Source organism: Marinobacterium ramblicola (assembly GCF_019084545.1).
In the GTDB taxonomy this organism is placed as follows: Bacteria; Pseudomonadota; Gammaproteobacteria; order Pseudomonadales; family Balneatricaceae; genus Marinobacterium_D; species Marinobacterium_D ramblicola.
Map to the genome: position 1 here is coordinate 57,672 of NZ_JAHREP010000004.1, position 57,411 is coordinate 115,082.

Below are 57,411 nucleotides of genomic sequence, written 5' to 3' on the forward strand. Positions count from 1 at the left end.
CCCAACCTTCATGCCCATGTTGATGATGGTCGTCGTGATAGTGCAGGTGCTCGTGATCCAGCGCGCGGTGAGTGTGCTCCAGCACCTCGGGCTCCAACGCCGGCCAGAGCTTCAGAGCAGTCAGCGTTGCGACCAGCGCAATGGCACCGAGCAGACCAAACGTCATGCCGATACCCAGGCTGGCGCCCGACCAGCCGGCCAGCGGGTAAGCGATCAGCCAACAGGCGTGGGAGAGCGAGAACTGTGCAGCGAAAACCGCCGGGCGATCCGCTTCATGGCAGGAGCGGATCAACAGGCGGCCCACCGGCGTCTGTACCAGCGAGCTGCCAATCCCGATCAGGAACCACAGCGACATCAGCCCGGCAATTCCCGGTTGAAGGGTGCCCAGTAGCGCGCCAATGGCCAGCAACGCCCCACCCGTCAGCATCAGCGCCCGCTCAGAAACCCTCTGCAATAGCCGGGGCAGTGATAATGCCGCGATCATCGAACCGCCACCGGCGGCAGCCAGAGCTATCGCCACCCAGGTATCGCCCAGCTCCAGAGCCGATCTGACGTAAACCACCGTATTCACGATCTGCATGGCGCCAACCGAAGCAACAGCCAGACAAAGAGCGAGCAACCCCTGAAGCCGGGGAGTGCGCAGGTAGATCCGCATCCCTTTTACCGCCCGCTGCCAGAACGTGACACCTGCATCCGGCGATATGGCAGGCAGAACTACCGATACGACCAGCAAGGCTGAGATAACGAAAGCCAGCGCATTAAGCAGGAACAAGGCGTTGAAGCTGATGACCGCGATCAGCATCGCGGCGATGGCGGGACTTAACAGATTTTCCAGATCATAGGCCAGACGCGAGAGCGACAGTGCCCGGTCATATTGTCTTTTTTCCTTGATAATGTCCGGAATCGTCGCCTGAAATACCGGCGTGAAACCGGCGGAGAACAGATTAAGCAGGAATACCAAGCCATAGATTTGCCAGACAGCTGTCACAAACGGCAGCGACACCACCACCACCGCACGCAACAGGTCCAGCGTCACGAGAAACCCTCGACGCGGGAGCGTCTGGGCGTAACTACTGATGACCGGCGCTACAAATACGTAAGCCACCATCTTCAGCGCCAATGCGATCCCAAGTACTTCGCCGGCCCTTTCGCCCGCCATTTCGTGAGCCAAGAGAGCAAGCGCAACCGTGGTCAGCCCGGTACCGAACAGCGAAATGACTTGGGCGGAAAACAGATGGCGGTACCGTCGATCCTTTAACGGGGAGGCATTCATGATGTGTTATCTCGTGAGAACCGAAGAGCGGGCCCAGGGTAACGATTAGTATCTGTCAGCAATGGGTCCCGACCATGTAAAAACTGACTTTTTCTGTCATCCCCGGCAGTGTTTCTGAGCGCATTTTGGGCCAAAGAGGCCCCCTTAACAACACCTGTAACCCGGCCCACGGTAACCTCGTCACGCTCATGCTTTACTGCCTCAGATATCCCGTATCGCAGTTTCTCTCCCCATAAAACCGTCATAGGCAGCTGTTAGAGTGCGCTAAGCATCCACTTTATTTGCGACTGCTAACTCATGAACCGCTCTCATCTGCTGGACAGCCTGCGTATCCTGGCCATTGTGCTGGTGTTTGTAGCCCATCTGGGACAGCTGCTGGGCCACACCAGCGGCGATTTTTTCGGCTGGAAGAACCTCTATTTCGTCAGCCTGGGCGGTGTCGGTGTGACGCTGTTTCTGCTGCTATCCGGTATTTTGGCCGGATTGAGTGATACATCACGCCGGGTGAGCTACCCAACCTATCTGCTCAGAAAGGTGATGCGCATCTACCCGGCCTACTGGCTATCCATACCTCTGGCGATGCTGGGTTACCTGCTGGCGGCGGTCTTACTGGAGGGTGACGCCCCGGCCCCCTTTCCCAACGGGTTGATAACCGATCTGATCGGCAGCTTCACCGGCTTCTATGCCTGGATGGGGCTCTGGGGAGGCCCCTATAACCCTCCCAGTTGGTTCATCTCGCTGATCATGAGCCTGTATACACTGTCCCCCTTTTTTCTGTGGAGCATGAAGCGCTGGCCGCATCGAACCCTTGCCGCTTTGCTCGGTATCAGTCTGGGTGCACGCTACTACGTCGGCCAGTGGGGTATACCGTTCGTAGAGCAGTCGCTGATCGATCAGATGGAGGGCTGGCTCTACCGCCAGTACGGTTTTATGCCAGGCCGCCCCGGAGACTGGTTCCCACCCTGCCGTTTCTTCGAGTTTGGTCTTGGTCTCTACCTGGCACGGGTGCTACCCAACAGCACCTGGTTTAGATTAAAGCTCCCGGCCGGCAATGCGATCCGTGTGCTTAGTGACCTTTCCTTCCCGCTATTTCTGATCCACTATCCATTTCTGTTTTTGGTGTCGTTGATGACGGCTTTGGCGCTGCCGGTCGGGTTGGCGATCACGATCTATGTGGCGTTGATGGTGGCGCTTGCCAGTCGGCTCAATCGGCTGGATACCTGGGTACAGCGCTTTGGTTTTCCGCACCCGGCAACCTAGTGGCTCAGTCTGTCCGGGCTGTCCTGCTGCAACCGCCACATGCCGGCATAACGACCGTTCCGCGCCAGTAGCTGCTGGTGGGTGCCCCGCTCGACGATCTCGCCCTGTTCCATCACCAGAATCTGATCGGCATCGATCACCGTCGACAGACGGTGGGCGATCACCAGGCTGGTGTGGTTTTTCGCCAGTTTGTTCAGCGCCGCGAGGATGGCGCGCTCGTTGGCGCTGTCCAGCGCCGAGGTGGCTTCGTCGAACAGCAGGATTGGCGGCTTTTTCAGGATCACGCGGGCGATGGCGATGCGCTGCTTTTCACCGCCGGAAACCTTGAGTCCGCGCTCGCCGACCCGTGTTTTGTCCCCTTCGGGCAGGGCCTGGATAAAGTGGTCCAGGTTGGCCAGATGGATCGCCTGGTGCACCTCGTCGGCCCCGGCTTCGGGTCGGCCGTAAGCCACATTACTGAAGATGGTGTCGTTGAACAGCACGGTATCCTGAGGCACAACACCGATCGCCCGGCGCAGGCTCAATTGGGTGACGGCTCGGATCGGCTGGCCGTCGATCAGGATCTCGCCGCTGTCCAGGTCGTAGAAGCGGAACAGCAGCCGCGCCAGCGTCGACTTGCCGGAGCCGCTGGGACCGACGATCGCTACCTTCTGCCCCGGCTCCACCTTGAAGCTGAGGTTGCGGATAATCGGACGTTCGGCGTGGTAGGCAAAGCTCACGTTACGAAACTCCACGCTACCCTCACTGACTTCCAGCGGTTTGGCATCGGGCGCATCCTTGACGCTGGGCGCCTTTTTCAGCAGTGCGAACATGTTTTCGATATCGGTCAGCGCCCGGCGCACCTCGCGGTAGACCATGCCGAGGAAGTTCAGTGGCAGGAACAGCTGCAGGATGTAGGCGTTGATCATCACCAGCGAGCCCAGGGTCATTTCGCCATTGACCACGTCTCCCGCCGCCAGCCAGAGCAGCGCAACCATACCAGCGGCGATGATCAGCGCCTGGCCGCTGTTCAGCAGCATCAGCGTCATCCGGGTCTTGAGCCGGGCCGACTCCCAGCGCGCCAGGTTACGGTCGTACTGCTCTGACTCATACTCCTCGTTGTTGAAGTATTTGACCGTCTCGTAGTTGAGCAGGCTGTCGATGGCGCGGGTGTTGGTTTCGGAGTCGAGCTGGTTCATCTCGCGCACGAAGCGGTTGCGCCACTCGGTGGTGATCACGGTGAAGTAGATGTAGATACCGACGCAGATCAGGATGATCAGCGCGTACCAGGCACTGAAGTTGATCAGCAGGATACCGGCAACCAGCGCCAGCTCGATCAGCGTCGGCACGATATTGAACACCAGCATCCGCATCAGGAAGCCGAAGCCGTTGCCGCCCCGGTCGATATCGCGAGAGATGCCGCCGGTCTGGCGCGACAGGTGAAACTCCAGCTCCAGCGCATGCAGGTGGCGAAACACGCGCAGTACCATGCGCCGCATGGCACGCTCGGTAATGCGGCTGAATACTGCATCCCGCGCTTCGGCAAAAAACACCGAGCCGAACCTGAGCAGGCCGTAAAACGCCAGCATCAACAGAGGGACAACGAGCACCTGGTGTTGGGACTTGTCCAAGCCATCGACGATGTTTTTCAGCGCCCAGGGCATGGTCACGGTGGCCACCTTGGCCGCCACCAGCAGCGCGAAGGCTGCCCCCATGCGTGTACGGAACTCCCACAGGTAGGGCCAGATGGTCTTGAACACGTCCCAGGTGGCGGCGGCGCTCACCGGCTCTCGGCTGGGGGACAGATGGTGATGACTGCGACTGGAACCTCGAACCATGAATCTAAGCACCCTGGTGAATGAAGCGAACGAGCCGCCAACCCTGTACCGCCACCGAATGTGGCATATCAACGCTCACTTTAGCATCCCGCAGCTGGAGTTGGGTGCACCGACTCGACAGGGTGGCGGCTTGCGGCATACCGTACATCCTGTACATAAAAAACCCGATGCCGTTCAGCATCGGGTTTCAGTTCCGTCAGGTGCTGCGTGGCCTAGTTTCGTGCCAGGAAGCGCGCCATCCATTTGGCTACCGTTGCGGAGTCTATCTTGGCGTCTGCGGTCAGTGTCGCCAGCCCTCTGTCGGCCACTTCGTCGGGCACCACGGCGCCCTTGCGCGCCAGCACCAGATCGCGTTCGTAATCCTTGTTGAACTCCGGGTGTGCCTGCAGGGTCAGGATGCGGTTACCGTAGACCAGCCCTGCGTAGCGGCAGAACTCTGAGGTGGCGAACAGCTGTGCGTTGTGCGGCAGCTCCAGCACCTGGTCCTGGTGCATGGCGTTGAGGGTAAAGCGGCGTTCGCCGGCATCGAGGAAGGGATGGTCGCCCTCGATGGCGTAGCTGTGCAGGCCGACGCCCCAGCCGCCCTCATACTTGGCGACCTTGGCGCCGAATGCAGAGGCGATGATCTGGTGGCCGAAGCAGATGCCGACCATCGGGATATCCGCTTCGTAGATATCGATGATCAGCTGCTTCAGGGTGCGCATCCACGGCAGGTCGTCATAGACGCCGCACTTGGAGCCGGTGATGATCCAGCCGTCGCACTGATCAATTGATTGAGGAAACTCCCCATCGCGCACGTTGAACACCGAGTAGTCGTGCGCCTGCGGTCCCAACAGATCGACAAACATGTCCGCATAGGAGCCGTACTGACCCAGCAGTGAGTCCGGTGTGATACCGGTGGCAAGTATTCCGATCCTCATCATCTGTCCTCTGAAGATGCTTAAACAGTATGGCTTTAGATTATAGAGCGCGCCCCAGACCCAAAATATCCCCGGGTAGGTATATTCGCAAAACCGCGTGAACCAGTACCTTGAACCTATCCCTCGTGGACAGGGCCCGACGCCAGAGACGATACCCCAACATTCGCGGGTTGCCGGGTCTTTCCCAAAGAAGATGGCTCAACGCATACTGGAGATTATGAATGAACGCGATTAATAAGGAACCGGTCCGCAGTGAAGTTATCCGCTCCATGGATGCGGAACACCACCTGCACCCTTTCACCGATACCAAGGCACTGAACAACAAGGGTGCACGGATCATCGAACGCGCGGAAGGCGTCTATCTCTGGGATAGCGAAGGCAACCGCATCATCGACGGTATGGCGGGGCTCTGGTGCGTCAATATCGGTTACGGCCGCAAAGAGCTGGCCGATGTCGCCCAGGAGCAGATGAACCAGCTGCCCTACTACAACACCTTTTTCCAGACTACGACCAGCCCGGCAACCCAGCTGGCGAAAGAGCTGGCCGTGGTCACCCCGGGCGATCTGAACCACATATTCTTCGCCAACTCCGGCTCGGAAGCGATCGACACCATTATCCGCATGGTGCGCCGCTACTGGGAGGTCGAGGGCAAGCCCTGGCGCAAGATCATGATCTCGCGCAACAACGCCTACCACGGCAGCACCATCGGCGGCACCAGCTTGGGCGGCATGTCCGCCATGCATAACCAGGGCGGCCCGATGGTGCCGGGCATGGAGCATATCCGCCAGCCTTACTGGTACGGCGAAGCCGCCGGTCAGAGCCCGGAGGAGTTTGCCCAGACCTGCGCCCAGGCACTGGAAGAGAAGATTCTGCAGGTGGGTCCGGATAACGTGGCCGCCTTTGTCGGCGAGCCGATCCAGGGCGCCGGCGGTGTCATCACCCCGCCGCCGGGCTACTGGGCGGCGATCCAGAAGATCTGCCGCAGGTACGACATCCTGCTGGTGGCGGATGAGGTGATCTGTGGTTTCGGTCGCACCGGCAGCTGGTTCGGCAGCCAGACGTTCGATATCAAACCGGACCTGATCTCGATGGCCAAGGGGCTCTCCTCCGGTTACCAGCCGATCTCCGCGGTCGCCGTCGGCGACCGCGTGGCCAACGCCCTGATCGCCAAGGGCGGCGAGTTCTTCCACGGTTTCACCTACTCCGGTCACCCGGTGGCCGCCGCAGTGGCGCTGGAGAACCTGCGTATCCTGCGCGAGGAGAGGATCATCGAGCAGGTACGCGATGAGACCGGCCCCTACCTGCAACAGCAGCTGCGCGAGCGACTCGGCAGCCACCCGCTGGTCGGCCATATCGAAGGTGTCGGCCTGATCGCCGGTATGGCGCTGGCCCAGGACAAGAGCACGCACAAGCTGTTCGATTCCAACCTGGATGTGGGCACGATCTGCCGTAACCACTGCTTCGCCAACGGCCTGATCATGCGCGCCTGCGGCAACCGCATGGTGCTGTCGCCGCCGCTGGTGATCAGCAAGGCCGAGATCGACGAGTTGATCGACAAAGCGCAGCTCTGCCTCGACCTGACCGTCAAGTCGCTGGCCGATATGGGTATCAAGGTAGCCCAGTAATCCACCGATATTTTTTGCTATTGCCGCTGCGGCATATCGCAACTTGCTGCTAGGGCTGAGTTAGCTGGAGTTGTGATATGCCGTTTTTTTGTGTAGAAGAAAAAAGGACTGAACAGTTTTCCAACCAGCGCGCTCAACACCGCGCGCCTTATCGCAGTACCCGAATGACCGACGCTTACCAGACGATCAACCTGCAGGACAGCTGGCAAAAGAACCTGGCCGTCTTGATCGATCACATCCGATTACGCAGCTTTCCCCGCGTACTGGTCGAGGTGCTGGCCAGTTACTGTCACTTCGACACCTCGTTGATCGTCACCTACAAGAAGTCGTTCAAGCCTATCGTCATCCACCCGATCGATCCGTCGGAGCAGAGCAGTACGCTGCGCTCCTTCCTCAACAACGGTTACTACCTGCTTGATCCGCTGTTCGATGCGATCCAGCACGACACGGTCTCCGGCGTAACCCGGCTGGTCGAGTACGCGCCCGACTCGTTCGAGGAGACCGACTTCTACCAGGAGTGCTACCAGTACTTCGGCATCGTCGATGAGATCGTGATGATCATCAAGCTGGACGCCGAGGTCACCTGTGCGATCTCGCTGGGTCGCTGCAAGGGGCTGGGCACCATCACCCGCTCGGAGCTGCGCGCACTGCAGGAGATCTGCCCGGTGATCAGCGCCCTATTCCGGCAGTTCTGGCTGGCCCAGGCTGGTGAGTACGTGCAGTACGAAGAGTCCGACGACGCGGTGAAACAGGCGCTGAAGAGCTTCGGCAGCGGTGTGCTGACCCAACGCGAGCGGGAGATCACCCACCTGATTCTGAAGGGCAACTCATCGAAGGCAATCGCCGACAAGCTCAATATCAGCGTCGGTACGGTGAAGGTGCACCGCAAGAATATCCATGCCAAGCTGGATACCTCGACCCAGTCGGAGATCTTCACGATGTTCCTGGGACATCTGAAGGCGCTTTCAGCAGAGCCTCACCTGACCTAGCCAATGTAGATCCACTGGAGCTCCGCAAAGACTAGCGCTTGATCATGCCATACAGCACAAGCGCGGTGGTCTCGCGGACGTCCCGCCGGTGCGCTTCGATGTCGTAATCGTCCTGGCTGGTCAGTCGCATCAGCTGCAGATAGGAATATTCATTCAGCAGCCTGGCCGCTACATGCACATTCAAATCCTCTCTAAGCACCCCCTTCGCCTTCATCCCCTCCAGCACCGAGGCTATCCCCTGCTTCAGCAGATCGTTGGAGTTGCGATAGCTCTCAGGCAAACCGCTGCCGGCCTCGACAATCAGCATCGGCAGCAGCTCGCGCCAGAATGAAGTAGGGAAGGATTTCAGGGTCAGATCGACAATCACCTGTTCGAGACGGCACAGAGCATCCAGCGGGTCCGGATACTTGTCGATATCGCGGCAGGCCTCTTCGAGCGCCGCCTTGTCGATATCCTGGAAGATCTCCAGCAGTATCGCCTGCTTCGAGCCGAAGTAGTTGAACACGGTCGGCGCGGTAACCCCCGCCTGCCGGGCGATCTGCTCGATGGTCGTATCCCTGTACCCCTGCTGCTCGAACAGCTCGATCGCCGCCTGGCGAATCGCCTGACGCCGCATCGCCTTCTGACGTTCCCTTAATCCGCTCACAGGACTGACTCCCTCCCCGGTTGACTGTGCGCCGCATATTACCATCCATGTTTACCCCGTAAAAATTTTAATTCAATATAATTTTTTATTGACTAAAATATTTTATAGGATTAAAAATAATCGCATCACACCTCGTTACTGCAGACTTAGGACAACACGATGTACAGCCATGACGCTTTAACGGAACAGCAACAGATCGACGCCCTGTACCAAGCGGCACAGCGGGAGTTGGCAACGCCAAGCGATTCACCGGCGCTTATGCAGGGCTTTCCGCCGTCACCGGAGCTAAGGGTCACCTGGGACAACTGGATGCGTCTGCCGTACAGCCGCTGGGGGTTTCGTCATCTGGGTCGACTGCGCCCCGGCGTCGAGGTCCCGGCCGGACGGACTCAGGTAAGAGAGTTGCCGGAAGCTCCGATCGAACTCGGTGAGCTGAGCTTCACCAGTAACTGCGAGCGAGAGGTAACGGTCGCTGAGGCCCTCTGCGCGACCAACACCGACGCCTTCGTCGTGCTCAAGGGGGGCAAGCTTGTCTACGAGCGCTACTTCGCCGGACAGCAGGCCAGTGACCGCCACATCATGTTCTCGGTAACCAAATCGCTGATCGGCACCCTGGCGGAGCAGTTGATCGGTGATGACCTGCTCGATCCGCAGGCACGCGCCGACCGCTACGTACCGGAGTTCGCCGGCAGTGCCTTTGCCGATGCCACAGTACGCGAACTGATGGATATGGCCGTCGGCATCGAATACAGCGAACAGTACGACGACCCGGCATCGGAAAGCTCCCAATACGGTTACGCCTGCGGTTTCCAGCCGGCACCCTCCGCTTACTCCCGCTATCGCTCCCTGTATGAATATCTGCCGACCCTGCGCAAACGAGGTGAACACGGCGGTTTATTCCACTACGTGACCGCCTGCACCGAAGCCCTGGCCTGGGTCATGGAGCGAGCATCGGGCCGCTCCTGCGCCGATATGCTGACCGGGGTCTGGTCACGCATGGGGGCCGAGCAGAGCGGCTATTTTCTCGCCGACCCCTGGGGCCGCAGCGTGTGCGGTGCGGGCTTCAACGCTACCGCGCGCGATATGGCGCGATTCGGTCTGCTGCTCGCCGAAGGCGGCAACTTCAACGGCGAGCAGCTGATCGATGCCGACACCATCGCCCGCATCGCCGACGGTTCTGACCCGTCTATCTATGCCCAGGACGAGGATTTCCACAGCTGGGTACCGGGCGCTTCCTACAAGAGCCAATGGTATGTCTCCAACCACGACAGCCAGTCAATCATGGCCGGCGGCATTCATGGCCAATACCTGTTCATCGACTTCGCGGCCCAGGTCGTGATCGTCAAACAGTCGACGCTGCCCGACGCGGTCGGGCTACTCGACGCCGATAGCGTCCGCCTGCTGAAAGCGATCGCGGCGCACTTAAAACAATAACCCAAACACCGTCTGCCCACCGGCAGGCCTTTTCGGCGGCCCCTCCGTAACCAATAACGAAAACCAAGGAGTATCAGTGATGAAAACCCATCTCGAGCGTCTGCTACCGGGCGCAGCACTACTGCTTGCATGCAGCGCTGCGCACGCCGGCTATACCGTTGAGAAAGGTGATCTGAAAGCCGAACTGGGTGTGTCGCTTGGCAGCGCCGCCCTGTTTACCCGCAACACCAACTTCGGTGCCGGACGCTTCGACGTTCGCAGCCTGGAAGTGACAGACGAGGATGCCAACTGGCAGGAGTACTTTGTCACCCCCAGCGCCAAGCTGAACTATAGCCTTAGCCCCGACTTCAGCCTGGTCGGCGCCGCATCCGCGGTAGCAGCCGCCACTCGTGGCGACGGCGATGCGGCCGGACTCACCAACGGTTCCGATGGGAGTATCGATGTCGAAGAGCTGTATGCCGGCTTCGAGTCGCAGGGCTGGCGCTTTACCGTGGGTCACCAGGATTTCATGGTCGGCAACGGCTTTATCGTCATGGACGGCAACCTGGATATGTTCGACGATGCCGCACTCTGGCTCGCTCCGCGACACGCCTTCCATGACTCAGCGGTGTTGCGCTACGACAGCGATGCCTACTCGGTGCAGGGGTTTTCGCTGGAAACCGATACTCATCTGGGCAAGTACCGCATGAACGGCGCCAACGTCGACTACTATCTGGGCGAGCGCAGCATGCTGGGTGCCATGGCGTTGGGCGTGCAGTCGGACAATAGCTCGGCAACCCGCGACGGTATGCGCGTATACAGTGTTCGTGGCCTGGGGCTGAACATCCCGTCACTGCCCGATCTGACCCTCTCCGGCGAGTATGCGATTCAAACCGGCAGCGGTGATGGAGTCGACTACGATGCCAGCGCCTGGTTCGCGGAAGCGGAATACGCCTTCTCGGCATTCGAGTCGCGCCCACGCATCGGCTACCGCCACTCCTACTTCTCGGGCGACGACAACCTGGGCGACAACACGCAGAAAAGCTGGGACTCCCTGGCCAAGGGTTATATCGACTGGGGCACGTGGATCATCGGCGATATCACCGGCAACTACCTGCTCAACAACAGCAATGAGGCGGTCGACCAGGTGTGGATCAAGGCCGATCTGGGTCCGACCCTGGGTATTGGTGCGATCTATTACGATTTCAAGCTGGATGAGGCCAATCTGTATGGCGCACCGGTAGCCAGCAAGGATTTCGGCAACGAGGCCACTCTGTTCCTCGACTGGTATCCCAACGAGAATATCCTGGCGTCCATCGCGTACAGCCGTGTCAGCCCGGGAGAGGCGGCGGAATCCGTCTTCGGCAACAAGGATTTCTCCACCCTGGAACTCTACTTCACTTACCGCTACTGATCGATCGCCAACCAAGACGTAACGGAGAACAACAATGAAAATCAACGCAGTTAAAGCAACTCTGCTGCTGACCGCCTCGATGCTGACCGTTAGCGTTCAGGCCGAGGAGCAGCAGCGCGTGGTCCGCATCTACAACTGGCTCGAATATCTTCCGCCGCAGATTCTGGAGGATTTCGAAAAAGAGACCGGCATCCACCCGATCTACGACGTCTTCGACAACCCGCAGATGCTGGAATCCAAGCTGCTCACCGGCAACTCCGGGTACGACGTCGTATTCCCCAGCAGCACGACCATGAAGCGCTATATCAATGCCAAGGCGATCCAGCCACTGGACAAGTCAAAGCTGCCCAATCTGCCGCATCTGGACGAAAAAGTGATGCACTCGCTGGAGATCAACGATCCCGGCAACCAGTACGCCATCCCCTATATGTGGGGGACCACACTGATCGGCTACAACCGAGAGGCGATCGAGAAAGCGCTGGGCAGCGACGTGGACATGGATACCTGGGATATCCTGTTCAAGGAGGAGAACATCAGCAAACTGAAAGAGTGCGGTGTCGGCCTGCTCGACTCGGCCGACGAGATCATGCCGATCGCACTGAACTACCTCGGCCTGCCCTCCCACTCAACTCAAAAGGAGGATTACGAGCAGGCGCGTGACCTGATGCTGAAGATCCGTCCCTACGTGAAGTACTTTAACTCGTCACGCTACGGCATGGATCTGGCCAACGGCAACATCTGCCTGGGCGTGGGCTGGTCCGGTGGCATGGCACTGGCCAACAAGATCGCGCGCGCATCCAACAACGGCGTCGAGGTACGCATGTCGCTGCCCCGCGAAGGCGTCCCCTTCTGGTCCGACGTGATGGTAATCGCCGCCAACGCACCGGATATCGACGAGGCGCATGCGTTCATCAATTACATGCTACGCCCGGACGTGATCGCCCGCGCCAGCAACGAGATCGGCTACCCCAACGCCAACAAGGATGCGACCGAACTGGTCATAGAGCCGATTCGCAACGATCCATACATGTATATCCCCGAGGACAAGCAGGAGCTGCTGTTCCCGCTGGAGGATGTAGCAATGAAAACCGGTCGTATGCGTACCCGAGCCTGGAACTCCGTTCTGGCCGGGGACAGTAACTAACCGTCGCACTTTTTTCAGCACCTCTTCGCTACCGCATACTTGCTAGCAGGCCGCCCGACACATTGTCGGCGGCCTCTTTTTATTTCACCATGACTCCAGATCCCTACCGCAAGGGAACCTCAGAGTGAACTGGCTCACTATCTCGGTTTCCGGACTTGCCGACCCAATCGTCACAATACTGTGGCGGATATTGAACGTGGAAAGCCTTTGGGTGTAGGTGGTGATCTGCCACGTGCAGGGATGGACAATCATACCCGCTACGGGTATGTTTTTGAGGATGGATGGCATGGACATATTGAAGCGAAAGGAGTTTGCAAGGTGGCAAGCGGGCAAAAAGCTGTCCGATACGGCCCTGTGCAAGGCAGTCCAGGAAATGGAAAGGGGGCTGATTGATGCCGACTTGGGCGGTCACTTCTACAAGAAGCGGGTCGCCCGTCCCGGTGCGGGTAAGAGCGGTGGCTACCGTACCTTGTTATCGGCCCGTGTTGGTCACCGTTATGTATTCCTGCATGGGTTCCCGAAAAGCGACAGGGCGAGCATCACGCGGGACGAGAAAAAAGCGCTGCAATATGCCGGCAAGGTATTTCTGGAGTTATCGGCCAAGGAACTGATGAAGGCATTGCAGGCTGGTGTTCTACTGGAGGTATGTTGTGACGAGCAAAATAATTGAATCCTTGCGCGGTGACCTGGCCGCATTGCACGACGCCGGCGCGATCAGCAAGGTAACGATGCGCGAGTTCGACGCGATCTGTCCACCGCCGGTTCGCGAGTTCAGTGCAGACGACATTAAACGTCTGCGTGAAGCACTGCACTTCAGCCAGCCGGTGTTCGCCCATCACCTACACACCACCGCCTCGACGGTACGCAAGTGGGAACAAGGTGAAACTCACCCCTCAGGGCCTGCGCTCAAGCTGCTCAATGTCATCGCCGATAAGGGATTGCAGGCCATTATTTAATCAAGAGTCATGATCTAATCCGGTCTACGAGATCAGGCTGCGGCTCGCATCTCAACGGCGCCTGCCCGGCAAAGGCAGGCGCGACTGGAAGAGGTGAAAACCTAGAGGCTGATCCAGACCGATTTCAGTTCGGAGTACTTCTCCAGCGCGTGCAGCGACTTGTCGCGGCCGTTGCCCGAGCCCTTGACGCCGCCGAACGGCATGGTGGTATCGCCGTCGCCCCAGCCGTTGACCCAGACCATACCGCTCTCGATCGCCCCAGCGACACGATGGGCACGGGAGAGGTTGTCGGTCCACACAGAAGCACCCAGTCCGTATATGCTGTCGTTGGCCAGCGCGATCACCTCCTCCTCGCTGTCGAAACCGGCCACAGACAGTACCGGGCCGAAGATCTCTTCACGCACACAGGTCATATCGGCACGGGTATCGGTGACGATGGTCGGGCGCGGGAAGAAACCGGTCCCCTCGGTGTCCGCCAGACCGCCATGGGCGATGGTGCCGCCCTCGTCGATGGCACTCTGGATATAGCGGTTGACCGTCTCCAGCTGCGCCCTGTCCACCATCGGCCCCATCTTCACCTTGGGATCGAGCGGATTACCGGGCTGGTACTTGCCGGCAAAGCGCTTCAGCGCCTCGATGAACGGTTCGCGGATGCTGTTCTGCACATAGAGACGGGAACCGGCAATGCACACCTCGCCCTGGTTGGAGAAGATGGCGCTCGCGGCGCCCCGTGCAGCGGCCTCGATATCGGCGCAGTCGTCGAACACGATCAGCGGCGACTTGCCACCCGCCTCGATCCATACCCGTTTCAGGTTGGACTGACCGGCGTACTGCATCAGCATACCGGCGACACGGGTGGAACCGGTGAAGGCCAGGCTGTCCACATCCATATGCAGCGCCAGCGCCTTGCCCGCGGTGTGGCCAAAGCCCGGCACCACGTTGAGTACGCCATCGGGCAGACCGGCACTGCGTGCCAGCTCGGCAAGCCTCAGGCAGCTCAGCGACGCCTTCTCCGAGGGTTTGAGCACCACGCTGTTGCCGGCCGCCAACGCCGGCGCCAACTTCCACATCGCCATCAGCAGCGGGTAGTTCCAGGGCGTGATCGCCCCGACCACACCGATCGGGTGGCGGGTGATCAGGCCCAGGGTGCTCGGCTTGGTCGGCGCAATCTCGCCATACACCTTGTCGATGCACTCAGCGGTCCAGCGCAGGCAGTCGATGGCGTCCGGTACATCGATATAGACCATCTCGGTGATGGTCTTGCCCATATCCAGGGTGTCGAGCAGCGCGAACTCATCCTTGTGCTGCTCCATCAGGTCCGCCAGCTTCAGCAGTACCCGCTTACGCTCGGCCGGAGCACAGCGCGACCACTCGCCGGATTTGAACACACGACGCGCCGCCGCGACCGCCAGGTCGATATCGGCGGTATCGCAGCTGGCGACATCGGCCAGCAGCTCTTCGGTCGCCGGGTTGATCGCCGGGAATGTCTTGCCACTGATCGCCGCACGGAATCCACCGTCGATCCAGGCCAGGTTGCGAAATTCGAGTGTCTGCGCCAGCGCAGTCCATTCTGCCAGGGTATGCATCGAGAGCTCCTCATCGGATTATTGCTATGGCTAGCAGACTAGGGGGTTCCATGCACAAAGCCAATACACCCCGAGGGGTAGATGCTTTCTACACGACAGCGCTAGCGCTCTTGCACGGCGGCGCTCAGCTGGCCATCGAACAGGCTATGCCCCCAGGCGCTGGAAGTAGATCAACGCGACACCGATCAACAGCCCGCCCATCGCCCGCTCCAGCCAGTGGCCCAGGCAGAGAAAACGGCTCCTGACACCGTTACGGGAGAACAGGTAGCTGACCAGGATGAACCAGAGCGCGTTCACGGAACACATCCAGGCACCGTAGGCGATCTGGATCGATAACGGTGTGGTACTGCTGACCAATGTGGTGAAGATCGCCAGAAAAAACAGCGTCGCCTTGGGGTTGGTGGCGTTGGTCATGAAGCCGACCACGAAGGCTTTATACAGCGGCTGGCGCTCATCCGAGAGCGCCTCCGTGTCCCGCTCCCCGGATCTGGTCGGCCGACTTCTGATCAACCCTACCCCCAGGTAGATCAGGTAAAGGCCACCGGCCAGGCTGGCCATATCCATCAGCCAGGGGGTGGTGTGCATCAGCGCGCTGATCCCCAACAGGGTGTAGATCACATGCACCGAGATACCGGTGCCGATCCCCAGCGCCGTTACCGTTCCTGCCAGATGACCGAAGCGAACACTCTGGCGCACGGTGATCGCGAAGTCCGGCCCGGGGATCACCACGGCGAGAAAATGCACCAGCGCCAGTGCGGTAAATTCATGCAGGTAAGCGATATCCATATCAGCTCCAGAACGATAGGGGGCTAGCGTCGCCGCGATAGCCGATAAAACAGGACAGACTCAGACGCAGGTCGTCACTGCCGGGGGTCACGGCGTGCATACGCCGGGAGTTGAACAGCACCAGGTCGCCGGGCTCCGGACATATCTCCAGGTCCGGGTCGCCCAGTATTTCAGGGTCGATGCCGTAGCTGTCGCCGCGCATGCCGTCGAACTCCTCCGGCGTCAGCTCCCTGTCCCAGATCTGGACTGCACCACCCTCGCTGGGCATGGTCAGGTAGACGTTCGCTGCAATCTGGGTCTGCAGGCTGCGGGCCTTGAAGCTGTCGGGTGCATCCTTGGCAAAAATATCGTGGTGGGCAAGAAAGCGGACACCGGGCTTGATCACCCGCGACAGACCGACATACATCTTGCGGCCGTACAGGGTTTCCAGCTGGGCTCCGGGCAACCAGGTCTCATCCAGTTTGCAGCGCAGCAGGTCGATCGGCGAGAAGTAGGGGAAGCACCTTTTCCTGAGTTCGTCGATATTCTCGTAGGCGCTCTCGAAATAGTCCGCGATCCGCGGCGGCTGGTTCTCCGCCTCATAAAAGGCCATGCCGATCCGGCCGATACTGGGCGCATTGGCGTATTTATCGAACCCCTGAAACAGTATCTTGTCGCCCAGTTTCTGGGCGATATCGTTGCCGATAAACTGCCGCACCCGCAGCGCCAGCGCCTCCCCTTTTGCCAGCTTGCCCATTGCCTCTATATCAAGTTCATTCGACTCCAGTAACATGATCATCCTCCTATACCGCTGAATATGCGGCGAGATATGCCGCGACATATGCCGCAACAGTTCTTGGACTACTCAGAATGACGGAATAACGTCGTATTGAATCGAGAGTTGGTTCTTTTTGTTCTTGGAGGAGAGGATCAGGACACCGTGCACCTCCCCCAGCGAGCGCACGTGAGTGCCGCCGCATGGATAGGCCTGGATATCACCGAAGCCGACCTCGCGGAAACCGTCTTCGCGGATGCTGACCCGCCGCGGCAGGTCCTGCGCAATGAGCTGAATGCAGCGCAGCTCGACCTCGGTCAGATCGACAGGGAGCGAACGCTCCGTGGCACGGAACACCACCTGAGATTCACCCGGCCAATGGTGAGCCTTGATCGGCTGCCAACCGAGTCGCTCGACCACATGCCCGATCAGGTGCCCTGCCGTGTGCAGTCGACTATGCAGCCGGCGCATCGACTCATCGACCTGCACCGCATTCGGCCCCAGCGGCACAGGTTCCATCAGGTAGTGGATGATCTCCCCCTGCTCCTGGCGCACATCGATCACCGGCACACCGCCGATCCAACCGATATCGCTGGGCTGCCCTCCCCCCTGAGGGTGGAGCACCGTGGCCTTCATCCTCACGGCATAACGGTCGTTTTCGACGGCGGTGCACTCGACCACCTCAGCGTTCAGGCACAACGTATCACTGTTCAAATAGAGACATTCGGTCATGATGACAGCCTTTCCAATGGAGTTATGCGCATTGTATTGGGCAATGAATGGCTTGATAATCCGATGTAAAACCAAATGACTTTTGCCTCATGGACAAAAATAAAGCGATTGCGCTGATGCCGGAAATGGCGGTTTTCGTGCGCGTGGTGGAGGCGAAAAGCTTCTCCGAAGCAGCCCGCCAGCTGGGTATGACACCCTCTGCAACAAGCCGTGCCGTCAGCCGCCTGGAGCGAGCCCTGGGCACCCGGCTGCTGCAACGCAGCACGCGCAAACTGCGCCTGAGCGAAAGTGGTCAGGAGGTGTATGCCCACTGCCTGGACATGATCAACGCCGCGGAAGCGGTGATGGAGTCATCGGGCCAGTTCAACCAGGAGCCGCAGGGGTTGATACGGGTCAGCGTACCCAAGGCGGTGGGCCGTTTCGTCGTGCATCCACATATGCCCGCGTTCCTGAACCGTTATCCGAAGATCGATCTGCAGATGCAGCTCGACGACCGCTATGTGGACCTGATCGACGACCGCATCGATCTGGCGATCCGCATCACCGATCAGCCGCCGCCGGGGTTGATGGGGCGCCCGCTGCTGCGTATCGATCATATGCTCTGCGCCACGCCGCGCTACCTGGAGCGGTACGGTACGCCCCGACACCCGCGCGATCTCAAGTCGCACAGCTGCATCTATCTGGCCGAGGAGCCCGGCGATTCACGCTGGAAGTTCCAGCACGGCAACAAGAGTGTCAGTGTCGATGTCCGGGGACGGTACGCCGCCAACCATACCGGGGTGCGCCTGGACGCGGTGCTGCACCATATCGGCATCGGCAGCCTGCCCTACTTCACCGCACGCAGTGCACTGCAACAGGGGTTGATCGTGCAGGTGCTGCCGGAGTGGAAGTTCAATACCAACTATTGCGGCGATGCCTGGGTGCTCTACCCGCCCACACGTCACCTGCCGACCAAACTGCGGGTATTCATCGATTTCCTGGCCGCACGCCTGAGCCAGGAGCCCACCCTCGCCTCCCCCTACGAATCGCCGGAAGTGGAGGCCGGCAGCCGCGAGCCGGGCGTTGCCTGAGAGCCCGTTCGACCGCTGAACAACCGCTCTCAGCGAAAAACGTCGCCCCTGCCGAGATGGGTTTCAAACTGCGCCCAAGCGGCCCGAGTGTCGCCAAACTCTGCCTGGAGCCACTCCTGCAACAGCCTGACTTTAGGACGTTTAAAGTAGGGCTCAGGCGCCACCAGATAGTAATCGAACTCAGACTTGAGACAGAGCGGCAACGGACAGATCAGCTGGCCTCGGGCCAACAGCTCATAGGCAAGGCTGAAGCGCATCAGCGTCAGCCCCTGTCCGGCCAGAGCGGCTTCAACCAACAGGTTTGCGTCGTTAACCTGAAGCCTCGCGCAACCGTTGTCGAAACTGATGCCCGAGCGTTGTTGAAACACCTCCCACATCGGCAGTATATCGGGTGAATCGTCGGACAGCAGGGTAAGCCCGGCGAGCTGGCGTTTCATCGGCTCTCCACGCACCAGCAAGCTGGGGTGACAGACCGGAATCAGCTGCTCATCAAACAGCTTGATGGCGGTCAGTCCCGGATAATCGCCGCGCCCGAACCGTATCGCCACATCCAGATCCGTGCCCGTAAAGGAGGCAAGTTCCAGGCTTGGCGAGAGGTTGACGGACAGTTCCGGCGCCTTGTCACGCAAACGGCCCAGGCGGGGTACCAACCAGCGACTGGCAAAGGATGGCAGGGTCGCTATGTTGAGCCGGTCGGGGGCGGGATCGTCTGCCAGCGCCGCAAGCCCCTGCTCAAGTAACTCGAACGCCCTGGACACGGTCGGCAGCAGCTGCCTGCCTTCCGGCGAGAGCACCACTTCACGCGTCAGCCGTTTGAACAGTTTGATCCCCAGCTGCTCCTCCAGCGTTCTTATCTGCTGACTGATCGCAGCCTGAGTGACATGGAGCCGGTCGGCAGCGGCTTTAAAGCTCTGCTGCTCGCCGGCATAGCGGAACGCCTGCAGCGCCTTGAGGTTCGGTAGGCGATTCAAACCACTCGCTCCACACTTAAATAAAACTTAAGTATGGAGCCTATTTTCTCGTTTGTCCCCTCGCTGGCAATGGCAGATCCTTAACCTATAGAGGCAGCACCCAGGAGCGACATAATGAAAATTGAAGTACCGATCGTAAATGCGTTTACCGATGGCCAGCTTGGCGGCAATCCCGCGGGCGTGGTGTTGGACGCAGAGCGCTTTACCCGCGAGCAGAAGCAGCATATCGCCGCCGCAGTCGGCCTGTCCGAAACGGCGTTCGTTTCACCCTCCGGCAAAGCCGACTTCATGCTGGAGTTCTTCACACCCAGTCGCCAGATCGCCCATTGCGGTCACGCCACCGTCGCCACCTTCAATTACCTCCGACAGATCGGCAGCTTGACCAAGCCCCATGCGGTCAAGGAGACCATCGATGGATGCCGTGAGATCCGCCTGGAGCAGACTCAGGCCTACATGGAGCAGCTGGCACCCAGATACACGGCGCTGTCGGAACAGAGCCACGCGCAGCTGCTGCGCGGCCTTGGTCTGCACAACACTCAACTGCTGCCCGACGCCGCACCACTGGTGGTCAATACCGGAAACGCCTTTGTCGTGCTCGGCGTCAAGGATGTATCGACACTGGCCAACCTGCGCGTCGACCAGTCGGTGATCAGCGAACTGAGCGAGGCACTCGAACTGATCGGCATTTATCTGTTCACCCTTCACACCGCTGCGCAGGGACGCCATGCCAGCACCCGTATGTTCGCCCCCCGTTACGGCATCGCTGAAGAGTCGGCTACCGGGATGGCCGCAGGCCCACTGGCCTGCTACCTGCACGACCAGCTCGGCATCCGAGAGCAGCGCTACCTGATCGAACAGGGCCATTTCATGCCGGTGCCGTCACCCAGCCTGATCGAGGTGAGACTGGATACCGCGAACGGTGACGCAATTCGGGGGTTGATGGCGGGAGGCAGTGCGGCGCTCAGCGATACGCGACCGGTCGAGATTGCCGACTGACGAACCGCTCCGGCTCAATCCGCCGCCAGCAGCGCACGGGTATACAGAATATGCTCGCGCGCTATCCGCCGAGCATGTTCGGCATCGCGCGCCTGGATCGCCCGGTGGATCTCGGCATGCTGGCCACGTATCCCTTCAGGGTAGCGGCCGAACCTTTTCAACGTGCGTGACAGCACGCCGTAGATCGCATTGAAGTAGCGCTCGTAGAACAGCTGGCTGAACGAGATCAGCAGCAGGTTATGGCTGGATTCGGCGATCAGCATATGGAAGCGCAGGTCCGCCCGCGCCTTGGCCAGGGTCGTCTCGCTCTTGCCCCGTTCGTACATCAGCGCATACTCCTCGGCCAATAGGGCAAGCTCGGCATCACTGGCACGCTGCGCAGCATACCAGGCGCACTCACCTTCGAGCAGCGCGCGTATCTCCATCACCTGCAGCTGGAACTCAAGATCATCGCCCAGCCCCTCCAGCGGCAGCTGCAGATGGGGCGCCATCAGATTACAGAGCCGACTCGCCCGCCCCTGTGCGGACTGGATATAGCCGCCCGCCGCGAGCCGGGACAGAGCACCGCGCACCATCTCCCGCGACATGCCATGCTCCGTCGCCAGCTTGCGCTCGGAGGCAAGTTTGCCACCGGGCAATAGGCTTCCTTCGGCGATCTGTGCGATCAAACGCGCATACAGCCGGTCGCTGGGTCCCAACTCGGGGTTATCATCCTTCGGTCGGCGATCAGGCACCGCACTACACCTCCAAGCCACTTGGTCAGACCAGTTTGCAGGATAACATTTCCAACCGGGTTTGCCTCACCTATCTTTCACAGAACGCTTTCACAGAACGCTTTCAGAGCATGCTTTCTCAGCATGCCTATCAATGCACAAAAACAGATACGAGATAAGCACCCTATGGCTAATCCGCGTCCCAGAGTCGGGCTGTTCGTCACCTGCCTGGCCGATATGTTCCGCCCCGAAGTGGCCTTCGCCAGCGTCAAGCTGCTGGAGTTGGCCGGTTTCGAGGTCGAGGTGCCCAAGCGGCAAACCTGTTGCGGCCAGCCCGCGTTCAACTCGGGTGACCGCAAGGACAGCGCCGATATCGCCCGCCAGACCATCGAGGCGTTCGACGGCTTCGAGTACGTGGTCGGGCCCTCCGGCTCCTGTATCGGCATGCTGCACCACTATCCGGAACTGTTTGTCGAGTCCGATCCCTGGCACCAACGTGCGCTCGACCTGAAAGCCCGCGCGTTCGAGATCACCAGTTTTCTCGCCCTGCACCTGGATATGGACAAGCTGTCCAGCTCGTTCACGGGCAAGGTGACCTATCACGACTCCTGCTCAGGTCTGCGTGAACTGGGCGTCAAGAAGCAGCCGCGCGAGCTGCTGTCAAAGCTCCCCGGCGTGCAGATCAGCGAGATGGAGGAGGCGGAAACCTGCTGCGGGTTCGGCGGCACCTTCTGCGTCAAATACCCGGAGATCTCCAACCGCATGGTCGGCAACAAGAGCGAGAACATCCGCGCCACCGGCGCCGACACCCTGCTCGGCGGCGACCTGGGTTGCCTGCTCAACATGGTGGGCAAGCTCAAGCGCGAAGGGATCGAGGTGAAGGCGCGACATGTAGTCGAGGTACTGGCGGATATGCTCGACTCGCCCGCCATCGGCGAAGCGGAACAGGGGGTGTAAGGGCATGGAGATCAGAAGCCAGGAGTTCAAAAAGAGCGCGCATATCGCGCTGCACGATGCAAAATTGCAGCGGGCGCTGGGCAATCTCAAGGCCGGTTTCCCCGGTAAACGTGCCGCCGCCGTTGCCCGCCTGCCGGAGTTCGATGCGCTGCGCGATCAGGCACGGGATCTGAAGAACCATATTATCGAGCATCTAGATCTCTATCTGGAGGAGTTCGAAAAGAACGTGATCGCCCAAGGCGGCACCGTGCACTGGTGCCGAACCGCCGAGGATGCGCGCAAGACGATCCTTGAGATCTGCCGGGCACAGGATGCCAAGACCGTCACCAAGGGCAAGTCGATGGTGACCGAGGAGATCGCGCTCAACGAGTACCTGGAGGCGAACGGCGTCACCCCGGTGGAAACCGATCTCGGCGAGTATATCCTGCAGCTGCGCAACGACCACCCCAGCCATATCGTTGCCCCGGCGATCCACCTGACGCTAGACGATGTGGCCGAAGCCTTCCATGAGCACCATAAGCGGCCCAAGAGCGACGACCCGGCGGTGCTGATGCAGGAGGCGCGGGAGATGCTGCGCAAGCAGTTCGTCTCTGCCGACGTGGGTATTACCGGCGCCAACTTTCTGATCGCCGAAACCGGCTCCACCATCATCTGTACCAACGAGGGTAACGGCGACCTGACCCAGACCCTGCCCAAGACCCATATCGTCGTGTCGTCGATCGAGAAGGTGGTGCCGACGCTGGAGGATATGACGCTGTTCCTGCGCCTGCTGGCGCGCTCCGCCACCGGCCAGGAGTTCACCGTCTACAACACCCTCTCCACCGGCCCCCGGCGGCAGGCCGACCGGGACGGGCCGGAAAACTTCCATGTGGTACTGGTGGATAACGGCCGCAGCGATATGGTCGGCACCGAGTTCCAGGAGATGCTGCGCTGCATCCGCTGCTCGGCGTGCATGAACCACTGCCCGGTCTATGGCGCCGTGGGCGGCCAGACCTACGGCTGGGTCTACCCCGGCCCGATGGGCTCGGTACTGACACCGCAGATGATCGGCATCGAGAACGCCGGCCTGCTGCCCAACGCCTCCACCTTCTGCGGTAAGTGCGAGGAGGTGTGCCCGGTACGCATCCCGTTGCCGAAACTGATGCGCCACTGGCGCGACAAGGAGTGGGAGAAGCACCTGACACCGGCAGCGGCCCGCAGCGGCATCGGTATCTGGGCGTTCTTTGCCAAACGTCCCGCGCTCTACCGTATGCTCTCCTGGAGCAGCAACCTGTTCCTGCGTCTGGTCGGCGGCAAGCGCGGCCGCATCCGTAAACTGCCGCTGGCCGGCGGATGGACCGACTTCAGAGATATGCCCGCGCCCAGCGGAAAAACCTTCATGCAGCAGTGGCAGGAGCGCAAGTCATGAGCAGAGCCGAGATATTCAACCGCATCCGCACCGGCCTGCGCATCGGAGCCGACGACCGCCAGCGCCAAGAGACGGTACAGCAGCGCCTGCAGGCGCGTGCTGCCAATCTGATCCCGCAACGCGCCCAGCTCCCGCAGGCGGCCTGTATACAGTTGTTCATCGAGATGGCGATCGAGAGTGCCGCCGAGCTGATCGAGCTGCGCCACCGCAACGAGCTGTCTGCGGCGGTCGAGCACTGGCTCAGCGAGAACGGTATCAGCCAGCTGGTGCTGGCCCGCGAGGAGAACCTGCAGAACCTCGACTGGTCAGCCAGCAGCAGCCTGGTACGCGAGGAGCGGGTAGCCCAGGCCGGGGACGAGGCCAGCCTGACCAACGCCTTCTGCGGCATTGCCGAAACCGGCACGCTGATGCTGCATTCGGGACCGGACAGCCCAACCACGCTGAACTTCCTGCCCGACAACCACCTGGTCGCGCTCTCCGCCAGCAGCATCGTCGGCGCTTACGAGGAGGCCTGGCAGCAGCTGCGTGCAGCCAGCGGTGGCGAGATGCCGCGTACGGTCAATATGATCACCGGCCCGTCACGTAGCGCCGACATTGAGCAGAAGCTGCAGATGGGCGCCCACGGTCCACGTCGACTGGCGATCTTCCTGATCCGCGACGAGTAGCGTTCAGCTGCAAACAGACGGTGCATGGCCGGCAACTGTGCCATGCACTGACTCCTGCAAGGGGTGAAAGACTAGCGGCAGGCGGGCGGCAATTTGGCCGCTGCCATATTCTGACCGTAGCAGCTCCAGTCGATCCGCCCCTCCTCCACGCTGGGCTCGAGTACGAGATACATATCCTCGCCCGCGGCATCCTGTCCCATCAGCGCGCCGATCACGCCATCCTCGTAGAGACTGATCTCATACTTCGATGTCGAGTCCACCAGCGTCTCGCTGGAGTATCCGAGCAACTCGAGTGAGGTTGGCCATTCACCGTTGCTCTGCGCATACTGCTCGACCTGTTGTCCGATACCCTGCGCCTGTGCATAAGCCGCCGAGGTGCGCGCCCGCTCGGTGTACTCCTGATAGGCCGGCACCGCCACCGCCGCCAGCACACCGATGATCGCCACCACGATCAACAGCGACGCCGCCCCACCAACACCGGCGGCAACCCTGGGCACGAACAGTGCCAGCAGCCAGGCCAGTCTGCTGCGCCCGGGTTGACGGATCTCCTGACCACGGGACAGCGCGATCGCCGCCGCCATCCGCTTGGTCAACCAGGGATAGTCGGCTGTCAGCTCGTTGAACGACATCCAAAACCCACCGGTCAACTGAGCCTGAGCCAGATAAGCATCGGTATTGATGCTCTTCCAGCGGGTATCGCCCGCCGCAATCGCCGCCAGTGCAGCGCGGATATCCTCCTCGTTCGAGCAGCAGGCCACCCCATAACGATCGCAGGTGTACTCCTCTGCCCGGCGCAGCGCAGCCCCCAGCAGCGGCAGGAACGATGCCGGCGCCACCAGTCCGCTCCAAAGCAGGTGTTTGCGGTGTATATGGCCAAGCTCATGGCCGATATAGAAATCGATGGCACCCGGCTGATCCTCAAGCGCGTCCACCACATCGGTGAACAGCACGATGAAGTGTCGGCCGAGAAAGCGTGTGGCAAGGGCATTGAAAAAATCGGTGCGCAGCAGGTACATCTCTGGCACCTTGTCCACACCCACCTTGCGGCAGCAGTTTTGCAGGCGTTCGTGCAGGTCCGGATACTGCTCGGCACTCACCCGGACACCGGTCCCCTTCAGATAGGAGATAAATGCCGAATGGGCAAAGAGGAAGAACAGGTAACCGAACAGAATATACGCCAGCGCTATACCGAAGGTTCCGATAATCAGCGCCAGCCAAAGCAGCGTCGAAATAATGACGGCGAGGGTAAACAGGGATTTCTCGTGCTTATAAACCAGATTCACGTTTAGCTCCTTTAAACTCTGGTGGCTGCATATAGCGGCAGCGTATGGCGGCTCATTGTCGCCAATCTGGCCGCGCCGCAATCATGGCGGGCAGGTACCGAACAAGGCCCGGTTACCCCAGGCTCGATCTTAGGCAATCGGGGCATAAATAGACAGCCTCGACTTGCGCAAAATCGAATATCCCCGATCATAAAACCACTATCAAACATCCCTTAGCCCCCTATCTGCATCGTACCGGGGACTTTCTCGTCGCGGAATCTGAATTTCGTTCATTATGTAAACTTTTCATTACACTTTTGGCGCTTTTATCGATTATGTACAGCTGCGTTAACTGACCTATACCTATTATATTTCCCGTCGCTTTATCGAGCGTTAGCCAACACCCGAAACGGCGGAACCGACTCCAGGACAGATCGTACAGGGGGGCGTTCCATGCACCGTATACGCATCACTACTCTCATGCTGCTGTTTGCGTTTGTCTGCTTTGTCCCGAGCAGCTTTGCCGCCATGCCCGATATAGCCAAACTCGATATCCCGCGCTATGCGCCGGACCGGGTATTGGTGAAGTTCAAACCGGGCACTGCCGCTGCCGATATCACCGCCGAGCATATGGCCGCGAATGCCCAGCTGCTGCGCACCATCCCCCAGATCGATGTGCAGGTCATGCAGGTGCCTGATGGGCGGGTCGAAGCGAGCGTCGACGCCTACAGGCGCAACCCCAACGTGCTCTATGCCGAACCGGACTACTACCGGTTGCTGGTGGTACCGAACGAGGAGCCCGGACCGGTGCTGATAACCGGTGCGGCCAACTACTTCGAAGAGCAGTGGTATCTGCACAACGTCGGCCAGGGGCATATTCAGAAAACCCAGGATATTCTCGGCAATGTCAGCCTGGATACGGTCTACGGTACGCCCGGCGCCGATATCAATGCACCTGCCGGCTGGGAGATCGAAACCGGTGTCGCGGGCGATCTGACCTCCTATGACAAACCGAAGATCGCGGTACTCGACAGCGGTGCCGACTGCAACATCCCCGACCTGGCCTATAAGTGCCTCGAGAAAGTCAGTCTGGTCGGTGCGACTCCCGGTTACGGCAATGATATCTGCCCATCGGGGGACCCGGCCTGCGATAACCTGGGGCACGGCACCTTTACCGCCGGTGAGGCGGGCGCCGATACCAACAACACCGAAGGTCTCGCAGGCGCCGGTTTCGACAGTGGTGTCGGCATCTTCAAGGTCTGCTATCAGGAAGCGGTGACCGACGGCATCTTTATCTACTTGGTCGGGCTCTGCCCCGTATCCGGCTCCGCGGAAGCGATCATTCTGGCCTCCAGTGACCAGTTTGACGGCGGCACGCTGATACGCAGCCAGTATCAGGTGATCACCATGAGCTACGGCAGCGATCTGATCGATCCGGATACCGGAGAGATCTACGCCACCGATCCGTCGACCGCCGAGTGCGAAGCTATCCAGCACGCACGCGACCAAGGAGTATTGGTGGTCGCGGCGGCGGGTAATAACGGTAACACCACGAAGGTCTATCCGGCAGCCTGTACCGATGCCGGCGGCAACTCCACCGTACTCTCTGTCGCCGCATCCGATCATGAGGATGACCGCGCAGGCTTCTCCACCTATAGCCGCAACCAAGATGACTGGGTCTCGATCGCGGCCCCTGGACAGGACATCATCGGACTCCAGCCCGGGTCGGCCTGCGGTATCGCATCGTCCAGCGACAGCTGTGTCGACTGGTGGAGCGGCACCTCCATGTCGGCCCCGCTGGTTGCCGGTGCTGCTGCGCTGGTCTGGAGCGACCTGTACAACCGGCTCGACGCCGTAGCCTCCAAGGCTCCGGCAAACTGCAGTTACGCCGGCATGCCCTGTAACCAGGCGGTACGTCAGCGACTGCAGGATAACGCCGCCCAGGTGGGCGCCAACGGCCAGAACCTGTTGAGCTGGACCGCCCACGGTCGGCTCGATCTGGCAGCGGCACTGGCCAATGATGTATTGCCCTCTGACGGTGGCGGGGGCGATCCAGGTGGTGGCGATCCAGGAACGGGGCCGGTAGCCGCGTTCAGCTACGATTGCATCGGCCTGGTTTGCAGTTTCACCAACGCCTCTCAAGGCCAGGGTACGCTGAGTTACAGCTGGAGCTTTGGCGATGGTGCGGCCAGTAGCGACGAGAGTCCGGGACACAGTTACAACGCTGCCGGCAACTATCTGGTGAGGCTGATCACCACCGACAGCGGCGGCAACGCTGAAGTCAGTACCACCCTGTCACTGAAAAACGGCAAGAAGTCCTCCAGCGGCAGCGTAACCAGCGCCAGTGGCAGCGGAGGCGGTGGTGGATCCTGTACACACCCAAAAAACAAATGTTGAGCGCGTCGATAGGTATCAGACTAAGCCGTGCCCCTGTCCGCCTGGAGATCGTGCCAGCGATACGGGCTTAACCGCTCGATGAGCATCCCACGCTTGAAACGAAATCGAACGTTTCGGGCGTAGCCGGGTATGGGCAGAGGCCCCTCCTCGGACCAGAGCAGCGATGCATGGCCGTTAAGGTAGAGGTGATCCCCGCTGTCGAAATCGATGAACAGCAAAGCCGTTTCCGAACAGGTCTGGATGTTGCCCAGGGTGTTGAAAAAGTCGTTGCCCTTGAAGTCCGCGAACACCAGTGAGTGCGGGTCCGGCACCTGCACAAACCCCGCCTGACCGCCGCGATGGGAGATATCGTAACCCGCTTGAGGTTCGGTCCGAGTGCCGACATTTGGCGCCGCTCGGCTGGCGATAAAAAAGGTATCCGACCTCTCGATCAGCTCCGCCGCCCTGCCATCAAGGCTGGCCAGCTCGTGACTGCGCCCAGAGCGCTCGGCGATCAGGCCCTGGATTTCACGCGGCCGGATATACTTGGGGCAGTTGCCGAAGCTCTGCTCTATTCCCAGCAGCAGCCTATCCCCGGACACCGCTTGAATCTTGCCGTTGGCCCGGTTGCGGCGACGGGTGGCGAACTGCAGTCCGAGCAGCCCATAGGGCTGCCCGGCTCTCAGCTGGTCGTGTAATGGGTCCGCCGCGTGCCAGTCCGCCCGAACCGACAGCGTGCGCTCGTCGGGCGAGCCGATGAATCCGGGCTCGCCATACAGCGCGGTGGCCCAGAGCACGCCGTTCGAGTCGGTCGCCGCCAGAAACAGCATCGGCAGCTGTGGATAAAACTGACGATGCTGATCGATCAGCAAGGGACGCAGCACTTTTTCACCAACGCTCAGGGTTCGTTCAGGCACGCCGGCGCGTCGCTGGATCTCCAGTTCCCCGGCATGAAAAGCCTGCGTCCCCATCTCACTGCCCTCCCGCCGCGATCACTTCCATACGGATGCCGCCCGGAATCGTGCACATCATATGGTGCAAAGGGGTGCCGTTCAGCGGCTCCGGTGCGAACTCGATCTCGGCACCTGTATACGTCTGCACCCTCTGGTACACCTGCTGCAGCGCATCGACGTCATCAACGGCCAGCGCAAAGTGGTGCAGCCCCAGATTGCGCTTGCGGTCAAATGCCACCGGTTGGTCACTCTGCACCTGCCACAACGTCAGCATGACGCTGCCGTCATGCAGGAACACGGCCGGGTAATCGGGCTTCTCTCCCAGCTTTTCAAACCCCAGCACCTCGCTGAAGAATGCAACCGCTTCGCTGAGATCCGGCACCGTTAGTCCCAGATGGTGAACACCTTTGGTCAATCCGCTCATTACCTTTACTCCCAATCCAGAATTCAAAGTGAACAGATCTGTTCACTTTGAACAACCATAGTAGACAGATCTGTTCACGTCAACGAATTTCGCGTAAGCTCGATCTCATCCACTCGGAGGAGTTCAACGAACCTGGCCATGACGCAGAAAACCCCTCGCAAACAGCACCTGATCGATACCGCACTTCGGCTGTTCAACGAACGAGGCTACCACGCCACCGGAATCGATCTGATCCTGGCCGAATCCGGTGTGTCGAAGGCAACGCTGTATAAGCATTTCGCCAGCAAGGAGGCGTTGATTCTGGCAGTGCTGGAGCAAAGGCACCGGCAGTTGATCGAGGCACTGCAGCAACAGCTGAGCGCCGATCCCCGGCCGGAGGGGGTACTCGCGATCTTCGATATGCTGGATAGCTGGTTTCAGACGGTGGAGTTTTTCGGCTGCAACTTTATCCGTGCCAGTGGCGAGTATTCGGCAGCCGAGGATGCGATCCACCGCTTTTCGGCTGGCCACAAGAGCGAGATGGGCCGACAGCTGGAGAGACATCTAAGTGCACACTGCCCGGAGCAAAGTACTCAGCTTGCCAACGATCTGATGCTGCTCGTCGACGGTGCGATCGTCACGGCACAGATGCATAACGCCAAGGATGCCGCGAAACGCGCCAGGCAGATCGCCCAGATGCTGCTGGTCGACGCCCGCTGCATGGGAAGGACGGAGTAACTGAATCGGCCTAGCCGCCTTCGATAGTCCCTCGCCATCGCCAGGAGCGGCGACACGGCAAAAGATACTTCCATTATGCATCTTTAAAATGGATAATGGATGCATCTTTAAACAGCTATCGGGAGACGCACGCGATGGTTCAGTGGTCCAACACCGAAGTTGCCGTTTTCGTAGTCGTATTGTTCGCGATCGGGTTCAAACTCTGGTCGGTCTGGCACGTACAGATCTGCGCCAAGGCGAGCCGTGAAGGCAAACTGATCTTTCTCGGATTGGTATCAGGCTTGACGCTCTTTGCCGTCGCCGCCAAATTCTTTATCAGCTACCAGATGTCTATCTAAGCCGGTCAGGTTCGACCCATTCGGGCATAATCCGGTCAATGCGGTACTCTCAGCGTCAACCGGCCATCACGCTGGTTCAGTTCAAGGTGCTGCATAAAACTCATCCCCAGCAGCACGATATCATCGGTCATCCCGGGGTTGATGCTGGCACTGACATCCTGCATGCGGATACCACCCAGTTCTACGCTATCCAGAGTAGTGCGATACACGGTCACCACGCCGTTCGCCGTCATCGACTGCATCGGCATGCCTCTTTTGAGTCCCAACTCCCGCGCCAGATGCTCGGGCACGCTGACGCTGGTCGCCCCGGTATCGACCAGAAAATCGACCCGCTGACCGTTGATCCGTCCCGGTGCCAGATAGTGTCCGGCACGGTTGCGCTCAAGCACCACTTCTGATCCCAGGCTGTCGGTCAACGCCAGCGCCGCATTCGGATTTTCCCGCGACTCGATATAGTTGTTGAAGTAGAGCGTCAGCATCGCCAGCACCGCAACCCAGGTCAGATGGGTCATCAGCCGTGCCATGCGTCGGCGGTTAGGGTCGGAATTCTGCATTCTCACCTCGTGTCACCCTCTTCCTGAATAGACCCGCCCAATGGCGGTTAAATTCCCTTTCATCCTCTGGCAATCAGAACAGCTCGATCTGCGGTGCCGCCAGCGCTTCAAACCCCTCACCAAGAAACGGCAGGATAGAATCGGCCACCGGCAGCAGCTGTTTATCGACATAGTGTTGGTAATCGATCGGTGAACGCAACAGCTCCAGCGGCTCAGGACCGTTTACCGTGATCAGATACTGTACCGAGTCGCCGACCGTGTAGGCTGGAGGCAAGCCTTGCTGCTTGCGATCGGCCTCCAGCAGCCGGGCCGCCTTCACGTGAGGCGGTTGATTGTGGGTGTAGGCCTCGAGCGGCTGACGCAGTCGACGCCGGTAGACCAGCATCTCATCGCTCTGACCACTGCGCAGACGCTCGATCGTCTCGGCGATCAGCGGGTGATAGAGGCGGTCGTGGAAGATACGTTCATATAGCTCACGCTGGAAGTTGCGTGCCAATGCGGTCCAGTCCGTACGTACCGATTCCAGCCCGCGGAACACCAGCTCCTCACCGCTCCGCGCCTTGCGCTTCAGACCGGCATAGCGCTTCTTGCTGCCCTTCTCGCTATGGCGCATGCGCGGCATCAGAAAGCGGCTGTAGTGAGCCTCGAACTGCAACTCCAGGGCACTGTCGAGATCGAAGCGCTCGCGCAGTTGCTCACTCCACCACCGGTTCAGCTCTACCGCCAGCTGCTCACCGTAGGCAGCCGTGTCCCGGTCGGGCCAGTCATCGCCAAGCCAGACGAAGACGGAGTCGGTATCACCGTAGATCACGCGATGACCGTGGTGCTGCTCAATGCGCTCCGCGGTCTGGTTCAGGATCTGGTGCCCGCGCAGGGTGATCGATCCGGAAAGACGTTGATCGAAAAAGCGGCACACCCGCGACCCTAGCACGCCGTAGCAGGCGTTCATCTGAATCTTGATCGCCTGTGACAGCGCCGCGTTGCCCTCCGCCTTCGCCCTGTCGCGGGCGTGCCAGAGGGTTTCGATGATCTGCGGCAGCAGGGTCTGCGAACGGGAGAAGATCGCGCCGTGAAAACCGGGGACCAGATCGTCGGCGTCAGCCCCCTCCTCAGAGCCCTTGCTCAACCCTTTACTCAACCCTCTACTCAACCCAAGCGGATCGATCTTGAAGGTGCGGATGATGCTCGGGTACAGGCTCTTGAAATCGAGCACCAGGATATGGCGGTAAAGGCCCGGCCTGGACTCCATGACAAAGCCGCCTGGGATCGACAGATCGGAGCGCCCGGACGCATATTGCGGCGCCACATGGCCTTTGCGGTGCAGCGCCGGCAGGTAGAGGTTATCGAACGCCTGCTGCGAACCACCCACCTTGTCCAGCGGCAGACCGGTCAGCCGTGCCCGCTCGATCAGATACTCGATCAGGCCCGCCTTGGCGAAGATCTCGCTGACCAGGCGGCAGTCCTCCAGGTTGTAGCGCGCCAGCGCCAGGCGGTCTTCGGCATAGAGACGCTGGATCTCGGCGCCCCGGTCATCGACCTTGTCGATCGCCTTGCCGCGCCCAAGCAGTTCTTGGGCAACGTACTCCAGGCCATAGCGTTCGAAGCGCCAAGTTGCGCCCTTCAGGGTATCGATGCCATCGAGCACCACCCGCCCGGGGATCCGTGCGAACCAGCGGCCGTTCTGCGCCCGGTCCACCAGGATCGGCTGCGGCTCGCGACCGATGCCGAGCCGCAGTCCCTGCGCCTTGGCCCGCGCTTCAAGGACGCGCAGGTCGAAGCCGATCACATTCCAGCCGATCAGAATATCCGGGTCATAAGCGTTGATGGCGGCGATCATCCGCTCGAGCAGCTCGTGCTCGCCTCTGCAACTGCGGATCCAGGACTCATTCGGCGCCTCGCCGTTGACCAGCACCAACTCAAGTCCCGGCCCCTGCAACGCCACCGACAGGATGCGGTCGGCACGCATAGTGGTCTCGATATCGAGCGACAGAATACGGAACGCGGGATCGTAATCGGCGGACTTGAGCAGCAGTCTGCCTTCGCGCTCATGGCATTGCGCACCGGCGTGGATAAAGCGCTCCATCAGGTAGCGGTCGACCGGACGGATATCCTCCTCCATCAGCGCCAGCCCCGCCTGCTCAAGCCGGGCGATTACGTCGCGGTAGAGGGCCAGGGTACGGCAGTAGAGTGCCGATACCGGACGCTGCTGAAGATCGCACATGCTGAGTTCGCGCAGGCGCCAGCCCTGCAGGTCGGCCAAGCGTTGGCGAATTGTCTCCTGCTCGGCGGTGAGTACGAAACACACCGCCTCCTCACCCTGGATATCGATCCGCCTGGGACCATCGACAGTGGATAACCAGTACGACAATTCGATGCCTTCACCGAGATCACGCTGCTGACGCGTGAGAACGAACCCGGTCGCCACGTGGAATCAGGCGCCGAAGGGCTGCACGATCTCCAGCCCCGGGAACTGGGCCTCGAGCGCCGGACCTGAGGCGGCTTCGAACAGCAGCTTGAGGTTGGGCCCCGCATCCATGGTGAAGTAGACCGCCAGCCCTTCGCTACGCAGGCGCCACACCTTCTGCATCGCGGCAACGCTCTCGGGCTGCCAGTACAGCAGTGGCGGCCAGGAGGCGATCATCGTCGCATGCATCGACAGGGCGTTCTGTTCCGCCACACTGCCGAGCAGCGCGAAATCCCGCGTCTCGATCGCCTGTTGCAGACGGCTCAGATCGGCTGCGGCCTGCAGCGGCCAGCTTTGGTACAGGTGGGCGGTCTCCTTGGTGCGCTGCATACCGGCGCGGGAGTCGACGATCTTTTCGCTCTCGTCCACCTTGAGCAGGCCGATGCTGAGCCCGGGCCAGCGCTGTTCCAGTGCTATGGCATGGCTGTCGAGGCCGTCTTCCCGCACCCCCATCTGCCACTCGACGAAGCCGTCAAACAGCGAACGGCAGGCGCTACCGCTGCCCAAACGCGCTACCACCGATTGCGCCGTGGCCGACAGCCCCAGACTGAAGGCGTCGTTCAATGCCTTGGTCAGCGCGGCGAAACCGGACGCCGATGAGGCAAGGCCAGCCGCCGTGGGTATGTTGTTGTTGGTGTGTACGCGAAACGCAAGCTCCGGGTGGCGGCTGCGGAACAGATCGATAAAGGCGCTGACCCTCGTGGCAAAACGGCTATCGGGGGTCTGGCGCATACCATTGAGCCACACCTCATCGGTCGCCGACTCTATCGGTTCGACCCGGGTTCGACTGCCAAGCTGGTCCAGGGATACCGATAGCGACGCGTTGACCGGCAGATTCAGCTCGCTGTCACGTTTGCCCCAGTACTTGCACAGGGCGATATTGCTCGGTGCGAAGTGTTCTCCACTGGCCTTCGGTGTCTCCCCTTCAGGCAACCACCCCGCCATGATCTCGGCTCTATTCATCAATCCCCTACTCCGATCTGTTGTTGCTGCCCTTAGCGGCGCGAGCAGCAGGCTCCCTGCGCCGACACGGCCACCGAGATCTGCTCGTACGCCAGCCCCTCGGGCTGGCCCGCACCCAGGGCAACCACGCAATCGCCCAAGCCCGAGCCGGAGATCTTGGCGCCGTAGATCCCCGCCGTGGCACGCAGGCGATAGACCAGCTCGGACAGCTTGCCGTCGTTGACGCCAAGCGCATCCAGCAAGCCCTGGTAGAAATTCATCAGTTCGCCCAGCGACTGCCAATCGCTCATCTCGATCGCCAGGCGTGCCTGCAGGCTACACCCCTCCATCAACCGGTCGAGACTGGCATATAACGACGGGAAAGCCGCTGCCTTGCGTTCAACCAACTCAAGCACCGCCGGCGTTTTCATCTTGTATCCGACATACCAGAGACTGATCTCGGGAAGCCCCTTTAACGGAATCAGCTCCCGCGGCACCACCCGATAGGCGATCAGCCCACCGTAGATGCTGGCCGCCAGGTCCGTCCCTGAGCCGCGGCCGTTCTGTACCTCATGAATCACCTGCAGGGCGGCATCGAACAGCTGTTCGTTGTTCATGTCGGCTTCGGTGAAGTTGCTCAGTGCCAGGGTCAATGCGGCCACCACCGCCGCCGACGAACCCAATCCCACCCGGTGGGAAAACTCGGATTCGACACGCAGCTCCAGCCCGCTCGGCAGCCTGGGCTGCCAATGGCGCAAGGTTGCGACGACAAACTGCAGCTCGGGGTCATCGGGCAGCTCGTGCAGCGTAGCCCGGTAATCACCCAGTTCGCTGTGGACAAAGAGCTGATCGTCATCGCGCGGGGTCAGCTCGACATGGATATAGCGGTTCACCGCACAGGCGATCGCTTGGGCGCCACGCACGACCGCGTGCTCCCCCATCAGCATGATGCTGCCGGGCGCACTAGCCTTGATCATCGAGTAGTCGGACACCGTCTGGATCCTCTTTCAGTTGGCCCCAATGCCAGTCGCCTGGCATCTCAAGCTCGCCGGGCGAGCCCTCCGGCAGCCAGACCAGCATCAAGCCGCCATTATCACCGGATACGGAGCCGGCGCCGGATACCTTGGCCGCGCCGCCCTGCTGTTCTACCTGTTCCGCAAAACGCAGCAAAGGCGCCGGTACCACGCCGATGCGGGTCAGCAATCGGTGGTTCTCGCGGACCTGTGCCGTAACCGAGCCACCGGCACAGAGCGCCAGTTCGATCTCGGCGGTAAGATCGGCGAACTCACTCCAGATCGACGAGGTCGCGAAACCACGCCGAACGCGCTCGACACAAGCCCCGGTGCTGGCCGCGGGGGTGCCGGTAAACACCCAATACCAGCCGTTACCCAAGCCCCTTTCACCCAATTGTAGCCGACTGATCTGCCCATCACGCAGACGCACCAGCCCCCCACTGCATACCGTTGCGGCATCGATCAGGCTACCCCGACCATGCTGCAGACGTTCGCAGTGATGAACCTGTTTGATCAGCTGATCCAGGTCGTCGATATGCCCGAACAGCTTCAACAGTGCGGCGATCAGCGCCGCGGAGGAGCCCATTCCGGCGCCGATCGGGATATCGGAGTCGATGCGGACGCTGCCGCGGGGGATCGACTCGAGTCCCGAGATCATGCGTGCCATATCGACGGCGTAGAACGCGAGTTCGGCGGGTTTCTTCAGGATCTGGGTGATCGACAGCTCGCCACGCAGGTAGCTCTCGAAATGGCTGTCGAGACGACGGCGCAGGGCTGCGAACTTGTCCAACCCCAGTACATGGGTGCGCTCCTGCGCATGCCAGCTCAGCCTGGGCAGCCGATCCGGCTCAAAGTAGACACGCATATGGCGGTCCACCGCCAGCGCCAGCGCCGGGGCACCGTAGACCACGGCGTGCTCGCCGCTGAGGATAACCTTGCCCGGAGCACAGGCCACTCTCATTTTGACACCTCGAAAAACCGTGACGAACGGAAGAACAGGTTATTCGAGGCGCCCATCAGCAGGGGATATATTCACGCTTGTGATGACTGATCGCCGCCAGGCGGAAACGGCCGCGAGTCACGTGCGGCAGCTCATGCTCACCGCCATCGCGAGGATCGGGATGGCGGTAAAGGTTCAGGTATTCGTCATAGCTCAGCGATTCACGCGCCTCCAGCATCTGCTGGTGACGCTCGGCGTGCAGGAACTGCTCGTACCCGGCCTTTACCCGGCCGCTGAAGAATTCGGCCACACAGCCTGAGCCATAGCTGAAAAAGCCGATGCGCTGACCGGCCAGACTTTCGCGACAGGTTTCCAGCAGGGAGCAGAGGCCGATATACATCGAGGCGGTATAACTGTTGCCGATAATACGGTTGTAGCTCAACGTCGGCTCGATCTGCTCATCGATCTGTTCCGGCGCCAGGATCGCCTTGTTCAGTTTGACCAGATGCTGATGCGCCTTCTGCGCCATACGACTGAACGGCAGATGATAGCAGAAGTGACTCAGGTCCTCGAACGCCAGCGGGCTGGCCTCGCGAAAACTCTCCCAGGCTCTTTTCAGCGACTTCAGGTAGATCTTGGTCGAGTACTTGCCATCGACCAACGCCGTGCTGCGATAGTTGGGGCGCCAGAAATCCATCACATCTTCGGTGTAGTTGCCCACTTCGGGATCAATACTGACCAGACGAGGATTGGCGCTTATCAGCATCGCAACAGCGCCGCAGCCCTGGGTCGCTTCCCCCGGCGTATTGAGATCGTAGCGTGCGATATCGGACGCGACCACCAGCACCTTGCGCTGCGGATCGCGGGCGACCAGCGCACAGGCCATCTGCAACGCCGCCGTGGCGCTATAACACGCCTGCTTGAGTTCGACCACGCGGCAGTTAGCGTTCAGACCCAGCAGACGATGCACGTACACGCCTGCCGCCTTGGACTGATCGATACCGGTTTCGGTGGCGAACATCAGCGTACTGATGGCGTCGGGACCGACACGCTCGATCAGCGGCAACGCCGCATTCGCGGCCATGGTGACCACGTCTTCGTCGGGCGCGGCCATGCCCATCTTCTCCTGGCCGATACCCACATAGTACTTTTCAGGATCGGTGTTCTGGACTTCGGCCAACGTCCTCAGATCAAAATAGTAGCTGGACGTGTAAAAACTGATTTCGTCTATACCCACGGACATCTTTGGCTTAGATCCTCAACGCTCTTCTACGATCAGCGACCGGTTGTTGCGCATAGCGGCAACATTCGGCATGCCGAGCAGAAACATCGCCGTTACAAATTCACGTCTGAGCCGTTCTATCTCCTCGATGACGGCATCAGCAGACTGGCTGGCCGGGCGAAGAAAAGGCGCGGCCATACCGCACAGAGAGGCGCCGAGTATAACAGATTTGGCCATATCTATCCCATCTCTGAGCCCGCCACTGGCGATCAACGTGGCGCGCTCAACCCAGGGTTCGGCCTGCATCAGCGCCAGCGGGGTCGGCAGCCCCCAATCCTGAAAACGCAGACCGATATCGCTACCGTCACCGCGCCGGTGGTGTTCGATTCGACTCCATGAGGTGCCGCCACTGCCCGCCACATCGAAGTAGCGTACGCCCTGTGCATAACCCAGGGCGATATCCTCCGGCGACAGGCCGCAGCCCACCTCTTTGAGCAGCACCGGTACTTGCAGGCTGCGCTGGATCTCGCCGATCTTGTCACCGATACCAGCAAAATCGGTATCACCCTCCGGCTGCACCGCTTCCTGCAACGGGTTCAGGTGGAGATAAAGACCATCGGCACCGACACAGGCCACCGCTTCGCGGGCCTGCTCAACCCCGAAACCGTAGTTGAGTTGCACAGCGCCAATATTGGCCAGCAGCACCGTTGTCGGCGCCAGCGCACGCAGTTCGAAGCTCTCCCGTGCAGCGGGCTGCTCGAACATGACCCGCTGCGAACCGACCGCCAACGCCACGCCACAGTGCTCCGCGGCCAGGGCCAGGTTGCGATTGATCTGCCGTACCAGCTCATGATCGCCACCGGTCATCGACGAGATCAGCAACGGGAAACTGAGTCTGCGTCCAAGAAAGTCGATAGCGGTATCGATATCGGCCAGATTCAGCTCCGGCAACGCCCGGTGGCTCAGATGGATCCGGTCGAAATAGCGCGCATCTCGATCGGTAGCCGGATCCTGCTCTATCGCCCGGATATGCTCGATCTTGCGATCGTTGGTTTGATCCGACATCAACGCTCCAGTTGGATATGCGCTTCCATCAGCTCGCCCGGATTGGTTTGGGCAGCCAACAAGGACAGCTCTCCGCAGAGGACGGTTGCAGCGCAGATTGCGGCCAGACGGCGCGCATTGGCGCCCGGTTCACGTTCTTCACGACAGCCCAGCTCGGTCAGGTTGGCATCGACGAACTCTATCCCCTTGCCGTTGCCGACACTGCCGACGATGAGGTTGGGCAGGGTGCAGGAGAAATAGAGGTCACCGCCACGCACCTCGGCGTGAACCACACCCTGGGAGCCTTCGATGATGTTGGCCGCATCCTGTCCGGTGGCCAGGTAAAACGCCAGCAACATATTGGCATAGTGGGCATTGGCGCTGCGCAGGCCGCCCGCCATCAGCGTGCCGATCAGGTTTTTCTTGATATTGAGGTCGACAACCTTCTCCGGCGTAGTCTTCAACCGCCGTTCGCACACCTCACGCGGAATCAGGATCTCGCACACCACATACTTGCCGCGCCCAAGAATGCCGTTGACGGCAGTCGCCTTCTTGTCCGAGCAGTAGTTGGCCGAAATCGAGCTGTAGCGCAGATTCTGATACTCGGCGAGTAGCCAGGGGATCAGCTTGTCGGCAGCATTGGTCACCATATTGTGACCGGACGCATCGCCGGTGGTGAACTCGAGTCGCAGATAGATCAGGTTACCGACGATCTGGCTGTGCATATCGATCAGTTTGGCGAAGCGACTGCTCTCTGCCACCACTCGATTGAGATCGTCGCGACGCGCCTTGATCGACTGCACCGCCTGATGAGCGGCCAAGGCGTCGTCGGCTTCAAGCAGGATCGAGCGTGTCATCCGCTCATCGATCAACGTGGTTTTGATGCCGCCTTCGCACAGCATGGAGACTCGCGCGCCGCGCCCAACGGAGGGCCAAAGGGGCGTCTCATACGTTGCCAGCGGCACGCTCAACTGCTCGTCCAGCACGTTGCCACTGATCCGGATAGGCCCAACCCAGCGCATCGGGATCGGAGCCTGGAGTATTTTGTGCGCTTTCATCGGCTCTCTTCATCCCGCTTTCGAACATCAACGATGTCAGCGGGATACCATACATCCTGTATGTAAAATAAAAAGAGGGTTGCAAACCCTGCAACCCTCTCAGGCAAACACCTAGGGTGGAGGCGATTTTAGCCACCCACCCAGGTAGATGCAATCAGACCTCAGCTAGACTTCTCGGCCGGAGCCTCCTCCTGCATGGCCGGTTCTTCCTGCATCTCGGCAGCATCGGCGGTCATGGTGCTGGACTCCTCCAACGGAAGCTGGATGTTCATCGCACTGAGCAAGCCACCCATACCGTTGAGAATACGCAGTTTGGCGATCTGCTGATCCAGCTGCGCTTCCGCCAATTGGTTCTTGGCGGTAAACACCTCGTTTTCTGTATCCAGCAGGTCGAGCAGGGAGCGCTGACCGATATCGAACTGCTTCTGGTAGGAGTTACGGGTCTGTTCACTGGAGTCCACGTGCTGCTGCAGATGCTCGATCTGGCGTCCGAGAATCTCGTATGCGTTCCAGGACAGCTCAAGACTCTGCTTGATCTGGCGCATGGAGTCGCGCTGAACCTGCTGCGCTTCGCCGATCTGGTACTCGGTCTGCCGAATACGGGCCTTGTCGGCGCCACCGTTGAACAGGTTATAGCGCAGACGCAACATGGCGGTCAGGTCTTCATCATCGCCTTCGATACCGTCGAGGTTCTCGTCCCAGCGCCGCTCGACCTCCAGATCCAGACGCGGGTACATCCGGCTCTTGGCCGCATCGCGCTGGGCGTAGGTTGCCTCGACGTCGTTCTGAGCGATACCGACAACGGGATGGTTTTCGTTAGCGGCAGCCAACGCTTCCTCGAAGCTGCCCGGTATCGGCAGTGCGTCATCCATCAGCTGCTCAAGTTCAGCCGGCGGCTCCTGACCGACCACACGCTGATAATTGGCCCGCGCATCGAGCAGGTTGTTTTCGGCTGCCAGCGTATTGACTTCGGCCAGGGCAAGACGGCCCTCCGCCTGCTGGATCGAGGCCAGAGTCCCCAGGCCCGATTCGGAGCGGCGCTTGATCTGATCGTAGATCTTGACGTGGTTGTAGAGGGTCTCTTTAGCAAGCTTGACCAGCTGATCGCGGCGCAGCAGCTCCAGATAGGCGCGGGCTGCCTGGAGCGCGTAGTTTTCAGCGGTATCGGTCGCTTCCGCTTCGGCTGACGCCATCCGCGCACGCTGACGCTTGACCTCACTCGGCGTGGCAAAGCCGTCGAACAGCATCTGGTTGATATTCAGGTGCGCCTCTCGGCGATTCAGCTCGACATCCTGGACGCCCTGATCCTTGTCGGTCCATTCATAGCCGTAGCCCAGTGTCGCATCCACGGTGGGGTAATAACCCGCCTTGGCCTGATCAACCTCCTTGACCACCGCACGATAGGTTTCGATTGCACGTGCGACATCCGGATTCTCTGCCAAATTGTCAGCAACGACCTGCTGCACTGTCGCAGCGCTAGTTGTGCCGGATACAGCAACCAGCACAGCCACCGCAAGCATAGACTGTTTAAACGCCATTTTTTATTCCCCTATCCTTAAAAGGTGTCCCTGATCAGACAGCGTTACGCTCAGCTCGCTGAGCTAAAAGAATAAGCTCTACACGATCTTTAGCGCCAGTTTTGTGGAGTATGGCACTCATGTGAGCTTTTACCGTGCGCTCGGTTATATCGAGCCGGCGAGCAACAACCTTATTGGCGGCACCGGACATCACCTCGACGAGCACTTCGTTTTCCCGTTCACTCAATCCATACCGATCAGCCAAAGTCTGTGTCGGTGGATCGACCTGTTCCAGCAATTGACGCAGTACGGACTGCAGCACCTCCGGACCTGCCCAGATATCGCCGCGCTGTACCGTTTTGATCATCTCATTGAGCAGGCTGTAGGTGACGAAGGTATTACCGTAGGCTTTGGCGCCGCGCCGAATCAGCTCGCGCCCTTCATCGGTATCCGGATGATCGGTCAAAATAATCAATCTCAGACTGCAACCGTGCGCATGCGCAAGCAGCAACTCTCTATCCGAACCTGCCAGGCTCTGCCAATGAACCAGACAGATACCCGCTGTAGGCAACCCGCTGCTCGACAGCGGATACCCCACTCTGCCCAATCGCACATCGGTGGCATCCCTCCAGCGGTGCGCGATATCGTCCCTCAATACGATACAGAAATATTCCATGCTATCGCTCCGTTAGTGCCCGCTGCCGCGCCTTGGTGATCGGCTTAAGCAGATACTGCATCACCGTCTTCTCGCCGGTAACGATATCCACGGAAACCGTCATACCGGCCATCAACGGTAGACTATTATTCTCTCCCAGGAAGGGGTTCTCGGTTTCCAGGCGCACGACATAGAAGGTCTCATCCTTCTCATCGATGATGGTACTCGGAGAAATATAGATAAGTTTGGCCGGTAGCCCACCATAGATGGCAAAATCGTAGGCACTGACCTTAACAACGGCCGGCTGCCCAACTCGCAGTTGACCGATGTCGGAGGGACGAATGCGCGCCTCGATCAGCAGTTTGTCTTCCCAGGGGACGATATTCAGCAGAGGATCACCCGGACGGACAACGCCATCGATGGTATTGATCAACAGCTGCTTGACGGTACCCTTGATCGGCGCGCGCACTTCCGTGCGCTGGATACGGTCCTGCATACCGCTGAACGTCTCCTGCAATCGAGCCCGTTCAGCCAGCACCTCATTCAGTTCGGCACGCGCGGTATTGCGGAACTGCAGTTCCATCTCGCTGAGTTTCTGTTCGATCTCCTCGATCGAAGACTGAATTCGCGGCAGGCTCAGTTCAATACTGGACAGCTCGCCACGCAGATCGTTGACCTGGCGCTTAAGGCGCAAGTACTCCACCTCGGAGATGACGCCCTCACTGAGCAGCGGCTCGGTAATCTTCATCTCCTGCAGCAGTAGATCATAACTGCGACGCACCTGATCCTGACGAGCCTGCGCCTCCCTGAGCTCCTGTCGACGCTGATCACGCTGCTGGCCCAGTACTGCCAGGTTGGCTTTCAGCTCCTGCTGACGCGTTGCAAACAGGTTCACTTCCTGGTTAAGCAGATATTTGTACTTATCGGGGAAATCTTCAGGCATCGCCATCGACTCACCATTCGCCTCGGCGTGCAGCCGGGCCGCTTTCGCCATCAGCTCGTAGAGTCGGACCTCACTCTCCTTGACCGAACTGACGAAACGCTTGTCTTCGATGCGCATCAACACCTGGCCCTTGTCGACCAGGTCGCCTTCATGTACCAGAATCTCCGATACGATCCCCCCCTCCAAGTTCTGCACTACCTGCAACTGGCGGGACGGAATGATCTCGCCGTCGCCACGGGTGATCTCGTCGAGCGTCGCCCAGTTGGCCCAGACGCCTGCAGCGAGTATAAACAGCGCAATCGTCCACAGCAGCGCACTTGCGCCTCGCGGAGCCTGCTCCAGCATCGCCTCGCTGATGCTTGAGGTGTAACCGAGATCCTCGGGCTTGATACTCATCTCCCTGCGTTTCATCGCTGAACCGCCCCCTTAACGGCGCACATGCAGACGTCCCTGCTTCAACGCTTCCAGTACCGTCTCTTTCGGTCCATCGGCGACCACCTGCCCCTGATCGATAACGATCAACCTGTCCACCAGCGTCAGTAACGACATTTTGTGCGTAATCATCAGCAGTGTACGCCCCTCAAGCACCTCGTTCAGACGACGCTTGAACTGCTCTTCCGACGCGTTGTCCATGGCGTTGCTGGGTTCATCCATGATCAACAGATTGGGATCATGCAGCAGTGCTCGGGCTATGGCAATAGACTGCCGCTGACCTCCGGACAACGCTTGTCCGCGCTCACCCACCTGCATATCGAAGCCCAGGGGGTGCAGGTTAACGAACTGATCGACTCCGGCCAGGCTCGCGGCCTTTAGCATCGCAGCATCCGCCACTTGCGGCGAACCAACGGTAATGTTGTCGCGAACCGTACCGGCGAACAGCATCACATCCTGAGGTACATAACCGGTATTCAGGCGCAGATCCACGGGATCGATCTGTTTGATATCGACGCCATCAAGCAGGATCGCCCCGTCTGTCGGCTGATAAAGCCCGAGCAGCATCTTCTCGATCGTTGTTTTACCCGATCCGATCCGGCCGATCATCGCCACTCGCTCGCCGGCGTTGATCTTGAACGACACCTGTCTGAGCGCCGGATACTCGACATTCGGATAGTGGAAACTGACGTTGCGGAACTCGATGTTGCCTTCCAGTCTGGGGCGGTGAACAAAATGCTTGCCCTCTTCCCGCTCCACCGGCAGCGCCATGATCTCGTCCAGTGTCTTCAGCGCTTTGGCCGATTGCTCATACTGGATGATCAGACTGGCCATCTGCGCCGTAGGCGCGATCGCCCGACCGACCAGGATATTGCAGGCGATCAACGCTCCAAGAGACAACTCCTGCTCCATGATCAGGTACACCCCCCCGATCACCAGAACCACGGAGGCCGTCTGCTGAACCGTGCCGGCGAAGGTTATAACCGATGATGACAGCATGCGGGATCTGAGCCCCCAACGCGAGATATAACCGACTGCCTCCTCCCATCGCTCTTGCAACGGACTCGCCGCGCGCTGGGTCTTGACGGTTTCCATGGCGGTCAACGACTCGACCAGCGTTCCGTTTTTCTGCGCAGTGGAGGCAAAGGTGCGCTCAACCGCATCGCGCAGTTTCGGGCGTACGATCAGGGAATAGATGACAATCAAGGGAATGGCGACGGCAGGCACCACCACCAGCGGCCCGCCGATCAGACTGATGACCAGGATATAGATCACCATGAACGGAATATCGATCAGTACAGTGTTGGTCGTGGAGCTGAGGAAGTTCCTGATACTGTCGAACTCACGCAGATTACTCGAGAACGCACCGACCGATGCCGGCATACGGTCATAGCGGATCCTCATCACCTTCTCGAACAGCTGTGCCGACAGCAGCACATCGGACTTTTTCGCGGCCACCTCAATAAAATAGGCACGCAGCATCTTGAGCCCGAAATCGAACAGATAGACGATCAAGACACCGACCGCCAGCACCCACAGCGTTTCAACCGCGCCGTTGGGTACTACGCGGTCATAGACGTTCATGACAAACAGCGGGTTGGCCAGGACGAACAGATTGATCAGGAAACTGGCTAACAAAACGTCCCGATAGATGCGACTGGAGCGTTTCAGCGTTCCCCAGAACCAGTGTCCTGAACGACCGTCCAGCACCCGACTGGATTGATCACCGGCACTGTACTCCGCACGCACGAAAATCAGATAACCGCTGTAGTGCTCATCAAGCTCCGTGAGCGCTATACGATAGGTGCCGCCGCTCTCCGGTTGCTGGACCACGGCCTCGCCGCTTTCCTCATCGATCTCCTGCAAGATGCAGGCGGTATCGTCATCCATGATCAGGACGACCGGCAGGAGTAACGAGGATAGTTGATCGAGCCGACGCTCAGCGACCTTGGCCGCCAAACCGGCGCGCGCTGCGGCGCGCACGAACAGCTGAGGGGTCAAGCGATGATTGACCAACGGCAGACCATCCGCCAACACTCCCGCCGAGGTGGGCCTATGGTACTGCTGCGCCAGAATCACCAAGCAGCTTAAAAGAGGGTCGTGCGATGCATCCATACTCGTTGACCTTAGAATAATGGCGGTTAATACTAACAGCTGTTTGAGCAGAATCCACCCCCCTACCGCCAGAAGGACTCGGGCAGATGCTATACGCCAAGTTTGACGATCAAGGAAAGGTAATCGGCTTGTCCGAATCGCCTGAAAGTGGCGCCCGGGAGGTGAGTCTGAAAGACCCGGCGGTGCTCGAATTTCTGTCGATAAACAATGGCAACCAGGCGTTCGATCCCGACGCGTTTCTGGATCAGTCGGACAAGTCGACGATCCGCATACTGGAGGACCTGATCGACACCCTGGTCAGCCAGCATCTGATACGTTTTACCGATCTGCCAATGCCGGCTCAGAAGAAACTGCTCAGTCGTAAGCTGGCACGCAATATGGCCCGACAAGAGGCCGGCCTCGACATGAATTCCGAGGGAAGGAGCGAGTCCGGCGGCGACAGCTTTCTGGCCGAAGAAGACCATCTGTTCTGACCACCCGCAACCCGAGAGGGTCAGATTTACTCGCCACCGCGCCCCAATCGACCGACAACTTCAGACAAGCGCTCACCCAATCCCTTATAGCGCTGCTTCTGTTTCGGTGTCAGCGCTGCATACTGCAGGGCATACAGGGTTTCATCACAAAGCGCCAGCAGGTCCCGCTCCAGCATCGGCATCGCCGACCGCCGAATAATCTCCAGCGCAGTTTGCACGAGGTTCAAGCCGATGCCGGGATTACCCGCCTGTTGTTCATAGGCTTCAAGAAAGGAGTCCAACGCCGGATCCAGCTCACCATGACGGAATTGGGTCATCCCTTTCAGGTTGGCGCGCCCCCACTTAAGGCCCGCCATCTGCTTGGTCAACTCCTGCCGAAAACCACTCACCTCAGCCGCCACACTGGTACCCTCAACCCCTTCAATCAACTGATCGAGCCACATCAGCCGCTCATCCAATGACAACTCCTGGTAAAGATTGAGGGCGTCCCGCGCCGCCAGCTCCCCGCTCTGCATGTCGCCTACCTTGCGGTAGACTTCACCGGACAGCAAACGACACCTGAAGTGAATGACTGCAACATCGAGAAAATCGCGCTGCGCCTGCTCCAGCATGCGGATCGCTTCCTCTTCCGCATCGGAGCCTCCTCTGCCACCAAGCATACTCTCAAGCAACACCCGCACCAGGCCGAAATAGTAATCAGGGTGCTGAAACGCCGAGTAGCGGCTATAGCGGATAGCGGCACGAAAGGACTCGACAGCGAGGCGGGCATCGCCATTCATCGCCGCGACGTTGCCCAGATCGCCCTGCAACAGGGCCACCGTCGGCTGCAACACGACCGCTTGGCGCAGCAGGTTCTGAGCATCGGACAACGCCCCTCGCAATCGGTGCAGGCGCGCTCGCCAGACAAACGCCTCTATGCAGATCTGCTGATCACCGATCACTTTGTCGAGCTGCTCAGCCGACTGATTGAACCAGCCACTGCGTGCGGCCGCTATCGCCAATCCAATACGTATCCAGGGTTGATCCCGGCCATCCAACAGCAAGCCGAAGGTCTCGTATGCCATCTGCGGCTCGTTATGGCGCAGCAGAACCGCCCCCCTTAAACGCTGAAGGTAAACCCGCATACCGGGGTAGGCCTCCTCCAACGCCTCACACTCATCCAGGGCCTGCTCCCAATCCCCCTTGTCCAGCTGCTCCTCGACCGTCCCCAGATTGCGCTTCAGCCGCAAGGCCTTCTCTAGCTGCTGCCCAACCCTGATCTTGTCATAAGGCTTCGAAATATAGAGATCGGGGGCATTTTCAGGGGAACCCAGCAGCAGGTCTGACTTTTCAGGTTCGATAACGAGTACATAACAGCTGCTGTAACGTCGCAGCCCCTCGGCCTGGAGCTCCAACATCAGTTGCAGTCCGTTCTTCTCGTCACGCCCAAGGTCATAGCAGAGAAAACAGAAATCGACCGGCAGCTCGCGCAGCATGCTGAGCGCCATATTGACTGATGAGGCCGCCAGCACTTCGCCAAAACCCATACTGGACAGGATCGAGCGCAGAGACTGCAGATCCTCCAGCTTCTTGTCGAGTATCAGTGCCGACTTTCCAGAGAACAGAGTTTCCATAACCTCAGAGACAGCCAAATTTTCGCAAAAGTAGCATGAGAATCAGCCTATTAGCAAAACTTAGCTGCCCTTCCCCCTCCTTCCCCCTTAGTACCGAAAAAATAGTGGTACCGGAAACAAAAAACCCGCCAGCAGGCGTGCCGACGGGTTTTGAAGTAACTAACGGCTAATGCGATCAGTCATCCAGCAGGTTTCGCCCTTTGCTGGCGGCAATACGCATACGCAGCGCATTCAGCTTGATAAACCCTTCCGCATCCTTCTGATTGTATGAGCCTGCATCATCTTCGAACGTCGCGATACTCTCATCAAACAGACTATTTTCGGAGCGGCGACCAACTACGGAAACCGCGCCTTTGTACAGCTTAACCCGCACATCGCCATTTACGTTGCGCTGACTGTAATCGATCATCTGCTGCAGCATCTTGCGCTCTTCCGACCACCAGAAACCATTGTAGATGACCTTGGCGTAACGCGGCATCAGCTCATCCTTCAGATGCGCGGCTTCGCGATCCAGCGTGATCGACTCGATGGCGCGGTGCGCCTTGAGCATGATGGTGCCTCCCGGAGTTTCGTAGCAACCGCGGGACTTCATGCCCACAAAACGGTTTTCTACGATATCCAGACGTCCAACGCCGTTCTCGCCACCGATCTTGTTCAGGTAAGCCAGCACTGTCGCCGGACTCATCTCTTCGCCGTTGATGGCAACGATATCACCCTGGCGATAGGTCAGCTCCAGGTAGGTCGGCTGATCCGGAGCCTGCTCCGGTGCGACACTCCAGCGCCACATATCCTCTTCGGCTTCGGCCCAGGGATCCTCGAGAATGCCGCCCTCATAGGAGATATGCAGCAGGTTGGCGTCCATCGAGTAGGGAGACTTCTTCTTGCCCTTGGCGAAGTCGACCGGAATATTGCGCTCTTCGCAATAGGCCATCAGCGTTTCGCGTGAGGTCAGATCCCACTCACGCCAGGGCGCAATCACTTTGACGCCGGGCTTGAGCGCATAAGCACCCATCTCGAAGCGCACCTGGTCGTTGCCCTTGCCAGTGGCGCCATGAGAAATAGCATCGGCACCGGTTTCGTTGGCGATCTCGACCAGTCGCTTGGCGATCAATGGGCGGGCGATTGAAGTACCCAGCAGGTACTCGCCCTCATAGATGGTGTTGGCGCGGAACATCGGGTAGACATAGTCGCGTACGAACTCTTCGCGCAGGTCCTCGATGTAGATCTCTTTCACACCCAGCGCCTGCGCCTTGGCGCGTGCAGGCTCAACCTCTTCACCCTGCCCCAGATCGGCGGTAAAGGTCACTACTTCGCAGTTATAGGTGTCCTGCAGCCAACGGACGATCACGGAGGTATCCAGACCGCCGGAGTAAGCCAGTACGACCTTCTTAATATCGGACATGTTGCGACTCCAGATCACAGAAATCCGATCCTCGCGGCGAGGACCGGTCATTAAAAGCGGAAAGCGCGAAAGTATATCAGAAAGCCTGCCGACGCATAACCGGCATGAGCATCAACGCACAGGCGCCTCTTCTCGCTCCAACCGTATGGTGACGCGACGGTTTCGAGCGCGGTTCTCGGCGCTGGTGTTGGGGACCACGGGATAGCGCTCACCATGGTAACGGGTCACGATTCGATCCTCCGGCACACCCTGCTGTATCAGGTAGCGGGTCACATCCTCCGCACGCTTCTTGGACAGATCCCGATTCAGCAAACGCCGACCCAGATTGTCCGAATGCCCGTCGACATAGATCGTTTGCACACTGTTGTCGGCTTTGACATAGGTGGCGATCAGCGCCAGACGCTCCCGCGTCGCATCCGACAGGGCCGTCTGCCCCGATGGAAACAGCACCGCGGTCCGCGCAACCTGGCGATAGTTGACCGGCAACAGACCAGAGATGCAGTTCAGGTAGTCGGTGTAGGCGGACTGAAAATTGGCCGCCGATATCCCCACCTTAAGCAGCTCAGGCGTACCGTACCACTGATCGGTATTAAAAGTCGGGGTCATGCCCTGATAAAGTGCCGCCAGCATATTTTTGGCCAGCTCCGCCGGCACCTCGATCACCCCACTCCCCGGCACGGCCCTGACCACGCCGAGCAGGTGCGGGTCGGCCCCAGGCTGCCAGGGCGAAGCCTCCGCCACCAGTTTCGCCTGCCCCTCAACCTGCTGTTTCTGGGTCGGCGTCAGGGTAAAGTGCACCGACTCCCCCGCCTGGTGCTCAAACACAGCCACGCCGTAGGAGGGGACCTCCTGCTGAAGCCTGCAGACGAACTGAGAACTCTCCATCTCCCACCGAGACTCGTCGATAGACGCACGGAAGGTCACAGCCCCCGCCTTTTGAAAAGAGAAGCACAGAACGATAAACAGCAGCCAGAAGCGCATCCAACGGATTCCCATCACACAAAGCACAGGGCAGATAAAGACTCCCCTCAGTATCAGGACATTATCGGCCACCCGGCCCAAGGCTTTAACCCTCCTTTGCAGGCACAGCAATTGCCCTCCACCCAATGACTGTTAGAATGGGCTTATACACGATCGACAGCAACCTCCCGAGCCAGAGTTAAGGAACCCTATTGTCCTCCACTAAACACCCCATGTCCGACCGTTTTCGCGGATTCCTCCCCGTTGTCATCGACGTGGAGACCGCAGGCTTCAACCCCCGTACCGACGCTCTACTGGAGGTCGCTGCAGTAACGCTCACCATGGACGAGCAGGGCTATCTGATTCCCGACAAAAGCTTCGACGCCAAGGTCGCACCGTTCGAAGGCGCCAACCTCGAACCCGAAGCACTGGCATTTACCGGCATAGACCCCTTCGACCCGGAGCGGGAAGCGCTGACAGAACTCGATGCGCTGGAGATGATCTTCAAGCCGGTACGCAAATCGATAAAATCACACGACTGCAAGCGCGCCGTACTGGTGGGACACAATGCGGCCTTCGACCACAGTTTTATCTGCAACGCCGCCGAGCGCGCCGACATCAAGCGCAATCCATTCCACCCCTTCTCCACATTCGATACCGCAACCCTGGCCGGTCTCGCCTTCGGCCAGACCGTTCTGGCTCGCGCCTGCGATGCGGCGGGAATCGAGTTCGACGGAAAACAGGCGCATTCAGCACTCTACGACACCCAGAAAACAGCCGAGCTTTTCTGCACGATCGTCAATCGATGGAAGGATCTGGGCGGCTGGGAGATGGTACTGGCGACGCGAGACTGAGCCAGCACAAGCCGGTGACAGGACACAAAAAAACCCGCCTGCGCGGGTTTTTTTACATCTCCGAAAAGGTGATTACAGCTTGTCGGATTCTGCAGCCAGATAAGCAGCAACGCCTTCCGGAGAGGCATTCATACCCTTGTCGCCTTTGTTCCAGCCAGCCGGACAAACTTCGCCGTGCTCTTCGTGGAACTGCAGCGCGTCGACCAGACGGATCAGCTCGTCCATGTTACGCCCCAGCGGCAGGTCATTGACGATCTGAGAGCGAACCACACCCTCTTTGTCGATCAGGAACGCGCCACGGAAAGCGACACCGCCTTCGGCTTCGACGTCATACGCCTGGCAGATCTCGTGCTTGGTGTCGGCCGCCAGAGTGTATTTGACCGGACCGATACCACCGGCATTAACCGGTGTATTACGCCATGCATTGTGAGTGAACTGAGAATCGATGGAGACACCGATCACCTCAACACCACGCTCGGTAAACGCATCCATACGGTGATCCAGAGCGATCAGCTCTGAAGGACACACGAAGGTGAAGTCGAGCGGGTAGAAGAAAACCAGACCGTACTTACCTTTAATCGCGTCGCTCAGCGTGAAGCTATCGACGATGCTGCCATCACCCAGTACAGCGGCAACTGTGAAGTCAGGTGCTTTTTTACCTACGAGTACGCCCATTGTTCATTACTCTCCATGCTAAGTTGAGATTTTCTCGGAATAATCAAAAACTTGAAGTTACCTGATTAACCATACGGGTTCTAATAGAGCCCGGCTATACGGTCCATTGAAACTCACTATCGCCAGTTTCGATCAGGCCTCTTCGGAATCACCCTGCTGTTTGGCGGCCGCACTGACCAGCTCCTGCAGTTCGCCGCTTTCCGCCATTTCGCAGATGATGTCGCAACCGCCGACCAGCTCACCATTCACCCACAACTGCGGAAAGGTCGGCCAATTGGCATATTTCGGCAGCTCGGCACGGATCTCCGGTGCCTCAAGGATATTCACAAAAGCGAAACGCTCACCACAAGCGACCAGCGCCTCCGAAGCCCGTGAAGAGAAGCCACACTGCGGGAAGCGGGGGGTGCCCTTCATATATAGCAGAATCGAATTACTTTCGATCTGCTCTTTGATGGTATCGATTACGCTCATGGTTACACCTTGCTGTTAAAAGTAGATTCTACACTTGGCGCCATCCAACCGGACGACAGGCGGTTCAATCATCGCAGGCTATATCCTACCGCTTTAGTGGGATTATTAAAATATCCAGCTGCGGCAGGGTCAGGCTCTTTGCACTCTTATATGGAGCCAGTATGAGCCGTTTCAAGTAGATAGCACACGAAGTATCAAACGCCAGCCTGACATAATATTATTGCCAAAACACAAACCCACACATAGAATGTCCGTTTTTTCGGCAGCTCTGGCTGCCTTTTTGCGTTGTATAGGGAGAAACGCCCATGTCGTTACAGCCACTGATGAACACCTATAACAGGCTCTCGGTCGCCTTTGACTATGGCAAGGGCGTCTGGATATACGACACCGACGGCCACCGCTATCTCGATGCATTATGCGGCATCGCCGTGACCGGACTGGGCCACGCCCACCCCGCCGTTACCAGCGCGATCAGCGATCAGGCCGCACGCCTGATCCACTGCTCCAACCTTTACACCATACCGCTACAGGAGCAGCTGGCCGAAAAACTGACCTCCATCTCCGGCATGGACAATGCGTTCTTCTGCAACTCCGGCGCCGAAGCCAACGAGGCAGCGATCAAGCTCGCCCGACGCTACGGCCATCAGAAGGGAATTGACCTGCCCACCATCATCGTGATGGAGAACTCCTTCCACGGCCGCACCCTTGCCACGCTCAGCGCAACAGGCAACCGCTCGGCCCAGGCCGGCTTCGAGCCACTGGTCTCCGGCTTCGTGCGTGTGCCTTACGACGACATCGACGCAGTACGCCAGATTGCGGTCAAGAACCCCAACATCGTTGCCGTACTGGTAGAACCTGTACAGGGCGAAGGCGGTGTACACATACCCGCCCCGGACTACCTGAATCAGCTGCGTGCCATCTGCGACCAGCAGCAGTGGTTGCTGATGCTGGACGAAGTCCAGACCGGCAACGGCCGTACCGGACGCTATTTCGCCTACCAGCACAACGGCATTTTGCCGGATGTGGTCACCACCGCCAAAGGTCTCGCCAATGGCGTGCCGATTGGCGCCTGCCTGGCCCGTGGCGAAGCCGCAAAACTGTTTACGCCGGGCACCCACGGCACTACCTACGGCGGCAATCCGCTGGCCTGTGCCGCGGCCCTGGCCGTGATTGATACCATCAGTGCCGAAAACCTTTGCCAACACGCCGAAGAACTGGGACGCTACATCGTCGATCAGTTCCGCGCCAAACTGGGCAACGCACCTTACATCCGCGAGATCCGCGGCAAGGGCTTGATGATCGGCATCGAACTCACCGAAGCCGGAACCGAACTGGCCGTGCTGGCCAAGGTAAAAGGCGTACTGCTGAACGTAACCGGCGGCGGCCGGGTGGTACGTATGCTACCGCCCCTGATCATGAGCCAGAATGAGGCCGACCTCATGATCAACACCGTGTCGCAGCTTATCCGCGTCTATTCGGGCGATGAGCGCACCGAATGATACGCTGCTAATTTATTCACTTTGACCTCTGGAACCGGCGGCCTTACCGCCAGTTGACACTATGAGTATTAGACACTTTCTGACCCTGCTGGACATGACACCGGCAGAGCTGCAGGGCATTATCGAACGGGCCAGCAAGCTCAAGCAGATGCGCAACGACGGCGAGATCTACGAGCCGCTGAAAAATCGCGTACTGGCGATGATCTTCGAGAAAGCTTCGACCCGAACCCGGGTATCCTTCGAATCCGGCATGGCGCAGTTCGGTGGCCACGCCATGTTTCTCTCTCCCAGGGATACCCAGCTGGGCCGCGGCGAACCGGTAGAGGACAGCGCCCGCGTCATCTCCAGCATGGTCGATGTGGTCATGATTCGCACCTTCAGCCATGAGGTGGTAGAGACCTTTGCGGCCTACTCGAAAGTGCCGGTTATCAATGCACTTACCGACGACTACCACCCTTGCCAGTTGCTTGCCGATATGCAGACCTTTAACGAACTGCGCGGCTCGATCAAAGGCAAGACCGTGACATGGGTCGGTGACGGCAACAACATGTGCAACTCCTATATCAACGCCGCACGCCAGTTCGACTTCAAGTTGAATGTCGCCTGCCCCCCGGATTTTGCCCCCAACGAAGCGTTGGTGCGGCAGAACGCCGATCGCGTCTGCGTATTCAGCAACCCGGAAGAGGCGGTCGCCGGCGCGCACCTGGTCTGCACCGATGTCTGGGCGTCGATGGGCCAGGAAGATGAGCAGCGCCAGCGCGAACGTCAGTTCCGCGGCTACCAGGTCTCACCGGCACTGATGGATCTGGCTGCTGATGACGCCCTGTTCATGCACTGCCTGCCCGCTCACCGCGGTGAGGAGATCAGTGAAGATATGATGGATGACCCGCGCTGCGTGGCCTTCCACCAAGCCGAAAACAGGCTTCACGCGCAGAAAGCGCTACTGGAATTCCTCCTTATCGGGCCGCGCTGATACACTCACGGATAAGCTGAAACCGCTGCCCGACAACCAGCCAGGTTCTCGCCAGAGCCTGGCCGGCCGTCTATACTGGCCTTCAGCGCCTTCTTTCGAGGACAGAGAGAGTCAGTCAGGTATGATCGAACTACGTCATTTGAAAACCCTGTCCGCACTGCGCGACGCGGGAAGCCTTGTCGAAGCCGCCGAAAGGGTTCATTTGACGCAGTCCGCCCTCTCCCACCAGATCAAGGATCTGGAAGACCGGCTCAACTGCTCGCTGTTTATCCGCAAGACCAAGCCGATCTGCTTCACCAGTGCTGGTCAACGCCTGCTCGCCCTGGCCGATGACATGCTGCCGATGATCCGCAACGCCGAACGCGATATCGCCCGCCTGGCCGGTGGCGCCGCCGGCCGCTTGAACATCTGTATCGAATGCCACAGCTGCTTCGAGTGGCTGATGCCCACGATCGACCACTTCCGCCAGAACTGGCCGGAGGTGGAGCTGGATCTATCCACGGGTTTCAGTTTCCAGCCTCTGCCCGCGCTCGCCCGCGGCGACCTTGATCTGGTCATCACCTCGGACCCCGAGCCGCGCAACGGCCTGCACTATGTCCCGCTGTTCAGTTACGAATCGGTGCTTGCCCTGAGTCGGCAGCACCGTCTGATCGCGCGCAAGTTCATCCATCCGCGGGATCTCGCCCAGGAGACACTGATCACCTATCCGGTCGACACCAGCCGTCTGGATGTCTATACCCGCTTCCTGGACCCGGAAAATATCGAGCCGGCCGAGCAGCGCACCGCCGAGCTGACGGTGATGATGGTGCAGTTGGTTGCCAGCGGGCGCGGCGTTGCCGCCCTACCCAACTGGGCGTTGCACCAGTATCTCGAGCGGGATTATGTCGCCGCGCGCCCACTGGGCGAAAAGGGACTCTGGTGCACACTTTATGCGGCCATGCGCGAGGACCAGAAAAATGCCGATTTCATGATCGACTTCCTCAATACCGCACGCGAGGTCACCTTCCGCAATCTGAACGGCATCCGTGCCGCCTCCTGATTCCGGCCCAGCTCCCGCTTTTACGAACGGCTACGCCTTTGTTTGCACGCCGCGATCCAATACACTAAACGAATCAATCAATTCCGTTTATACAAGACGCTTACGGACACCCCACTATGCCTAACTGGAGCCCCCGCAGCTGGCGGGCAAAACCGATCGTTCAACAGCCGGTATACCCGGACCTGAACGCCCTGACAGCCACCGAAGAGATACTGGGCAAATACCCGCCGCTGGTGTTTGCCGGCGAGATCCGCTCGCTGAAGGATGAGCTGGCGGCGGTCAGCCGCGGTGAAGGCTTCCTGCTGCAGGGCGGCGACTGCGCCGAAAGCTTTGCCGAGTTCAACGCCAACAAGATCAAAAACACCTTCCAGTTGTTGCTGCAGATGGCGATTGTGCTGACCTTTGCCGGCAGTTGCCCGGTGGTCAAGATCGGCCGCATCGCCGGACAGTTTGCCAAGCCTCGCTCGTCCGGTACCGAAACCATCGACGGTGTCGAGCTGCCCAGCTATCGCGGCGATATCATCAACGATATCGCGTTCACGGCGGAAGCGCGCACACCGGATCCTCAGCGCCTGCTCTCCGCTTACCACCAGTCTTCGGCAACGCTGAACCTGCTCCGCGCATTCGCCGGCGGCGGCTTCGCCGACCTGCACCAGGTACACAAGTGGAACCTCGGCTTTGTCTCCCAGACGCCGCAGCACGAAAAATATGAGCACCTGGCTGCGCAGATCGACCAGACCCTGGCATTTATGGAGGCTTGCGGGCTGAACGCGGAGAACACGCCGCAGCTCAAGGAGACCGCATTCTTCACCTCGCACGAGGCGCTGCTGCTGAACTTCGAGGAGGCACTGACCCGCCGCGACAGTCTGACCGGAGACTGGTACGACTGCTCGGCCCATATGCTCTGGATCGGGGATCGCACCCGGCAGCCGGATCACGCTCACGTCGAGTTCCTGCGCGGGGTGAAGAACCCGATCGGCATCAAGGTAGGCCCCAGTACCGATGCCGACGACCTGCGCCGCCTGCTCGAGATCCTCAACCCGCACAACGAGCCTGGCCGTATCACGCTGATCGCGCGTATGGGCGCCGACAAGATCCTGGAAAAGCTACCGCCACTGGTCCGTTCCGTGCAGCAGATGGGATCCAGCGTGGTCTGGAGCTCAGATCCGATGCATGGCAACACCATCAAGGCATCCAACGGTTACAAGACACGTAACGTCAACGCCATCCTGCACGAGATGCAGGGCTTCTTCGAGGTCCACCAGGCCGAGGGTACCTATGCCGGCGGCGTCCACTTCGAGATGACCGGCAACGACGTCACTGAGTGTATCGGCGGCGCCTATAAGATCACCGAGGAGGGTCTCGCCGACCGGTATGACACCTTCTGCGACCCTCGACTTAATGCCGACCAGTCGCTGGAGCTGGCGTTCATGATCGCGGACACGCTGAAGATCGCCCGGAGGCAAAGGTGACACCGGCACAACAGATCCTGCCCCTGCTGATGGAGATCGAGCGCGAGATGCGCGCGCTCGACCTCTGGTCTCAGACCATGCCCGACGCCCAGTCATTGATGAGCCAGCAGCCGTTCTGTATCGACACTCTGGAGTTCCATAAGTGGATTCAGTGGCTACTGCTGCCACGCTTGCAGCATCTGGTACTCGCGCAGCTGCCACTGCCGGAGAGCTGTGCGGTCGCCCCCATGGCCGAGGAGGTGTTCAAGGCGATGGAGGAGAATACGGAGCACCTGCTCGAACTGCTTGTACAACTAGATCAGGCGGTGACAGACGCCACCTGAAACCGACTGTACAGTCGTTATGGAAAGCCTGAATGGAACACCATCTTTTTGAACAGCTGCTGATGATTCTGGTGGGCGCTGTCGTTGCGACCACAGTGTTTCGGCGCTTCAACCTGCCACCGATTCTCGCCTATTTAAGCATCGGCTCCCTGCTCGGCCCCTATGCTCTGCAGGTGACCGACCCGCAGCAGATGACGCTGATGTCGGAGCTCGGCGTGGTATTCCTGCTGTTCATGCTGGGATTGGAGTTCTCGCTGCCGCGCATGATCGCTATGCGCAAGCTGGTATTTGGGCTCGGTTCGCTTCAGGTGATACTCACCACCACAATCCTGATCCTGATATCGATCGGCCTGGGGATAGAGTTTCGCAGCGCCATCGTCATCGCCGGCGCTCTGGCCCTCTCCTCCACCGCCATCGTGACCCGCGAGCTGCTGCGCCTGAACCAGCTGGCCGCCCCCCACGGACAGCTGTCGTTCGGCATTCTGCTGTTTCAGGATCTGGCCGCAGTGTTCTTCCTCATCATCGTTCCGGTTCTGGGCAGCGACGGTGGCGAGATCGACACCAACACCCTGCTGCTCTCCCTGCTTCAGGGG

The 57,411-nt window shown here is 59.6% G+C and carries 54 protein-coding genes (2 of these 54 running past the window's edge); 24 read left to right on the forward strand and 30 right to left on the reverse strand.

All coding sequences use genetic code 11. The annotated features are described in order from the left end of the window. A protein-coding gene (locus KQ940_RS03905; protein ID WP_246589700.1) for an MFS transporter crosses the window boundary here: on the reverse strand, nt 1–1,273 show its 5' portion. 107 nt of this gene lie to the left of the window's left edge; 1,273 of the gene's 1,380 nt are visible here — the first part of the coding sequence; the start codon lies at nt 1,271–1,273; its stop codon lies off the left edge, out of view. A gap of 297 nt (nt 1,274–1,570) precedes the next feature. On the opposite strand from KQ940_RS03905, the gene KQ940_RS03910 reads away from it, so the two are divergent. Then, on the forward strand, nt 1,571–2,533 hold the full coding sequence (locus KQ940_RS03910; protein ID WP_217411919.1) for an acyltransferase family protein: 963 nt from the start codon (nt 1,571–1,573) through the stop codon (nt 2,531–2,533). Here KQ940_RS03910 and KQ940_RS03915 read toward each other — a convergent pair. Both KQ940_RS03915 and KQ940_RS03920 read right to left on the reverse strand, forming a co-directional pair. After that, complete coding sequence (locus tag KQ940_RS03915) at nt 2,530–4,350, reverse strand: ABCB family ABC transporter ATP-binding protein/permease (RefSeq protein WP_217411921.1); 1,821 nt, start codon at nt 4,348–4,350, stop codon at nt 2,530–2,532. The genes KQ940_RS03910 and KQ940_RS03915 overlap by 4 nt on opposite strands. Before the next feature lie 212 nt (nt 4,351–4,562). Continuing rightward, on the reverse strand, nt 4,563–5,270 hold the full coding sequence (locus tag KQ940_RS03920; protein WP_217411923.1) for a glutamine amidotransferase-related protein: 708 nt from the start codon (nt 5,268–5,270) through the stop codon (nt 4,563–4,565). Nucleotides 5,271–5,491: 221 nt separating this feature from the next. On the opposite strand from KQ940_RS03920, the gene KQ940_RS03925 reads away from it, so the two are divergent. Together KQ940_RS03925 and KQ940_RS03930 are read left to right on the forward strand one after the other, a co-directional pair. Continuing rightward, the gene (locus KQ940_RS03925) at nt 5,492–6,895 is read left to right on the forward strand and encodes an aspartate aminotransferase family protein (RefSeq protein ID WP_217411925.1); all 1,404 of its coding nucleotides are present in this window, start codon (nt 5,492–5,494) and stop codon (nt 6,893–6,895) included. Nucleotides 6,896–7,059: 164 nt separating this feature from the next. Further along, nucleotides 7,060–7,884: a response regulator transcription factor gene (locus KQ940_RS03930; protein ID WP_217411927.1), complete on the forward strand. Its 825-nt coding sequence runs from the start codon at nt 7,060–7,062 to the stop codon at nt 7,882–7,884. Between the two features lie 31 nt (nt 7,885–7,915). Here KQ940_RS03930 and KQ940_RS03935 read toward each other — a convergent pair whose 3' ends face one another. Beyond that, nucleotides 7,916–8,530 carry a TetR/AcrR family transcriptional regulator gene (locus KQ940_RS03935; RefSeq protein WP_217411929.1) on the reverse strand — a complete coding sequence of 205 codons (615 nt, stop codon included), beginning with the start codon at nt 8,528–8,530 and terminating at the stop codon, nt 7,916–7,918. Nucleotides 8,531–8,689: 159 nt separating this feature from the next. On the opposite strand from KQ940_RS03935, the gene KQ940_RS03940 reads away from it, so the two are divergent. The 5 genes from KQ940_RS03940 to KQ940_RS03960 all read left to right on the forward strand — a co-directional run bounded on the left by KQ940_RS03940 (nt 8,690) and on the right by KQ940_RS03960 (nt 13,457). Further along, the gene (locus KQ940_RS03940; protein ID WP_217411931.1) at nt 8,690–9,964 is read left to right on the forward strand and encodes a serine hydrolase domain-containing protein; all 1,275 of its coding nucleotides are present in this window, start codon (nt 8,690–8,692) and stop codon (nt 9,962–9,964) included. 79 nt (nt 9,965–10,043) lie between these two features. After that, nucleotides 10,044–11,357 carry an alginate export family protein gene (locus KQ940_RS03945; protein WP_217411933.1) on the forward strand — a complete coding sequence of 438 codons (1,314 nt, stop codon included), beginning with the start codon at nt 10,044–10,046 and terminating at the stop codon, nt 11,355–11,357. A 34-nt stretch (nt 11,358–11,391) separates the two neighbouring features. After that, nucleotides 11,392–12,501: a polyamine ABC transporter substrate-binding protein gene (locus KQ940_RS03950; RefSeq protein WP_217411935.1), complete on the forward strand. Its 1,110-nt coding sequence runs from the start codon at nt 11,392–11,394 to the stop codon at nt 12,499–12,501. A 286-nt stretch (nt 12,502–12,787) separates the two neighbouring features. After that, complete coding sequence (locus KQ940_RS03955) at nt 12,788–13,171, forward strand: type II toxin-antitoxin system RelE/ParE family toxin (protein WP_217411937.1); 384 nt, start codon at nt 12,788–12,790, stop codon at nt 13,169–13,171. After that, complete coding sequence (locus tag KQ940_RS03960) at nt 13,152–13,457, forward strand: helix-turn-helix domain-containing protein (protein WP_217411939.1); 306 nt, start codon at nt 13,152–13,154, stop codon at nt 13,455–13,457. The genes KQ940_RS03955 and KQ940_RS03960 overlap by 20 nt, the downstream gene beginning before the upstream one ends. Before the next feature lie 101 nt (nt 13,458–13,558). Here the strand turns inward: KQ940_RS03960 and KQ940_RS03965 are convergent, their stop codons facing one another. The 4 genes from KQ940_RS03965 to KQ940_RS03980 all read right to left on the reverse strand — a co-directional run bounded on the left by KQ940_RS03965 (nt 13,559) and on the right by KQ940_RS03980 (nt 17,315). Further along, entirely contained in the window at nt 13,559–15,043 is a 1,485-nt protein-coding gene (locus KQ940_RS03965; RefSeq protein ID WP_217411941.1) for an aldehyde dehydrogenase, read from the reverse strand. Between the two features lie 144 nt (nt 15,044–15,187). After that, on the reverse strand, nt 15,188–15,829 hold the full coding sequence (locus tag KQ940_RS03970) for a LysE family translocator (protein ID WP_217411943.1): 642 nt from the start codon (nt 15,827–15,829) through the stop codon (nt 15,188–15,190). Nucleotide 15,830: 1 nt separating this feature from the next. Continuing rightward, nucleotides 15,831–16,607, reverse strand: coding sequence for a 2OG-Fe(II) oxygenase (locus KQ940_RS03975; RefSeq protein WP_246589701.1), 777 nt, complete (start codon nt 16,605–16,607; stop codon nt 15,831–15,833). A 66-nt stretch (nt 16,608–16,673) separates the two neighbouring features. After that, nucleotides 16,674–17,315: an alanyl-tRNA editing protein gene (locus tag KQ940_RS03980; protein WP_217411945.1), complete on the reverse strand. Its 642-nt coding sequence runs from the start codon at nt 17,313–17,315 to the stop codon at nt 16,674–16,676. 89 nt (nt 17,316–17,404) lie between these two features. On the opposite strand from KQ940_RS03980, the gene KQ940_RS03985 reads away from it, so the two are divergent. Further along, nucleotides 17,405–18,385 (forward strand): LysR family transcriptional regulator, encoded by a 981-nt coding sequence (locus KQ940_RS03985; RefSeq protein WP_217411947.1) that lies wholly within the window; start codon nt 17,405–17,407, stop codon nt 18,383–18,385. Nucleotides 18,386–18,414: 29 nt separating this feature from the next. Here KQ940_RS03985 and KQ940_RS03990 read toward each other — a convergent pair whose 3' ends face one another. Further along, on the reverse strand, nt 18,415–19,356 hold the full coding sequence (locus KQ940_RS03990; protein ID WP_217411949.1) for a LysR substrate-binding domain-containing protein: 942 nt from the start codon (nt 19,354–19,356) through the stop codon (nt 18,415–18,417). A 114-nt stretch (nt 19,357–19,470) separates the two neighbouring features. Between KQ940_RS03990 and KQ940_RS03995 the strand changes: the two genes are divergently transcribed. After that, entirely contained in the window at nt 19,471–20,352 is an 882-nt protein-coding gene (locus tag KQ940_RS03995) for a PhzF family phenazine biosynthesis protein (RefSeq protein WP_217411951.1), read from the forward strand. 14 nt (nt 20,353–20,366) lie between these two features. On the opposite strand, the gene KQ940_RS04000 is transcribed toward KQ940_RS03995, so the two are convergent. Further along, nucleotides 20,367–21,086, reverse strand: a complete 720-nt coding sequence (locus KQ940_RS04000) for a FadR/GntR family transcriptional regulator (RefSeq protein WP_343222609.1) — start codon at nt 21,084–21,086, stop codon at nt 20,367–20,369. A gap of 165 nt (nt 21,087–21,251) precedes the next feature. Between KQ940_RS04000 and KQ940_RS04005 the strand changes: the two genes are divergently transcribed. From KQ940_RS04005 to KQ940_RS04015, 3 genes are read left to right on the forward strand one after another with little or no spacing between them, the layout of a single operon-like run. Next, nucleotides 21,252–22,022, forward strand: a complete 771-nt coding sequence (locus tag KQ940_RS04005; RefSeq protein ID WP_217411953.1) for a (Fe-S)-binding protein — start codon at nt 21,252–21,254, stop codon at nt 22,020–22,022. Nucleotides 22,023–22,026: 4 nt separating this feature from the next. Further along, complete coding sequence (locus tag KQ940_RS04010) at nt 22,027–23,430, forward strand: LutB/LldF family L-lactate oxidation iron-sulfur protein (RefSeq protein WP_217411955.1); 1,404 nt, start codon at nt 22,027–22,029, stop codon at nt 23,428–23,430. Further along, the gene (locus KQ940_RS04015) at nt 23,427–24,095 is read left to right on the forward strand and encodes a LutC/YkgG family protein (protein ID WP_217411957.1); all 669 of its coding nucleotides are present in this window, start codon (nt 23,427–23,429) and stop codon (nt 24,093–24,095) included. Before KQ940_RS04010 ends, KQ940_RS04015 begins: the two co-directional genes overlap by 4 nt. 71 nt (nt 24,096–24,166) lie before the next feature. Here the strand turns inward: KQ940_RS04015 and KQ940_RS04020 are convergent, their stop codons facing one another. Next, a complete protein-coding gene (locus tag KQ940_RS04020; protein ID WP_217411959.1) occupies nt 24,167–25,378 on the reverse strand; it encodes a M48 family metalloprotease in 1,212 nt (403 codons plus the stop codon). Between the two features lie 432 nt (nt 25,379–25,810). Here KQ940_RS04020 and KQ940_RS04025 point away from each other — a divergent pair, with 432 nt between their 5' ends. Next, a complete protein-coding gene (locus KQ940_RS04025; protein ID WP_217411962.1) occupies nt 25,811–27,754 on the forward strand; it encodes a S8 family peptidase in 1,944 nt (647 codons plus the stop codon). 20 nt (nt 27,755–27,774) lie between these two features. Here KQ940_RS04025 and KQ940_RS04030 read toward each other — a convergent pair whose 3' ends face one another. Together KQ940_RS04030 and KQ940_RS04035 are read right to left on the reverse strand one after the other, a co-directional pair. Further along, nucleotides 27,775–28,704, reverse strand: coding sequence for a pyridoxamine 5'-phosphate oxidase family protein (locus KQ940_RS04030; RefSeq protein WP_217411964.1), 930 nt, complete (start codon nt 28,702–28,704; stop codon nt 27,775–27,777). A gap of 1 nt (nt 28,705) precedes the next feature. Continuing rightward, nucleotides 28,706–29,110 (reverse strand): VOC family protein, encoded by a 405-nt coding sequence (locus KQ940_RS04035; protein ID WP_217411966.1) that lies wholly within the window; start codon nt 29,108–29,110, stop codon nt 28,706–28,708. A gap of 138 nt (nt 29,111–29,248) precedes the next feature. Between KQ940_RS04035 and KQ940_RS04040 the strand changes: the two genes are divergently transcribed. Further along, entirely contained in the window at nt 29,249–29,827 is a 579-nt protein-coding gene (locus KQ940_RS04040) for a TetR/AcrR family transcriptional regulator (protein WP_217411968.1), read from the forward strand. A 134-nt stretch (nt 29,828–29,961) separates the two neighbouring features. Beyond that, nucleotides 29,962–30,165: a hypothetical protein gene (locus KQ940_RS04045; protein ID WP_217411970.1), complete on the forward strand. Its 204-nt coding sequence runs from the start codon at nt 29,962–29,964 to the stop codon at nt 30,163–30,165. A gap of 35 nt (nt 30,166–30,200) precedes the next feature. Here the strand turns inward: KQ940_RS04045 and KQ940_RS04050 are convergent, their stop codons facing one another. The 12 genes from KQ940_RS04050 to KQ940_RS04105 all read right to left on the reverse strand — a co-directional run bounded on the left by KQ940_RS04050 (nt 30,201) and on the right by KQ940_RS04105 (nt 45,064). Beyond that, on the reverse strand, nt 30,201–30,719 hold the full coding sequence (locus tag KQ940_RS04050) for a retropepsin-like aspartic protease family protein (RefSeq protein ID WP_217411972.1): 519 nt from the start codon (nt 30,717–30,719) through the stop codon (nt 30,201–30,203). A gap of 73 nt (nt 30,720–30,792) precedes the next feature. Then, nucleotides 30,793–33,144 carry a DNA polymerase II gene (locus KQ940_RS04055; RefSeq protein WP_217411974.1) on the reverse strand — a complete coding sequence of 784 codons (2,352 nt, stop codon included), beginning with the start codon at nt 33,142–33,144 and terminating at the stop codon, nt 30,793–30,795. Nucleotides 33,145–33,150: 6 nt separating this feature from the next. Next, nucleotides 33,151–34,146: a diphosphomevalonate decarboxylase gene (gene mvaD, locus KQ940_RS04060; RefSeq protein ID WP_217411976.1), complete on the reverse strand. Its 996-nt coding sequence runs from the start codon at nt 34,144–34,146 to the stop codon at nt 33,151–33,153. A 32-nt stretch (nt 34,147–34,178) separates the two neighbouring features. Beyond that, nucleotides 34,179–35,117 (reverse strand): mevalonate kinase, encoded by a 939-nt coding sequence (gene mvk, locus KQ940_RS04065; protein WP_343222610.1) that lies wholly within the window; start codon nt 35,115–35,117, stop codon nt 34,179–34,181. Beyond that, entirely contained in the window at nt 35,089–36,099 is a 1,011-nt protein-coding gene (locus KQ940_RS04070) for a mevalonate kinase family protein (RefSeq protein WP_217411978.1), read from the reverse strand. Before KQ940_RS04070 ends, mvk begins: the two co-directional genes overlap by 29 nt. Before the next feature lie 55 nt (nt 36,100–36,154). Then, entirely contained in the window at nt 36,155–37,321 is a 1,167-nt protein-coding gene (locus KQ940_RS04075; protein ID WP_217411980.1) for a hydroxymethylglutaryl-CoA synthase, read from the reverse strand. A gap of 15 nt (nt 37,322–37,336) precedes the next feature. Further along, complete coding sequence (fni, locus tag KQ940_RS04080; RefSeq protein ID WP_217411981.1) at nt 37,337–38,365, reverse strand: type 2 isopentenyl-diphosphate Delta-isomerase; 1,029 nt, start codon at nt 38,363–38,365, stop codon at nt 37,337–37,339. Further along, nucleotides 38,365–39,402 (reverse strand): hydroxymethylglutaryl-CoA reductase, encoded by a 1,038-nt coding sequence (locus tag KQ940_RS04085; protein WP_217411983.1) that lies wholly within the window; start codon nt 39,400–39,402, stop codon nt 38,365–38,367. The genes fni and KQ940_RS04085 overlap by 1 nt, the downstream gene beginning before the upstream one ends. Before the next feature lie 161 nt (nt 39,403–39,563). Further along, a complete protein-coding gene (locus KQ940_RS04090; RefSeq protein WP_217411985.1) occupies nt 39,564–40,940 on the reverse strand; it encodes a TolC family outer membrane protein in 1,377 nt (458 codons plus the stop codon). 34 nt (nt 40,941–40,974) lie between these two features. Then, nucleotides 40,975–41,595 (reverse strand): LuxR C-terminal-related transcriptional regulator, encoded by a 621-nt coding sequence (locus KQ940_RS04095; protein WP_217411987.1) that lies wholly within the window; start codon nt 41,593–41,595, stop codon nt 40,975–40,977. Between the two features lies 1 nt (nt 41,596). Continuing rightward, complete coding sequence (locus tag KQ940_RS04100) at nt 41,597–42,913, reverse strand: HlyD family type I secretion periplasmic adaptor subunit (RefSeq protein ID WP_246589703.1); 1,317 nt, start codon at nt 42,911–42,913, stop codon at nt 41,597–41,599. A 30-nt stretch (nt 42,914–42,943) separates the two neighbouring features. Continuing rightward, entirely contained in the window at nt 42,944–45,064 is a 2,121-nt protein-coding gene (locus KQ940_RS04105) for a type I secretion system permease/ATPase (RefSeq protein ID WP_217411991.1), read from the reverse strand. A gap of 86 nt (nt 45,065–45,150) precedes the next feature. Here KQ940_RS04105 and KQ940_RS04110 point away from each other — a divergent pair, with 86 nt between their 5' ends. Next, on the forward strand, nt 45,151–45,537 hold the full coding sequence (locus KQ940_RS04110) for a hypothetical protein (protein WP_217411993.1): 387 nt from the start codon (nt 45,151–45,153) through the stop codon (nt 45,535–45,537). A 26-nt stretch (nt 45,538–45,563) separates the two neighbouring features. On the opposite strand, the gene KQ940_RS04115 is transcribed toward KQ940_RS04110, so the two are convergent. From KQ940_RS04115 to KQ940_RS04125, 3 genes are all read right to left on the reverse strand, one after another. After that, nucleotides 45,564–47,150 carry a hypothetical protein gene (locus tag KQ940_RS04115; protein ID WP_217411995.1) on the reverse strand — a complete coding sequence of 529 codons (1,587 nt, stop codon included), beginning with the start codon at nt 47,148–47,150 and terminating at the stop codon, nt 45,564–45,566. A 175-nt stretch (nt 47,151–47,325) separates the two neighbouring features. Then, nucleotides 47,326–48,552, reverse strand: coding sequence for an argininosuccinate synthase (locus KQ940_RS04120; protein ID WP_217411997.1), 1,227 nt, complete (start codon nt 48,550–48,552; stop codon nt 47,326–47,328). Between the two features lie 111 nt (nt 48,553–48,663). Further along, entirely contained in the window at nt 48,664–49,533 is an 870-nt protein-coding gene (locus KQ940_RS04125) for a flagellar protein MotY (protein WP_246589704.1), read from the reverse strand. A 212-nt stretch (nt 49,534–49,745) separates the two neighbouring features. Here KQ940_RS04125 and rnt point away from each other — a divergent pair, with 212 nt between their 5' ends. Further along, nucleotides 49,746–50,366: a ribonuclease T gene (gene rnt / locus KQ940_RS04130; RefSeq protein WP_217412001.1), complete on the forward strand. Its 621-nt coding sequence runs from the start codon at nt 49,746–49,748 to the stop codon at nt 50,364–50,366. Nucleotides 50,367–50,438: 72 nt separating this feature from the next. Here the strand turns inward: rnt and KQ940_RS04135 are convergent, their stop codons facing one another. Continuing rightward, nucleotides 50,439–51,041 carry a peroxiredoxin gene (locus KQ940_RS04135; RefSeq protein ID WP_217412003.1) on the reverse strand — a complete coding sequence of 201 codons (603 nt, stop codon included), beginning with the start codon at nt 51,039–51,041 and terminating at the stop codon, nt 50,439–50,441. A 132-nt stretch (nt 51,042–51,173) separates the two neighbouring features. Beyond that, the gene (gene grxD, locus KQ940_RS04140) at nt 51,174–51,512 is read right to left on the reverse strand and encodes a Grx4 family monothiol glutaredoxin (protein WP_217412005.1); all 339 of its coding nucleotides are present in this window, start codon (nt 51,510–51,512) and stop codon (nt 51,174–51,176) included. Nucleotides 51,513–51,817: 305 nt separating this feature from the next. Here grxD and KQ940_RS04145 point away from each other — a divergent pair, with 305 nt between their 5' ends. The 6 genes from KQ940_RS04145 to KQ940_RS04170 all read left to right on the forward strand — a co-directional run. Further along, nucleotides 51,818–53,011, forward strand: a complete 1,194-nt coding sequence (locus KQ940_RS04145) for an aspartate aminotransferase family protein (RefSeq protein WP_217412007.1) — start codon at nt 51,818–51,820, stop codon at nt 53,009–53,011. 61 nt (nt 53,012–53,072) lie between these two features. Further along, the gene (argF, locus tag KQ940_RS04150; protein ID WP_217412009.1) at nt 53,073–53,984 is read left to right on the forward strand and encodes an ornithine carbamoyltransferase; all 912 of its coding nucleotides are present in this window, start codon (nt 53,073–53,075) and stop codon (nt 53,982–53,984) included. A gap of 121 nt (nt 53,985–54,105) precedes the next feature. Beyond that, the gene (locus tag KQ940_RS04155) at nt 54,106–55,023 is read left to right on the forward strand and encodes a LysR family transcriptional regulator (protein ID WP_217412011.1); all 918 of its coding nucleotides are present in this window, start codon (nt 54,106–54,108) and stop codon (nt 55,021–55,023) included. Between the two features lie 116 nt (nt 55,024–55,139). Beyond that, nucleotides 55,140–56,495, forward strand: coding sequence for a class II 3-deoxy-7-phosphoheptulonate synthase (locus KQ940_RS04160; RefSeq protein WP_217412013.1), 1,356 nt, complete (start codon nt 55,140–55,142; stop codon nt 56,493–56,495). Beyond that, the gene (locus KQ940_RS04165; protein ID WP_217412016.1) at nt 56,492–56,818 is read left to right on the forward strand and encodes a YqcC family protein; all 327 of its coding nucleotides are present in this window, start codon (nt 56,492–56,494) and stop codon (nt 56,816–56,818) included. Before KQ940_RS04160 ends, KQ940_RS04165 begins: the two co-directional genes overlap by 4 nt. A gap of 32 nt (nt 56,819–56,850) precedes the next feature. After that, on the forward strand, nt 56,851–57,411 hold the 5' end (the start) of the coding sequence (locus KQ940_RS04170) for a monovalent cation:proton antiporter family protein (protein ID WP_217412018.1). 1,419 nt of this gene lie beyond the right edge of the window; the window shows 561 of its 1,980 coding nt (coding positions 1–561); the start codon lies at nt 56,851–56,853; its stop codon lies off the right edge, out of view.

Excerpts from the sequence above, each read along its gene's own strand:
- KQ940_RS03995 (WP_217411951.1), top strand. The coding sequence starts at position 19,471 with ATGAAAATTGAAGTACCGATCGTAAATGCGTTTACCGATGGCCAGCTT.
- KQ940_RS04025 (WP_217411962.1), top strand. The coding sequence starts at position 25,811 with ATGCACCGTATACGCATCACTACTCTCATGCTGCTGTTTGCGTTTGTC.
- KQ940_RS04030 (WP_217411964.1), bottom strand. The coding sequence starts at position 28,704 with ATGGGGACGCAGGCTTTTCATGCCGGGGAACTGGAGATCCAGCGACGC.
- KQ940_RS04005 (WP_217411953.1), top strand. The coding sequence starts at position 21,252 with ATGGCTAATCCGCGTCCCAGAGTCGGGCTGTTCGTCACCTGCCTGGCC.
- KQ940_RS03910 (WP_217411919.1), top strand. The coding sequence starts at position 1,571 with ATGAACCGCTCTCATCTGCTGGACAGCCTGCGTATCCTGGCCATTGTG.
- KQ940_RS03945 (WP_217411933.1), top strand. The coding sequence starts at position 10,044 with ATGAAAACCCATCTCGAGCGTCTGCTACCGGGCGCAGCACTACTGCTT.
- grxD (WP_217412005.1), bottom strand. The coding sequence starts at position 51,512 with ATGAGCGTAATCGATACCATCAAAGAGCAGATCGAAAGTAATTCGATT.
- KQ940_RS04095 (WP_217411987.1), bottom strand. The coding sequence starts at position 41,595 with ATGGAATATTTCTGTATCGTATTGAGGGACGATATCGCGCACCGCTGG.
- KQ940_RS04015 (WP_217411957.1), top strand. The coding sequence starts at position 23,427 with ATGAGCAGAGCCGAGATATTCAACCGCATCCGCACCGGCCTGCGCATC.
- KQ940_RS03920 (WP_217411923.1), bottom strand. The coding sequence starts at position 5,270 with ATGAGGATCGGAATACTTGCCACCGGTATCACACCGGACTCACTGCTG.
- KQ940_RS04115 (WP_217411995.1), bottom strand. The coding sequence starts at position 47,150 with ATGGAAACTCTGTTCTCTGGAAAGTCGGCACTGATACTCGACAAGAAG.
- KQ940_RS04035 (WP_217411966.1), bottom strand. The coding sequence starts at position 29,110 with ATGAGCGGATTGACCAAAGGTGTTCACCATCTGGGACTAACGGTGCCG.
- KQ940_RS04070 (WP_217411978.1), bottom strand. The coding sequence starts at position 36,099 with ATGAGAGTGGCCTGTGCTCCGGGCAAGGTTATCCTCAGCGGCGAGCAC.
- KQ940_RS03970 (WP_217411943.1), bottom strand. The coding sequence starts at position 15,829 with ATGGATATCGCTTACCTGCATGAATTTACCGCACTGGCGCTGGTGCAT.
- KQ940_RS04105 (WP_217411991.1), bottom strand. The coding sequence starts at position 45,064 with ATGGATGCATCGCACGACCCTCTTTTAAGCTGCTTGGTGATTCTGGCG.
- KQ940_RS04110 (WP_217411993.1), top strand. The coding sequence starts at position 45,151 with ATGCTATACGCCAAGTTTGACGATCAAGGAAAGGTAATCGGCTTGTCC.
- KQ940_RS04135 (WP_217412003.1), bottom strand. The coding sequence starts at position 51,041 with ATGGGCGTACTCGTAGGTAAAAAAGCACCTGACTTCACAGTTGCCGCT.
- KQ940_RS04125 (WP_246589704.1), bottom strand. The coding sequence starts at position 49,533 with ATGCGCTTCTGGCTGCTGTTTATCGTTCTGTGCTTCTCTTTTCAAAAG.
- KQ940_RS03975 (WP_246589701.1), bottom strand. The coding sequence starts at position 16,607 with ATGATCATGTTACTGGAGTCGAATGAACTTGATATAGAGGCAATGGGC.
- KQ940_RS03915 (WP_217411921.1), bottom strand. The coding sequence starts at position 4,350 with ATGGTTCGAGGTTCCAGTCGCAGTCATCACCATCTGTCCCCCAGCCGA.
- KQ940_RS03940 (WP_217411931.1), top strand. The coding sequence starts at position 8,690 with ATGTACAGCCATGACGCTTTAACGGAACAGCAACAGATCGACGCCCTG.
- KQ940_RS03985 (WP_217411947.1), top strand. The coding sequence starts at position 17,405 with ATGGACAAAAATAAAGCGATTGCGCTGATGCCGGAAATGGCGGTTTTC.
- KQ940_RS03930 (WP_217411927.1), top strand. The coding sequence starts at position 7,060 with ATGACCGACGCTTACCAGACGATCAACCTGCAGGACAGCTGGCAAAAG.
- KQ940_RS03925 (WP_217411925.1), top strand. The coding sequence starts at position 5,492 with ATGAACGCGATTAATAAGGAACCGGTCCGCAGTGAAGTTATCCGCTCC.
- KQ940_RS04155 (WP_217412011.1), top strand. The coding sequence starts at position 54,106 with ATGATCGAACTACGTCATTTGAAAACCCTGTCCGCACTGCGCGACGCG.
- KQ940_RS04120 (WP_217411997.1), bottom strand. The coding sequence starts at position 48,552 with ATGTCCGATATTAAGAAGGTCGTACTGGCTTACTCCGGCGGTCTGGAT.
- KQ940_RS04045 (WP_217411970.1), top strand. The coding sequence starts at position 29,962 with ATGGTTCAGTGGTCCAACACCGAAGTTGCCGTTTTCGTAGTCGTATTG.
- KQ940_RS04075 (WP_217411980.1), bottom strand. The coding sequence starts at position 37,321 with ATGTCCGTGGGTATAGACGAAATCAGTTTTTACACGTCCAGCTACTAT.
- KQ940_RS03965 (WP_217411941.1), bottom strand. The coding sequence starts at position 15,043 with ATGCATACCCTGGCAGAATGGACTGCGCTGGCGCAGACACTCGAATTT.
- KQ940_RS04160 (WP_217412013.1), top strand. The coding sequence starts at position 55,140 with ATGCCTAACTGGAGCCCCCGCAGCTGGCGGGCAAAACCGATCGTTCAA.
- KQ940_RS04100 (WP_246589703.1), bottom strand. The coding sequence starts at position 42,913 with ATGAGTATCAAGCCCGAGGATCTCGGTTACACCTCAAGCATCAGCGAG.
- KQ940_RS03950 (WP_217411935.1), top strand. The coding sequence starts at position 11,392 with ATGAAAATCAACGCAGTTAAAGCAACTCTGCTGCTGACCGCCTCGATG.
- KQ940_RS04090 (WP_217411985.1), bottom strand. The coding sequence starts at position 40,940 with ATGGCGTTTAAACAGTCTATGCTTGCGGTGGCTGTGCTGGTTGCTGTA.
- mvaD (WP_217411976.1), bottom strand. The coding sequence starts at position 34,146 with ATGAATAGAGCCGAGATCATGGCGGGGTGGTTGCCTGAAGGGGAGACA.
- argF (WP_217412009.1), top strand. The coding sequence starts at position 53,073 with ATGAGTATTAGACACTTTCTGACCCTGCTGGACATGACACCGGCAGAG.
- KQ940_RS04040 (WP_217411968.1), top strand. The coding sequence starts at position 29,249 with ATGACGCAGAAAACCCCTCGCAAACAGCACCTGATCGATACCGCACTT.
- KQ940_RS04050 (WP_217411972.1), bottom strand. The coding sequence starts at position 30,719 with ATGCAGAATTCCGACCCTAACCGCCGACGCATGGCACGGCTGATGACC.
- KQ940_RS04010 (WP_217411955.1), top strand. The coding sequence starts at position 22,027 with ATGGAGATCAGAAGCCAGGAGTTCAAAAAGAGCGCGCATATCGCGCTG.
- KQ940_RS04085 (WP_217411983.1), bottom strand. The coding sequence starts at position 39,402 with ATGAAAGCGCACAAAATACTCCAGGCTCCGATCCCGATGCGCTGGGTT.
- KQ940_RS04145 (WP_217412007.1), top strand. The coding sequence starts at position 51,818 with ATGTCGTTACAGCCACTGATGAACACCTATAACAGGCTCTCGGTCGCC.
- KQ940_RS03955 (WP_217411937.1), top strand. The coding sequence starts at position 12,788 with ATGGACATATTGAAGCGAAAGGAGTTTGCAAGGTGGCAAGCGGGCAAA.
- fni (WP_217411981.1), bottom strand. The coding sequence starts at position 38,365 with ATGTCGGATCAAACCAACGATCGCAAGATCGAGCATATCCGGGCGATA.
- rnt (WP_217412001.1), top strand. The coding sequence starts at position 49,746 with ATGTCCGACCGTTTTCGCGGATTCCTCCCCGTTGTCATCGACGTGGAG.
- KQ940_RS03980 (WP_217411945.1), bottom strand. The coding sequence starts at position 17,315 with ATGACCGAATGTCTCTATTTGAACAGTGATACGTTGTGCCTGAACGCT.